Annotated in this window: 36 protein-coding genes; 15 read left to right on the forward strand and 21 right to left on the reverse strand. The window is 64.4% G+C overall.

The window, feature by feature from the left end:
* Positions 1 to 324 precede the first annotated feature (324 nt).
* From IAE33_RS18055 to IAE33_RS18065, 3 genes are read left to right on the forward strand one after another with little or no spacing between them, the layout of a single operon-like run.
* Positions 325 to 1,500, forward strand: coding sequence for an NAD(P)/FAD-dependent oxidoreductase (locus IAE33_RS18055; RefSeq protein ID WP_060480705.1), 1,176 nt, complete (start codon positions 325 to 327; stop codon positions 1,498 to 1,500).
* Positions 1,497 to 2,309, forward strand: coding sequence for an aldo/keto reductase (locus IAE33_RS18060; protein WP_028631869.1), 813 nt, complete (start codon positions 1,497 to 1,499; stop codon positions 2,307 to 2,309). The genes IAE33_RS18055 and IAE33_RS18060 overlap by 4 nt, the downstream gene beginning before the upstream one ends.
* A gap of 50 nt (positions 2,310 to 2,359) precedes the next feature.
* Complete coding sequence (locus IAE33_RS18065) at positions 2,360 to 3,337, forward strand: metal ABC transporter ATPase (RefSeq protein ID WP_201164515.1); 978 nt, start codon at positions 2,360 to 2,362, stop codon at positions 3,335 to 3,337.
* 28 nt (positions 3,338 to 3,365) lie between these two features.
* On the opposite strand, the gene hldE is transcribed toward IAE33_RS18065, so the two are convergent.
* Both hldE and msbA read right to left on the reverse strand, forming a co-directional pair.
* Complete coding sequence (gene hldE, locus IAE33_RS18070) at positions 3,366 to 4,787, reverse strand: bifunctional D-glycero-beta-D-manno-heptose-7-phosphate kinase/D-glycero-beta-D-manno-heptose 1-phosphate adenylyltransferase HldE (protein WP_028631871.1); 1,422 nt, start codon at positions 4,785 to 4,787, stop codon at positions 3,366 to 3,368.
* Between the two features lie 129 nt (positions 4,788 to 4,916).
* On the reverse strand, positions 4,917 to 6,722 hold the full coding sequence (msbA, locus tag IAE33_RS18075; RefSeq protein ID WP_028631872.1) for a lipid A export permease/ATP-binding protein MsbA: 1,806 nt from the start codon (positions 6,720 to 6,722) through the stop codon (positions 4,917 to 4,919).
* 146 nt (positions 6,723 to 6,868) lie between these two features.
* On the opposite strand from msbA, the gene IAE33_RS18080 reads away from it, so the two are divergent.
* Together IAE33_RS18080 and IAE33_RS18085 are read left to right on the forward strand one after the other, a co-directional pair.
* Positions 6,869 to 8,725 (forward strand): bifunctional O-antigen ligase/aminoglycoside phosphotransferase family protein, encoded by a 1,857-nt coding sequence (locus IAE33_RS18080; protein ID WP_201164516.1) that lies wholly within the window; start codon positions 6,869 to 6,871, stop codon positions 8,723 to 8,725.
* A gap of 1 nt (position 8,726) precedes the next feature.
* Entirely contained in the window at positions 8,727 to 9,935 is a 1,209-nt protein-coding gene (locus IAE33_RS18085; RefSeq protein ID WP_201164517.1) for an acyltransferase family protein, read from the forward strand.
* On the opposite strand, the gene IAE33_RS18090 is transcribed toward IAE33_RS18085, so the two are convergent.
* The 9 genes from IAE33_RS18090 to putP all read right to left on the reverse strand — a co-directional run bounded on the left by IAE33_RS18090 (position 9,918) and on the right by putP (position 20,309).
* A complete protein-coding gene (locus IAE33_RS18090; protein ID WP_060480709.1) occupies positions 9,918 to 10,550 on the reverse strand; it encodes a CatB-related O-acetyltransferase in 633 nt (210 codons plus the stop codon). The two genes, IAE33_RS18085 and IAE33_RS18090, sit on opposite strands and share 18 nt — an antisense overlap.
* A 6-nt stretch (positions 10,551 to 10,556) precedes the next feature.
* Positions 10,557 to 11,441 (reverse strand): glycosyltransferase, encoded by an 885-nt coding sequence (locus IAE33_RS18095; RefSeq protein WP_201164518.1) that lies wholly within the window; start codon positions 11,439 to 11,441, stop codon positions 10,557 to 10,559.
* Entirely contained in the window at positions 11,438 to 12,583 is a 1,146-nt protein-coding gene (locus IAE33_RS18100; protein WP_201164519.1) for a glycosyltransferase, read from the reverse strand. Before IAE33_RS18100 ends, IAE33_RS18095 begins: the two co-directional genes overlap by 4 nt.
* Positions 12,580 to 14,010, reverse strand: a complete 1,431-nt coding sequence (locus IAE33_RS18105; protein ID WP_201164520.1) for a PIG-L deacetylase family protein — start codon at positions 14,008 to 14,010, stop codon at positions 12,580 to 12,582. Before IAE33_RS18105 ends, IAE33_RS18100 begins: the two co-directional genes overlap by 4 nt.
* Complete coding sequence (locus IAE33_RS18110) at positions 14,007 to 14,903, reverse strand: antimicrobial resistance protein Mig-14 (RefSeq protein ID WP_201164521.1); 897 nt, start codon at positions 14,901 to 14,903, stop codon at positions 14,007 to 14,009. The genes IAE33_RS18105 and IAE33_RS18110 overlap by 4 nt, the downstream gene beginning before the upstream one ends.
* Positions 14,903 to 16,030: a glycosyltransferase gene (locus IAE33_RS18115; protein ID WP_201164522.1), complete on the reverse strand. Its 1,128-nt coding sequence runs from the start codon at positions 16,028 to 16,030 to the stop codon at positions 14,903 to 14,905. Before IAE33_RS18115 ends, IAE33_RS18110 begins: the two co-directional genes overlap by 1 nt.
* Entirely contained in the window at positions 16,014 to 17,771 is a 1,758-nt protein-coding gene (locus tag IAE33_RS18120; RefSeq protein ID WP_028631880.1) for a carbamoyltransferase family protein, read from the reverse strand. The genes IAE33_RS18115 and IAE33_RS18120 overlap by 17 nt, the downstream gene beginning before the upstream one ends.
* Positions 17,772 to 17,891: 120 nt before the next feature.
* Entirely contained in the window at positions 17,892 to 18,728 is an 837-nt protein-coding gene (locus IAE33_RS18125; RefSeq protein WP_201164523.1) for a 23S rRNA (adenine(2030)-N(6))-methyltransferase RlmJ, read from the reverse strand.
* A gap of 102 nt (positions 18,729 to 18,830) precedes the next feature.
* Positions 18,831 to 20,309, reverse strand: coding sequence for a sodium/proline symporter PutP (gene putP, locus IAE33_RS18130; RefSeq protein ID WP_201164524.1), 1,479 nt, complete (start codon positions 20,307 to 20,309; stop codon positions 18,831 to 18,833).
* A 356-nt stretch (positions 20,310 to 20,665) separates the two neighbouring features.
* Between putP and putA the strand changes: the two genes are divergently transcribed.
* From putA to yccS, 8 genes are all read left to right on the forward strand, one after another.
* A complete protein-coding gene (gene putA, locus IAE33_RS18135) occupies positions 20,666 to 24,619 on the forward strand; it encodes a trifunctional transcriptional regulator/proline dehydrogenase/L-glutamate gamma-semialdehyde dehydrogenase (protein WP_201164525.1) in 3,954 nt (1,317 codons plus the stop codon).
* Between the two features lie 682 nt (positions 24,620 to 25,301).
* Entirely contained in the window at positions 25,302 to 27,104 is a 1,803-nt protein-coding gene (locus tag IAE33_RS18140) for an acyl-CoA dehydrogenase (protein ID WP_201164526.1), read from the forward strand.
* A gap of 32 nt (positions 27,105 to 27,136) precedes the next feature.
* Positions 27,137 to 28,579 carry a TldD/PmbA family protein gene (locus IAE33_RS18145; protein WP_028631885.1) on the forward strand — a complete coding sequence of 481 codons (1,443 nt, stop codon included), beginning with the start codon at positions 27,137 to 27,139 and terminating at the stop codon, positions 28,577 to 28,579.
* Positions 28,579 to 29,898, forward strand: a complete 1,320-nt coding sequence (locus IAE33_RS18150) for a TldD/PmbA family protein (protein WP_201164527.1) — start codon at positions 28,579 to 28,581, stop codon at positions 29,896 to 29,898. Before IAE33_RS18145 ends, IAE33_RS18150 begins: the two co-directional genes overlap by 1 nt.
* A 94-nt stretch (positions 29,899 to 29,992) precedes the next feature.
* Positions 29,993 to 31,420 carry a multidrug transporter subunit MdtD gene (gene mdtD, locus IAE33_RS18155; protein WP_028631887.1) on the forward strand — a complete coding sequence of 476 codons (1,428 nt, stop codon included), beginning with the start codon at positions 29,993 to 29,995 and terminating at the stop codon, positions 31,418 to 31,420.
* A gap of 112 nt (positions 31,421 to 31,532) precedes the next feature.
* Positions 31,533 to 32,870 carry an ATP-dependent RNA helicase DbpA gene (dbpA, locus tag IAE33_RS18160; RefSeq protein WP_236406879.1) on the forward strand — a complete coding sequence of 446 codons (1,338 nt, stop codon included), beginning with the start codon at positions 31,533 to 31,535 and terminating at the stop codon, positions 32,868 to 32,870.
* Positions 32,871 to 32,912: 42 nt separating this feature from the next.
* Complete coding sequence (locus IAE33_RS18165; protein WP_201164529.1) at positions 32,913 to 34,094, forward strand: NAD(P)/FAD-dependent oxidoreductase; 1,182 nt, start codon at positions 32,913 to 32,915, stop codon at positions 34,092 to 34,094.
* Between the two features lie 83 nt (positions 34,095 to 34,177).
* On the forward strand, positions 34,178 to 36,364 hold the full coding sequence (gene yccS / locus IAE33_RS18170) for a YccS family putative transporter (protein ID WP_201164530.1): 2,187 nt from the start codon (positions 34,178 to 34,180) through the stop codon (positions 36,362 to 36,364).
* Between the two features lie 6 nt (positions 36,365 to 36,370).
* Here the strand turns inward: yccS and IAE33_RS18175 are convergent, their stop codons facing one another.
* From IAE33_RS18175 to tkt, 10 genes are all read right to left on the reverse strand, one after another.
* Positions 36,371 to 37,108: a substrate-binding periplasmic protein gene (locus IAE33_RS18175; protein ID WP_201164531.1), complete on the reverse strand. Its 738-nt coding sequence runs from the start codon at positions 37,106 to 37,108 to the stop codon at positions 36,371 to 36,373.
* 148 nt (positions 37,109 to 37,256) lie between these two features.
* The gene (locus IAE33_RS18180) at positions 37,257 to 37,553 is read right to left on the reverse strand and encodes a winged helix-turn-helix domain-containing protein (RefSeq protein WP_028631892.1); all 297 of its coding nucleotides are present in this window, start codon (positions 37,551 to 37,553) and stop codon (positions 37,257 to 37,259) included.
* A gap of 12 nt (positions 37,554 to 37,565) precedes the next feature.
* On the reverse strand, positions 37,566 to 38,066 hold the full coding sequence (locus IAE33_RS18185) for a M48 metallopeptidase family protein (RefSeq protein WP_028631893.1): 501 nt from the start codon (positions 38,064 to 38,066) through the stop codon (positions 37,566 to 37,568).
* 39 nt (positions 38,067 to 38,105) lie between these two features.
* Positions 38,106 to 40,232: a putative bifunctional diguanylate cyclase/phosphodiesterase gene (locus tag IAE33_RS18190; protein ID WP_201164532.1), complete on the reverse strand. Its 2,127-nt coding sequence runs from the start codon at positions 40,230 to 40,232 to the stop codon at positions 38,106 to 38,108.
* A 226-nt stretch (positions 40,233 to 40,458) separates the two neighbouring features.
* Positions 40,459 to 41,523 carry a class II fructose-bisphosphate aldolase gene (gene fba, locus IAE33_RS18195; protein WP_028631895.1) on the reverse strand — a complete coding sequence of 355 codons (1,065 nt, stop codon included), beginning with the start codon at positions 41,521 to 41,523 and terminating at the stop codon, positions 40,459 to 40,461.
* Between the two features lie 98 nt (positions 41,524 to 41,621).
* Positions 41,622 to 41,951 carry an MliC family protein gene (locus IAE33_RS18200; protein ID WP_028631896.1) on the reverse strand — a complete coding sequence of 110 codons (330 nt, stop codon included), beginning with the start codon at positions 41,949 to 41,951 and terminating at the stop codon, positions 41,622 to 41,624.
* Positions 41,952 to 42,091: 140 nt separating this feature from the next.
* Positions 42,092 to 42,343 carry a hypothetical protein gene (locus tag IAE33_RS18205; protein WP_201164533.1) on the reverse strand — a complete coding sequence of 84 codons (252 nt, stop codon included), beginning with the start codon at positions 42,341 to 42,343 and terminating at the stop codon, positions 42,092 to 42,094.
* Positions 42,343 to 43,506 (reverse strand): phosphoglycerate kinase, encoded by a 1,164-nt coding sequence (locus IAE33_RS18210; protein WP_201164534.1) that lies wholly within the window; start codon positions 43,504 to 43,506, stop codon positions 42,343 to 42,345. Before IAE33_RS18210 ends, IAE33_RS18205 begins: the two co-directional genes overlap by 1 nt.
* 12 nt (positions 43,507 to 43,518) lie before the next feature.
* Positions 43,519 to 44,580, reverse strand: coding sequence for an erythrose-4-phosphate dehydrogenase (epd, locus tag IAE33_RS18215; protein ID WP_201164535.1), 1,062 nt, complete (start codon positions 44,578 to 44,580; stop codon positions 43,519 to 43,521).
* Positions 44,581 to 44,731: 151 nt separating this feature from the next.
* Entirely contained in the window at positions 44,732 to 46,729 is a 1,998-nt protein-coding gene (tkt, locus tag IAE33_RS18220; protein WP_201164536.1) for a transketolase, read from the reverse strand.
* Between the two features lie 272 nt (positions 46,730 to 47,001).
* Between tkt and IAE33_RS18225 the strand changes: the two genes are divergently transcribed.
* Positions 47,002 to 47,994 (forward strand): ArsR/SmtB family transcription factor, encoded by a 993-nt coding sequence (locus IAE33_RS18225; protein ID WP_201164537.1) that lies wholly within the window; start codon positions 47,002 to 47,004, stop codon positions 47,992 to 47,994.
* 18 nt (positions 47,995 to 48,012) lie between these two features.
* Entirely contained in the window at positions 48,013 to 49,203 is a 1,191-nt protein-coding gene (metK, locus tag IAE33_RS18230; RefSeq protein ID WP_003249375.1) for a methionine adenosyltransferase, read from the forward strand.
* Positions 49,204 to 49,363 lie beyond the last annotated feature (160 nt).

Consider the following 49,363-nt stretch of genomic DNA (forward strand, 5'->3'; position numbering starts at 1 on the left):
CCCCCCCCCCCCCCCCCCCGCGGCGCATCGCGAGCTTTGCTCGCTCCTACGTTTGTTTCGGGCCAATTTGGCCTGCACCATTGCGCGCGGACGCCTTGGCGCATGTCGCGATACCGTGTCTTACCAACTAGGCGGTCGCGCGCGCCTGTCACAGGCGTGACTGGCCCGAAACAAGCGTAGGAGCGAGCGCAGTTCGCGATGCGCCGCGCGGGCGGCGCTCGATCTCCCAGGCGCCGCAACTGCCAGGCGAACACTCCCGGCTAACTGCCCACCCAGGCCCGACCCTGTATACTTGCCCGCTGTCCCAGTCTTCGAGGTACCACCATGCCATCTGCCATTACCACTGACGTGCTGATCGTCGGCGCCGGGGTCGCAGGCCTGTGGCTCAATGCCCGCCTGCGTCGGCTGGGCTACTCGACAGTGCTGGTGGAGCGCGCCAGCCTTGGTGGCGAGCAGACCATCAAGTCCCAGGGCATCATCCATGGCGGTACCAAGTACGCCCTGCATGGCGCCTTGACCGGCGCTTCCGAAGCCATCGCCGACATGCCCAGGCGCTGGCGCGAGGCGCTGGCCGGCAACGGTGAGCTCAACCTGGCCAACACCCGGCTGCTGTCCGAGGCCCACTACCTGTGGTCCCCCGGCACGCTGGCCGGCAACCTCACCAGCTTCTTCGCCAGCAAGGCGGTGCGCGGCCGCGTCGACCAGGTCAAGGGCGATCAACTGCCCCCGGCCCTGCAGGACCGGGCCTTCAAGGGCAAGGTCTATCGGCTGGCAGAACTGGTCATCGACGTGCCCAGCCTGCTGGCCAACCTGGCAGAACTGGCCGGTGACAGCCTGCTGGCAGGCGAACGCATCACCCCGCTGCGTGAAAGCGACGAACTGGTGGGCCTGCAGGTGGATGGGCGCAGCATCATCGCCCAGCGCATCGTCCTCAGCGCAGGGGCCGGCACCGAAGACCTGCTGCACGCCCTGGGCCTGCAGCAGCCAGCCATGCAGACGCGCCCCCTGCACATGGTGATGGCCAAGGGCGCTAACCTCAAACCCCTGTATGCGCACTGCCTGGGCGGCGGGCCCAAGCCGCGCATGACCGTCACCACCCACCCGGCTGCCGACGGCCAGTGGGTGTGGTACCTGGGTGGCGACCTGGCCGAAGCCGATGGCGTGGCCCGCGACAGCGCCGCGCAGATCGCCGCCGCACAGCAGGAAGTGGCCAACCTGCTGCCTTGGGTCGACCAGGGCCAGGTACGCTGGGCCACCTTGCGCGTCGACCGCGCAGAACCCGCGCAATCGGGCCTGGTGCGCCCCGACAACGCCTTCCTGGCCGAGCAGCAGCGCCTGCTGGTGGGCTGGCCGACCAAGCTGGCCCTGGCGCCGGACTTCAGTGACCGGGTCATCAACCAGCTGCAGCGCGACGGCATTCAACCCCAGGCCCACCCTGACCTGTCCGGCCTGCCACGCCCGCCTCTGGGCACGCCAGCCTGGGAGCAACTGCTGCCATGAGCCTGCCCACCTTGCACAATTTCCATCGCCCCTTGGGCAGCACCGGGCTGCAGGTTTCGCCCCTGGGCCTTGGCACCGTAAAGCTCGGCCGCGACCAGGGCGTGAAATACCCCGCCGGTTTCACCATCCCCGGCGATGAAGACGCCCGCCTCCTGCTGGCCCAGGCCCGCCAGTTGGGGATCAACCTGATCGACACCGCCCCCGCCTATGGCCGCAGCGAGGAACGCCTCGGCCCGTTGCTGCGCGGGCAACGTGATGAATGGGTGATTGTTAGCAAGGTGGGTGAAGAGTTCGAGGGCGGCCTGTCGCACTTCGACTTCAGTGCCGCCCACACCCGCCGGTCGGTGGAACGTAGCCTGCAGCGGCTGGAAACCGACCGCATCGACCTGGTACTGGTGCACTCCGACGGCAACGACCTGGCCATCCTGGAGCAGCAAGCGGTATACCAGACCCTGGCCGAGCTCAAGCGCGAGGGCAAGATCCTGGGCTTCGGCCTCTCCGGCAAGACGGTTGCTGGCGGCTTGAAGGCCCTGGAGCACGGCGACTGCGCCATGGTCACCTACAACCTGAACGAGCAGGCAGAGCGCCCCGTGCTGGACTACGCTGCGCAACACGGCAAGGCCATCCTGGTAAAAAAGGCCCTGGCCAGCGGCCACGTGTGCCTGGCACCCGGTGTGGACCCGGTGCGGGCCAGCTTCGAATTGCTGTTTGCCCACCCGGGCGTCAGCAGTGCTATCGTGGGCACCATCAACCCGTTGCACCTGGCCCACAACGTGGCCACCGTCGCCCGCATCCTGGGCCAGCAGTGAGTTGCCCCTGGCCATGGCCGGGCAACTGAGCCGACGCAAGGAGAAGCCACGTGGCGCGAACGCTGATCCGTAAGAACCCGAGCAACTTCAAGACGCTGCCACTGCATGTAGAAGCCACCGCCGAGGGCCTGGTGTACCAGAGCATCGGCGTGCCCCTCAACTTTGCCCAGACCCAACAACGGCGCAAGCCCATCCAGGTGGATGACCCGCAGCGTTTCGTCGCCGAGCTGGCCAACCTGGGCGTCTCGGTTCGGCTCACCCTGCACTGGCAAAACCGCGATTACTGGGTGCTGGTGCGCCAGCGCCGACAAGACCGCGGCGACGTGGTACTGAAACTGATCTCAGGTTATGTACCGGCGCAGGAGCTGAACCTGCCCCTGCACACGGCGGTGCAGGAAGTGGCCGAAGAATGCCTGCTGGAAACCACCGAAGGGTGGCTGGGTGGGCGCTTCAACGAAACCTGGCTGCCCGTGCCCTACGCAGCCGCCCTGCATTACCGCGAAACCCCGCACTTCCAGCTGGCCCCGCAGTCCGGCGCGGCGCGCCCGGTGCACTGCGGCCAGCAGGTGTTGCTGGAGCGGCCCAGGGCCTATGTGCACCTGCCCACGGCATCGCTGCAACTGATCTACGACATGCGCCTGGACGTGCCGCGGGACGCCAAGAAGCTCAGCCTGTTCCACGTCGATGAGCGGCTGGAGGGCGACCAACTGGTGGCGCGGCTGAACCGCAAGCGGCCAGACCTGTACCTGATGCCATTGAAGGACGGCCAGCCCCTGGCCGAGCTGTATACCCTGAAGAAGGACGAGCTGGTGCCGGCGAGCACACGCGGCCTGTACCTGGCCGAGAGCTTTGCCCAGCAGGAAGGCTGGGTGGTGAAGGATGAGCGGGTGCGCTGGCGGGACTGGGTGAAGCAGCAAGGCCTGGTAGAAACCAAGCCCGTGCGGGCCAGCCACCTGCAGCGCTTTGGTGCCAAGGCGCGGGCCCTGTTGCGGCGGGCCAGGACGTCTCTGCGCAACCAGAGCCCATGACCGGGGCCATGATGGCCCCGACGTAGCATCAGTGCTTGCGGATTTTCTCGACGATGGCAGTGGTCGAGCTGTTCTCGACCAGCCCCAGCACTTTCACGGTGCCGCCGTAGCCGTTGACGATATCGGCACCTACCACCTGGTCGATGCCATAGTCGCCACCCTTTACCAGCACATCGGGCTTCACCTGGCTCAGCAGGTTTTCCGGCGTGCCTTCCGAGAAGCTGATCACCCAGTCCACCGCCCCCAGGCCAGCCAGTACCGCCATGCGGCGGTCGACACTGTTGATCGGCCGGCCCGGCCCTTTCAGGCGGCTGACCGAAGCATCGTCATTGACTGCAACGATCAGCCTGTCCCCCTGGGCACGGGCCTGTTCGAGATAGGTCACGTGCCCGGCATGCAGAATGTCGAAGCAGCCATTGGTAAAGACGATGCGCTCGTTGTGGGCACGGGCATCATCGATGGCTACCAGCAGTTGCTCAAGCCCCAGCACCCCGCGCTCGGAACCCTCTTCGCGCTGAATGGCCCGGCGCAGCTCCGGTGCACTGATGGCGGCGGTACCCAGCTTGCCGACCACGATGCCTGCCGCCAGGTTGGCCAGGGCCACCGCATGGGGCAGCTCCTCGCCGGCCGCAATGGCGGCAGCCAGGGTAGAGATCACCGTATCGCCGGCACCGGTGACGTCGAACACTTCCCGCGCCCGCGCTGGCAGGTGCAGCGGCGGCTGGCCGATGCGCAGCAGGGTCATGCCGTGCTCGCCACGGGTTACCAGCAAGGCGCCCATGTCCAGGTCATGCAGTAGCTGCAGGCCCTTGGCTACCAGCTCGGCCTCGTCGGCGCAGCGGCCGACGATGGTTTCGAATTCGCTGAGGTTGGGGGTAATGAGGCTGGCACCGCGGTACACGGAAAAATCCTTGCCCTTGGGGTCGGCCAGCACCGGGATACCTTTGGCGCGCGCTGCCTGGATCAGGCTCTGGTGGTTCTTCAAGGCGCCTTTGCCGTAATCCGACAGTACCAGCACCTTGACGCCTTCGAGCAGCTTGTCCACTTCCGCACCCAGTGACAGGGGGTCGGTGGCGAAGGGTTCCTCGAAATCGATACGCAGCAACTGCTGGTGGCGGCTCATGACCCGCAGTTTGACGATGGTCGGCTGATGGGCGATGCGCTGGAACACCGAGCGCACACCCGCCGCGTGCAGGCTATTGGCCAGGCTGTCGGCGGCCTCGTCCTGCCCGGTGACACCGATCAGCGACGCAGGCGCACCCAGCGCCGCAATGTTCAACGCAACGTTGGCCGCGCCGCCCGGGCGATCCTCGATCTGATCGACCTTGACCACCGGCACTGGCGCTTCAGGCGAGATACGCGAGGTACCGCCATGCCAGTAGCGGTCGAGCATGACATCGCCGACCACCAGTACCGGGGCTTGATCGAAACGCGGCATGGACAACTTCATGGGCAACCCATATGAAAATAGTGAACAGGGACGGGATATTAGCACAGGGTGAACGGTGGCTTTACGGCCAGATCACCCTGGGAATATCCGGATACAACCGGGGCCGCCAGGGCCCCGGTGTGGCGGGTTTCAGGTGATATCGGCCTTGGCCGGTTCATCCAGGCCCATGGCATGCAGGCGGGCATAATAGCCATTGGCTGCCAGCAGCTCGGCGTGGGTGCCGCGCTCCACCAGGCAACCCTGGTCCATGACCAGAATCTGGTCGGCCTTCTCGATGGTCGACAGACGGTGCGCGATCACCAGGGTGGTGCGGCCTTCCATCACGCGGTCCAGGGCGGCCTGGATGTGCCGTTCCGACTCGGTATCCAGCGCCGAGGTGGCTTCATCCAGGATCAGCAAGGGTGCGTTCTTCAACAACGCACGGGCGATTGCCAGGCGCTGGCGCTGGCCGCCAGACAACAGCACGCCGTTTTCACCGATCTGGGTATCGAAGCCCTTGGGCAACTGGTCGACGAAGTCCTTGGCGAACGCCGCCTCGGCGGCCGCCTCGATGTCGGCACGCGGGGCACCGGCCAGGTCACCATAGGCAATGTTGTTGGCAATGGTGTCGCTGAACAGCGTGACGTGCTGGTTGACCTGGGCGATGTGGCGGCGCAGGTTCAGCAGCTTGAAGTCTTCGATTTCCACGCCATCGAGCAGAATCTCGCCGGTGTCGTGGTGATAGAAGCGCGGAATCAGGCCGGCCAGGGTGGATTTACCACTGCCGGACCGGCCCACCAGCGCCACCATCTGCCCGGGCTCGACGGTGAAGTTGATGTCGCGCAGCACCTGGCGCTCGGTACCTGGGTACGTGAAGCTGAGGTTGCGCACTTCAAGGCGACCCTTGACCGAATCGCGCTCGACAGTGCCTTTGTCCAGCTCACGCGGCTCGTCCAGTTGCTCGAAGATGCTTTCAGCACCGGCGACGCCCTTCTGGATGGTCGAGCTGACTTCCGAGAGCTGGCGAATCGGCTTGGGCAGCAGACCGGCCAGGGTGATGTAGGCAACCATGTCACCCGCCGAGGCGTCGCCGCGAAGGTACAGCACCAGGAACATCAGCACCGCCATGGCCACGTAGATCACCAACTGCAGCAGCGGCGTATAGATGGCGCTGGTGCGGGTCATGCGCAGCTGCTTGTCGGTGTTGCTCTGGCTGGCCTTGAGAAAGCGCCGTTGCTCGTAGGTTTCGCCGCCGAAGCTGCGCACTACCCGGTAACCCTGGATGGTTTCCGATGCCACGTGGGTGACGTCGCCCATGGCCACCTGGATCTTCTTGCTCTGCTTGCGGAATTTCTTGCTGGCGCGGCCTACCATGAAGGCGATCAGCGGCAGGATGGCCAGCATCACCAGGGTCAGGCGCCAGTTCATCAGCAGCAGCGAGGCAAACAGGAAGATCACGGTCATGCCTTCGCGGATCACCACCTTGATGGCGTCGGTGGCAGCGCCGGTGACCATGGTCACGTTGAACGTGATGCGGGAAATCAGGTGCCCGGAGTTGTTCTGGTCGAAGTAGCGGTTGGGCAGGGTCAGCAGGTTATTGAACAGCTGCACCCGCAGGTCGTGTACCAGGCCCAGGGACACCTTGGCCAGGAAGTAGTTGCCCAGAAACGAACCCAGCCCCTGCCAGGCGGCGATCAGAATGATCAGCCCAGGTACCGTGTGCAACAGGTTGAGGTCGCGCAGGTAAGGGACGTTGGGGAACAGCGAGGCGTCCGGGTTGGACAGGCCGTCGACGAAATACTTGAGGATATAGCCCAGCATGGGCTGAGTCGAAGCGAAGATCAGAAAGCCCAGGATACTAAGCAGAAACACGCCGATGTAGGGGCGGACATAGCCAAGTAGACGGAGGTAGATCTTCATGCTCGATGAACTGCTGGAGCCTTTGGCGTCTGTCATATCACGGAACATGCTGAAAATGGGGTGCTGACTTTAGCACAGGTTGCCTTGCACGTCGGTTAACGACGACCAGGCGCGTACCAGCAGCAATGCGTGCAAAGCTGGGTTAACATTGCCCGTTCTTCACACCCAGGCCCGTTTCGCTCATGTCCCCAAGCAGCCTCCAGAACGTCGGCAACCGCTTCTACGATTTCGTGTGCCTGTGGCTGCTGCCCGCCGGCATGCTCTCGCTGCTGGGTGCGCTGTTCTTCCTGCCCGATCGCAGCCTGCATCACAAGCTGTACTACGGCCTGTTCAGCATCCCGACGCTGTTGGCGTTGTGCGTGCGGCCAAGTGCACTCAAGCCTTTGCTGCGCGAGCCGCTGCTGTGGCTGTTCCTGCTGTTTGCCGGCTATGCCGTGCTGAGCCTGGCCTGGTCGCCTTCGCCCACCGAGGCTGACAACCTCATCAAGCGCCCCTTGCACACCCTGATGCTGTTCCTGGGTACTGGCCTGATGCTGCGCTACCGCCCCGAAGCCCTCAAGGCGCTGTTTCTGGGGGCTGCCCTGCTGGCCCTGGTGGCCACCCTGCGCGACCTGTCCACGTTCGTGCTGACCTACCAGCCAGGTAGCCGGCTGATCGGCGCGGGGGCTCTGGACAACCCGTTGCTCAGCTCTCACCTGTTCGGTTTCTTCGGTGTGTACTGGTTGTGGATGGCGGTGAACAGCAAGCGTGCACTTACCGTGGCGCTGTGCACGGCGGCGTTCGCGGTGATGTTCGCCGCCGTGGTCGCGACCGGCTCCAGGACACCGCTGGTGGCCATGACCCTGGCCGTCAACTGGATTGCCCTGCTGTGCCTGGACCGCCGCTCCATTCCGTTGTTCCTGGCGGCGCCGGTGTTCATCGTGCTGGTGCTGCTGGTTGACCCGCAGCTGATTACGGCGCGGGGCGACTCGTACCGCTTCGAGATCTGGCACATCACCTGGGAGCTGTTCCTGCAGCATCCGCTGATCGGCCATGGCTATGACGCGCCGCTGAGCATTGATGTGGGGGTGGGTTACCCCTTCAGCGAACCCCACAGCTTCGCCATGGGCGTCCTGTATTACGTTGGCATCCTGGGCATGTTGCCCTGGCTTGGCATGCTTGGCTACGCCCTGTACAGCGGCTGGAAATACCGCAGGCACCCTGCCCTGCAGATGGCCACGGCGCTGCTGGTATTCGGCATCGGCGCAGGCCTGACCGAAGGGGGTGGCATCCTCTCGCGGCCAAAGGAGCACTGGTTCCTGCTGTGGATCCCGCTGGCCCTTGTCGCCGGGCTGAACATCGCCCGCCGAGGCGGCCGCCTGGTTGCAGCCACTCGCCACACCTTGACCCCTGCACAGGTGCAAGCGCTGCACCAGGGCGCCAGGGTCATCGAAGAAGATGGCCTTGGGCCAAAGGTGCTGCTGCTGCAGGATGGCAGCTTCCTCAAGCTGTTCCGTGCCCGCCCCTGGTACACGGCCGGCAGCTTCTACCCCTATGCCCGGCGCTTCGTCAGAAACAGCCAGCAACTGGCCCTGGAAGGCATTGCCACCCCGCAGGTGGTCGAGCTGCTGAACTATGCCGACGGCTCACAGGGCGTGCGTTACCTGCCACTGGCAGGCCGCACCGTGCGCCAGGCCCTGCAGGCCTGCCCGGCGCTGGCTGAGCGCCAGGCCTTGGTCGGGCGCCTGGGCCAGTTCATCGGCCGCCTGCACCAGCAAGGGGTGTACTTCCGCTCCCTGCACCTGGGCAACGTACTGCTGCTGGACAACGGTGAGTTCGGCCTGATCGACCTGGCCGACATGCGCCTGCTGCCCTCGCCCCTGTCCGCCGAACTGCGCCAGCGCAACCTGCGGCACATGCAGCGCTACGACGAAGACCGCCAGTGGTTGTTCGAAGAAAACGTTCAGGCCCTGCTGGAGGGCTATGACCTGTCGGCCAACCGCAGCATGAGCCGCGCCGTGCGCCAACAAGTGCAGTTGTCCCACGGGGCGCAGCGCTGACATGGCGCTGCTGCCCCCCCTGCTGGGCGCCCTGGTCTTTGCCTTGGCGCTGCTGAGCGCCCGCCTGCTGTTGCGCAGCAACCTGGTCGCTCGCCACCTGGCGCCAGTCGCCGGCCGCTGGGCCACCCTTGATGGCCTGCGCGGCTACTTGGCCCTGGGCGTGTTCATCCACCACGCCGCGATTGCCTGGCATTACCAATACACCGGCCAGATCGGCATGCCACCCGAGCGGTTCTTCGCCCAGGTCGGCCAGGTGGGGGTGGCGCTGTTCTTCATGATTACCGGTTTCCTGTTCTGGAACCGGCTGCTGCAGCAAGGCCGGCAATTTGACTGGCGGGCCTTTGCCATCTCCCGGGTGATGCGCCTGTACCCGCTGTACCTGGGCCTGCTGGCGGTGGTGCTGCTGAGCGTGTTCTACCTGCAGGGCTGGGCGTTGCTGGACACGCCGCTGGCCCTGGTCGGCCAGTTGGCCGGGTGGCTGGCGTTTCATCGCCCTGACATCAACCAGCTGGCGGGCACCGGCAACCTGATCTCGAACGTGACCTGGACCCTGAACTACGAAATCTACTTCTACCTGGCGTTGCCGCTGCTGGGCATGGCCTTCGTCTACCGAGGCACGCTGCTCAGAACCTTGATCTGCCTGGTTGCCCTGTACGGGCTGGCGCAGTTGGTCGGCTGGGAGCATGCCCTGAAGAAAAAGTACCTGCTCAGCTTCGCAGGCGGTATTGCCGCCGTGTACTGGGTACGCAGGCCGGCCCTGGTGCAGTGGGCGCAGCGCCGCCAGGGCACCTGGGTGGCCGTGGGCTTGCTGGCCGTGGTCATGCTGGGGTTGAACAAGACCTTTGCAGTGTTCCCGCTGCTGCTGCTCAGCATCGTGTTCTGCATCGTGGTGTCCGGCAACGACCTGCTCGGCGCCCTGCGCCTGCGCAGCGCACGCTGGCTGGGGGAAATCAGCTACAGCCTGTACCTGCTGCATGGGCTGGTGCTGTGGTGGCTGGCTTACTACCTGTACCCTCGGTACGGGTTCAGCTATGACGACACCGGGGCATTCATGGCGCTGGTGGTGGTGGCCTGCATTGCGCTGGTAGCCCTGAGCAGCGCGACCTTCCTGCTGCTGGAGAAACCCGGCATAGCCCTGGGCAAGCGCCTTGCCCGCCGACACCAGGCACCCGGTGCACAGCTGGAACCAGGCTCAGCGAACCGCGCCTGACCCGCGCTGCCGGGCGTAGTCCAGAAACCCCTGGATATCCTCGCTGCACAGCTTGCCCACCACCTGGGCAATTTCGGCCGGCGGCCAGTCCCACCAGGCGCTGGCCAGCAGCTGGGCGCGCACCTCTTCCGGGAAGCGCCAACGCACTATTTGCGCCGGGTTGCCGCCCACCACCGCGTAAGGTGGCACATCACGGGTCACCAGCGCACCCGCGGCTACCACCGCGCCACTGCCAATGCTCACCCCTGAGAGGAGGGTGCAGTTGGAGCACAGCCACACATCGTTGCCGATGCAGACATCACCACGGCTGAAGGCGTAGTTCTCGATCCCGGCTGCTTCCTTGAGCATGGCCGGGAACGGATAGGTGGTTACCCAGTCCGCGCGGTGATGGCCACCCAGGAAAATCTGCACGCCCTCGGCGATGGAGCAATACGCGCCAATGCGCAGGGTTGCACCTTCATTCCAGTCATGCACCTCAGGCACGCCGTAGCTCCCCACACCAAAGGCGTACTGTGGGTAGCGCGCAGCAAACCGCGCCTGGCCACGCTCAATCGCCGGCAGCTTGCGAATGGCCCGCTTGGCCCGCTTGGCTAGGTAACGCGAAATCCAGCCCATGGCCGATCAGGCCTTTTCCAGCGGCGAGAACAACAACCGCCCCAGGCCACGCCAGGTCTTGCGTGTGTAGGCCCGCAGGGGGATCTGCGCCAACAGCTCACGGGCCAGTTTGCGATCACGGTTGGCCACCTTGAGGAACATCGAGTTCAACGCCTTGAACTTCACCTCTTCGTAGGCCGGGTGGTCCTTGAACTTGGCGTAGGTGCGCAGGATGTTGTCGATCATGAAACGGTGATTCTTGTAGGTGTTGCTGGCGTGCTTGCGGTAGCGCGCCATGACCACGCTCAAGCCATCGATGAAGTAACCGGCATGGGTCACCTTCAGCTCGATCATCAGGTCTTCCAGGCGCACATCCGGGTCAAACCCACCAACCTTCTGCAGCGCCTCACGGCGGATCAGCAGCGTGGGCGCGGGCGGGTACGGTTTGCGCTCGAGGAACATATCCTCGAAATCCAGGCGCCGGAACGGTACGTCACGGCGCTGGCGGGCCTCAGGGAACAGTTCGCCCTGGGCGTCGATCAGCTCGATGTTGCCAGCGCAGATGCCCACTTCGGGCTTGTCGGCCATGTACTGCACCTGGATGGCGATACGGTCCGGCATCATGATGTCGTCCGAGCCGAACGGGGCAATAAGCTCACCCCTGGCACGGGCAATGGCGTCATTCAGGGTTTGCGTGAGGCCTTGGTTGCGCTGCACGCGGAAGTCGAAACCATGCTGGGCCTGGAGGCGCTGTATGCGCTCGACACTGTCATCCGACGAGCCGTCATCGATCACCAGCAATTCGATATGCGGGTAGGTCTGGTTAAGCACGCTGAGGATGCTTTGCTCGATGTAGGGGCCGTGGTTGTACGATGCGATGATCACCGTCACCAGGGTTTGCTCGGCGCTCATTTTGCCTCCTTGGCAGCCAGGCCAGACTCGATCAGCGCCAGGTACTGCTGGCGGAACACCGTGATGTCATGGTTGTGGTTGAGGTAGTCGAACGCCTGCTCGCCCTTGGCCTGCAGCGCGTTGTCATCCAGCGCCAGGTAGCGGTCCAGCGCGGCGGTAAGGCTGGCCACGTCTGCCGGTTTGATCACTTCGCCGCCTGCGCCGGTAATCAGCGGCAGCATGGCAGGTACATCGCTGGCGATGACCGGCAAGCGCCCGCTCATGCCCTCGAGCAACGCCAGGCCCAGGCCTTCTGCCAGCGACGGCATGGCCCAGATGTCAAACGCCCGCACATAACGCAAGGCGTTGTCCCTGAAGCCCAGCAGGTGCGCACGGCCTGCCAGCCCAAGGCGTTCGATTTCCGCCTGTAGACGCGCCTGTTCGCGACCGGCACCAATGATGGCCAACTGTGCGTTGGGGTACTTGCCCTTCAACGCAGCGAACGCCTGGAGCAGGTAGGTGTGCCCCTTCACAGGCACCAGCCGGCCCAGTGCCCCCACCAGCCGCACATCCTGGGCCAGGCCCAGTTGCGTACGGGCCTCGGCGCGCGTCAGTTGCAAGGCCGTGGCCTGCTCTGTGTCGATGGCGTTGGTGATGGCGTGGGTGTTGCTGTCGGTGAAGCCGCAGCGGCAATCGAGCAGGTACTGCTTAACGGCAGGCGATACCCCCACGAACTGCCAGTGCTGGTCGATCAGCCGCTGTGTCTGGCGCCGACGATAAAACCGGTCGTATTCGCCAAAGCCGTGGGAAATACCGATGCACAGGGGGATCTTCAGCCAACGGTTGAGCTGCAACAGCATGTTTACCGGCTTGAAGCGGTTGCAGATCACCACGTCGAAGCGCTCGCGCCGGCAAAACCGGTACACCTGCCACAGGGCCTTGAGGCGCATGCCTTTGAGGGCGCTGTCGGCGAAATCGAAATACACAGAATGGTCAGCACGGCTCACCGGCTGGCCCGCTTGCGGCCGGCCCTTGAGGAACGCCATGGTGGTTTCGAACCGGTCAGCCGGCAGCGCCTTGAAGATCTGTTCGGCCAGGTCGGCAAAGTCGTGTTGCTTGATGTTGTAGTCCGGTTGCAGTTGCAGGACTTTGTAGCGCTTCATACGGTTTCCCGATCAACACCCTGGTGGCGGCCCTTCAAGACCCAGAACAGCTCGTGACGGCGCACGGCCTTGCGGAAAAATTCATTTTCGCCATACGGCGACAGGCGCCGCCCGGCCAGCCAGCGCTGAATGAAACGGCGCAGCCGCCGCTTGAACGGTGGCCGAGGCTGCAAGTCATGCATCATACCCAGCGCCATGGCCTTGTCGCGCTGCAGACGTGCGTCCAGCATCAGTGTGCAGGGCCGCCCTACAGGCTGGTCGCCGGTCATGGGTGGCAGGGCCACGCCCGCGCCACTGTCGCCCATGGGCCAGCGGTCGTTGTCGTGCAAGTGGTTGGCGTAACCCAGCAGGGTTTCAGGCTGCCAGTCCAGCCCTTGCAACGCCTCGTGCAGCGCCTGTTGGGCAGCCACATGGTCGGGGTGCGGGTCCAGGACCGGGTGGGGCATCACGATGACCTGCGGGCGTGCCTCGCGCAGCACAGCGCGCAAGTCGGCCAGCAGGTTGTGCCAGGTGGGCGCCCCATCGTCACCGGGCAGGGCCAGTTGGTTCAGCGTGCGGAACGGCCGTGTGTCAGCCATGTCGGCTTCACGGGAGCCAAAGGGTGAAGCCGGGGCATCGCGCATGGCAGGCAGTTGCAGGCAGAAATAGCCCAGTTGCACACAATTGCGTTCTGGCACCCCGGCCCAGCGCGGCACGGTGATGCTGTCCCAGGCCCGCAGCCTGCCTTTGAGGCGCGCAGCCTCCACAGCCGAGAGGCCCATGGCCTGGTAGTGCTCCGCTTCGATTTCGCCGGCCGTGAGGGTGACCACCCAGGCTTCGTCGGCCTGGCTGTACAGGCCATAGGCGGCAAGCTCGGCGTCATCGGCGTGGGGCGCGATGACCATGACGCGCTTGCGCCGCAGGTCCTCCTGGGCAAACGCCCACAGCCGGGGCTGGCCAACCAACCGGCAATGGCGGCCGCGCAGGGTCACCTGGCCGTCCGCCAGCGCCTGGCCAAGGCCAGTGAGGTTCACGAAGCGCATACCGCGCACACCCCGCTCGAACACCTGCAGGTCTTCGCCTTGCGGGCCCTGAATGCGCACGCCTGGGTCGAACAGGCGCCCGAGCACGCCACAGCGCAGCGTTACCTGCAACAGCAACGTGCCGTCGTGGCGCGGCTGCAACCCCTCAGCCATCAGGCGACCGCCCTGCAGGCTCACGCCGGGGATTTCATCGGCCGCTGAAAAACGGTAGGTATAGTCCTCGCCTGCCCCATAGAACAGGTGGTCGGCCAGCCACGCCTCGTGGGCGACCCACAGCAGCGGCAACAGCACCAGCGGCAGCCACCAGATAACCCCCCCCAGCGCAACCAGCACCACCAGGGCCATCAACAGACCCAGGCGCTTGTTGCGCCGGTGGCGCTTGAGCAACTGCTGCTTGCGGCTCACGCCTGATACACCGGCACAGGGTTGCACCAACGGTCCTTGTACTCGCGGTCGGCCCGGCCGAACGAGAAACGCAGCGGCTTGCCGAGGGCGCGGGCGTGTTCCCAGGCGGCCTGGGTATTGAGAAAGCTCAACACGCTGCCGGGGCTGAAGGCCTTGGTTTCGGGGTCGACCCCGCCGTTGATGTACTCGACGCTGATCCACTCTGGCGCCTCGACGCGGTACACCAGCTGGATGGCAATGGGTTTGTCTCCCAGCAGCAGCACCGAACCGATCAACAGGTTGTGCAAGCGCCCCAGCACCTCACCCATCTGCTGGGCGCCGGTGGCCGCGAAGCCCCAGCGACGCAGGAACAGGTCGCAGTACATGTCGGCGATTTGCTGGGCGCTGAAATCGCTGATGGGCCGTACCACACCGCCCGCTTCTTCCAGCAGCCGCAGTTCGCGGCGCTGGTTGTAGCGGAACTTCTTGGACAAGTCTTCTGGCGCCCGGGCCATGGCCAACTGCTCCTTCTGCACCTTGAGGCCGCTGAAACGGCCCTGGTTGAGCTCGGACAGGTAACGCACGGCATGGCGCAAAGGGGCACCGGCATCAGGCGCCGCGGGCAGGATGATTTCAGCATTGCCCAGGTCGAACAGGGCTTTTTTGCCGGCTCGCTTGAGCACGTCCTTGGACAGCGCCACGTGCCGCCCCCACGTGGGGATGGCCGCCTTCAACTCGCCGGCCTGGTGCCAGCCCAGGTAGCGCACCGGGATACCGGCCAGGTCGGCCAGCTGTTGCACCACCTGTGGGTGGGTCGCGACGCTGCCACCAAAACGCGCCCAGGCCTGGGCGTAGGCTCCGCCGTCGATGGCTTGCCAGCCGCGCTCGCGCAGGGCCTTTACATGATTGAGCATCAGGCCTCCACCAACGCGCGCACTTGGGGCAATTGCCAGAAGGCCTTGCGCACCGCCTGGTCAGAAAAGCGCTCCGCCAGGCGCTGCAACATGTGTTCGGCGCAAGCCGTGCGTTGCTGGCCATCCAGCAGCGCCATGTGCCTGAGGCCCTCGGCCAGTTGCGCCGCGTCACCCAACGGGAACAGCATGCCTACACCTTCGACCACTTCGCGGGCACCGCCACAGGCGGTTGCCAGCACCGGCACGCCGGCGACCATGGCTTCGAGCAGGACCATGCCGAACGGTTCATGGTCGGAGCTGAGGGCGAACACATCGAACGCCTGGAAATACCGGCGCGCATCGGGCACCTGGCCCAGAAAATCGACCTGCCCGGCAATACCCAGCTCGCTGGTCAAGGCCTTGAGCACAGGTTCCAGCCGCCCCTTGCCCAGGATCGCCAGGCGGGAACCTGCCGGCAGCCCGGGCAGTGCCTGGGCAAAGCCGCGCAGCAAGGTGGCCTGGTCCTTGTCGGGGTGCAGGCGGCCGACGTTCCCCACCACCCAGGCCTGCGGGCCCAGGCCCAGGGCCTGACGAGCCTCGGCGCGCGGCACCAGGGCGGCCTGCAAGGCCTGGATATCGATGCGGTTGTACAAGGTCTGGATGCGCTCGGCCGGCCACTTCGGCAGGCAGCGGCGCATGTCGTCACGCACCGCATCGGACACACCCAGCAGGCTCAGGCGCTTGGCAAACAGGTTGGCGAACAGCTGCCGCCCCTTGCGCTGATAATCACCAAAAGCATGGTGAACGCCGATCACCGGCAAACCGGTCGCCAGCAAGGCCACATAGATGGGCTTGAAGCGGTGGGCGATGCAGAAGGCGAACTGGCGCTCGGCGGCAATGCGCCGCAGCGCGCGGATGGCGCCGAGTTTCAGGCCACGCACGGCCTTGGAGCTGAACCCCAGAAACAGCACTTCATCCGAGGCGCAGCCCGCCGCAACCTGTGGGTCGGGTGCACCGGTGAGGAACACGGTAGTGACCTTGTAGCCGCTGCCCTGGAACAGGCTGGCGTACTGACGGGCGCAGTCCAGGAACGGCCCGTCATAGCCATGGCAGAACTGCAGGATGCGCGGTTCAGAGCGGCTGGTCATACGCGGCGGCGCCGTCCTTCACAACCAGGATGTCTTCCATGATCAGGTACTGCAGGTCGGAACCGAAGAACATGTTCAGGGCGTCGGTTGGCGAGCAGATCATCGGCTCACCGCGGCGGTTCAGCGAGGTGTTCAGCGATACACCGTTGCCGGTCAGGTCTTCCAGAGCCTTCATCATGTCGTAGTAGCGCGGGTTGTACTCGCGCTTGAGTACCTGGGCACGCGACGTACCGTCCTCGTGAACCACTTCGGGTACACGGGTTTTCCATTCTTCGGCCACTTCGAAGGTGAAGGTCATGAACGGCGCCGGGTGATCGACCTTGATCATCTGCGGCGCGACGGTGTCGAGCATCGACGGGCAGAAGGGTCTCCAGCGCTCGCGGAACTTGATTTGCTCGTTGATGCGGTTGGCCACACCCGGCACGCTCGGGCAACCGATGATCGAACGGCCACCGAGGGCACGCGGGCCGAACTCCATGCGCCCCTGGAACCAGGCCACCGGGTTGCCTTCGACCATGATCTTGGCGATGCGCTGCGGCATGTCGTCCAGCTTGCGCCACTTGGGCGCATTCGGGTGACGGGCGCAGGCGGCGATCACGTCTTCGTTGGAATACGAAGGGCCGAGGTAGACGTGCTCCATCTTCTCTACCGGCACACCGCGGGCGTGGGACACGTAGGCCGCAGCACCCACGGCGGTACCAGCATCACCGGAGGCCGGCTGCACGAACAGCTCCTTGACGTCGGAGCGGGCGATGATCTTCTGGTTGAGCTTGACGTTCAGCGCGCAGCCACCGGCAAATGCCAGCTTGCCGGTTTCGCGCAGGGTGTCGCCCAGGTAGTGGTCGATCATCTGCAGGGCGATCTTTTCAAACAAGGCCTGCATGCTGGCGGCATAGTGGATGTACGGCTCGTCGGCGATATCGCCTTCGCGCTTGGGCCCCAGCCATTCGATGAGCTTGGGCGAGAAATAGAAGCCCTTGCCCTTCTCTTTATGGCGGCGCAAGCCGATAACGTTGGCGTACTCGGTGTTGATCACCAACTCGCCGTTCTCGAAACTCGCCAGGCGCGAGAAGTCGTATTTGCTGGCGTCGCCGTACGGCGCCATGCCCATGACCTTGAACTCGCCGTCGAGCATCTCGAAGCCCAGGAACTCGGTGATCGCACCGTACAGGCCACCCAGGGAATCGGGGTCGAAGAACTCTTTGATCTTGTGGATCTTGCCGTTTTCGCCGTAGCCGAAGAAGGTCGTGGCGTATTCGCCCTTGCCATCGATGCCCAGGATCGCGGTTTTTTCCTTGAAACCCGAGCAGTGGTAGGCGCTGGACGCATGGGCCAGGTGGTGTTCGACCGGTTCGATCTTGATTTTTTTCGGGTCGAAGCCCAGCTGCTCCAGGCACCAGACGATCTTCTTGCGGTAGCGCTTGTAGCGGCGGTTGCCCATCAGGATGGCGTCGAGGGCGCGGTCCGGGGCGTACCAGTAACGCTTGGCGTAATGCCAGCGGGCTTTGCCGAACAGGCTGATGGGGGCGAACGGGATGGCGACCACGTCGACGTCCGACGGCTTGATGCCGGCCTGCTCCAGGCAGAACTTCGCCGACTCGTAGGGCATGCGGTTCTTCGCATGCTTGTCACGCACGAAGCGCTCTTCTTCGGCGGCGGCAATCAGCTTGCCGTCGATGTACAGCGCCGCGGAAGGGTCATGGCTAAGGGCGCCCGACAGGCCAAGAATCGTCAATGCCAAGGGATGAGCCTCTTCATTCTGTAGAAATGCGCCAGCGGCCTCGGGGGCGGGTGGCGGCTAAAAGGCGAGATTATAACGCAAAGAATTCCAACTGGCCCTATCGCCGGCAGGCCAGGCACGTTACTCGGCGATCAACCAGTCCATGCGGTAGCTACCCGCCGTCTGCGCCAGCTCGCGGGCCAACCAGGGCAGCAGCTCCCTGAGCTCTTCCTCCAGCCCCCAAGGCGGGTTGGCAATGGCAAGGCCGGAGCCATTGAGCCCCTGCGGGCTGTCCTGGTGGTGCACATACAGCTCCACCCGCAGCAGCTTGGGCGCGCCAGTGCTGGTCAGGTCCTGGTAGAAACGGGTAAGGGAGCGCTGGTCCTTGATCGGGTACCAGATGGCCGCGACCGTCTGGCGCATGCGGCCAATTGCCTCTTTCATGGAGCTGGTGCAGCGCTTGAGCTCATCGGCCTGTTCGAACGGCGGGTCGATCAGCATGATCGCGCGCTTTTCCTGCACCGGCAGCAGGGCCCGGGGCACGTGCCAGCCCTCGCCCAGGTGCACGACCACGCGCGGGTCCTTCTTCATGTTTTCCTTGAGCAGCGGCCCGTCTTCAGGGTGCTTCTCGTTGAGCAGGGCACGGTCCTGCTGGCGCATCAGGCGGCGGGCCAGTTCGGGGGAACCGGGGTAATAGCGCAACTCGCCATCAGCGTTCAGGCGCTTGATGATGCGGAGGTAATCGGCAGCCATCACCGGCAGGTCGTCACGGCCCCACAGGCGCGCGACACCGTCGAGGTACTCACCGGTACGGCTCGCCTGGTCGCCCTGAAGGTCATACAACCCCAGGCCGGCGTGGGTGTCGATGTAGGCGAACGGCTGTTCCTTGCGCGACATCAGGGCGATGAGGCGGGTCAGCACGATGTGCTTGAGGACGTCGGCATGGTTGCCGGCGTGGAAGGCGTGACGATAGTTCATGGCAACTCCTGCGCGGGCGGCAAGTTTACCTTGCCTTGCCGGCCGCGTCAGGCCTGGCTGCTGGTGGGTGCCGACGGCAAGGCCGGCACCGCTGCGCCAGCCTTACTTCTCGGCGTGATAGGCAGCATCAGCCGTTTCGAAGCGCTGCACCATCGCCTGGCTCGGACGGCCCAGCTTGCTGAACAGCACGATGGCGAGGGTACCCAGCAGGAAGCCTGGGATGATTTCGTACAGACCCCACGGGTCAATCTGCTTCCACAGGATGACAGTCAAAGCGCCAACCACGATGCCGGCCAGCGCACCGTTGCGGGTCATGCCCTTCCACAGCACCGACATCAGCACCACCGGGCCGAACGCTGCACCGAAGCCTGCCCAGGCGTAGGCCACCAGGCCCAGTACGCGGTTTTCCGGGTTGGCAGCCAGGGCGATGGCCACCAACGCCACGGCCAGCACCATCAACCGGCCAACCCACACCAGCTCCACCTGCGAAGCACTCTTGCGCAGGAAAGCCTTGTAGAAGTCCTCGGTCAGGGCGCTGGAGCACACCAGCAGCTGGCAGCTCAGGGTACTCATGACCGCCGCCAGGATGGCCGACAGCAGCACACCGGCAATCCAGGGGTTGAACAGGATCTTGGCCAGTTCGATGAACACCCGCTCGTGGTTTTCGTTAACCGGCCCGGCAAGCTCCGGGTTGGCGGAGAAGTAGGCGATGCCGAAGAAACCGACGGCGCAGGTGCCGACCAGGCACAGGATCATCCAGGTCATGGAGATGCGGCGGGCGTTGGCGATCGATTTCACCGAATCGGCCGCCATGAAGCGCGCCAGGATGTGCGGCTGGCCGAAGTAGCCCAGCCCCCAGCCCATCAGCGAAATGATACCGATGAAGCTGGCCCCCTTGAGCATGTCGAAGTTGGCCGGGTTGACCGCCTCGATCGCCGCGAAGGTCTGGTCGAAACCACCGGTTGAGATCAGCACGATCACCGGGGTGAGGATGAGCGCGAAGATCATCAGCGTTGCCTGCACCGTATCGGTCCAGCTCACCGCCAGAAAACCACCGACGAAGGTGTAGGCAATGGTGGCTGCTGCACCGGCCCACAGCGCCGTTTCGTAGGACATCCCGAAGGTGCTCTCGAACAGGCGGGCGCCGGCCACGATGCCGGAGGCGCAATAGATGGTGAAGAACACCAGGATGACTACGGCCGAGATGATGCGCAGCAGGCCGCTCTTGTCTTCGAAGCGGCTGGTGAAATAGTCCGGCAGGGTCAGTGCATCGCCGTTGTGTTCGGTTTGCACGCGCAAGCGGCCAGCCACGAACAGCCAGTTCAGGTAGGCACCCACGGTGAGGCCGATGGCGATCCAGGCTTCGGAGAGGCCCGCGAAGTAGATGGCGCCCGGCAGGCCCATCAGCAGCCAGCCGCTCATGTCGGAGGCCCCCGCAGACAGCGCGGTGACCACGCTGCCCAGGCTGCGACCGCCCAGGATGTAGTCAGAAAGATTTTTAGTGGCGCGGTAGGCCGCAAAGCCGATCAGCACCATTGCGGCGATGTAGATCACAAACGTGATCGTGATTGGGTTACCCATGCGTGTGCCCTGGTGTTTGTTGTTATTTCATGTGCAACCGGTCGAGGCGGTTGCACCCAGGCGGGGAATGCTATGCAACAACGCAAATGGGGTGCAACCATTTTTCATTTGCAAGTTGCACCTGCCCACGCATTTTCAGATAAAGCCTGTTTTTTGCTCCTGTTTAGTGCATGGGAAGCGCATTTTTAGAACGAAAGGACCATTCATGTCGCTTTCAGAAACTTCGGAAACGACCGTCAGACGAGTTGCACCCAGCTGTCGTGAAATTCGGGTTGCACCTGGTTGCACCCGGTTCTCGCTGCGGATAATCTTGGCGCCAGCTGACGCCACATTCGTGGCAATAACGAGGATAAGAAATGGCGACGACCACCCTTGGGGTCAAACTCGATGACCCTACCCGCGAACGACTCAAAGCCGCAGCGCAGTCCATCGACCGCACGCCGCATTGGTTGATCAAGCAGGCGATCTTCAACTACCTGGAGAAGCTCGAGGGTGGCGCGACCCTGAATGAAATCAACGGCCAGGCCAGTGGCCTGGCAGAGGATGCCGGGGACGCCCCGGTCGACCATGGCCACCAGTGCTTCCTGGAGTTTGCCGAGAGCATCCTGCCCCAGTCGGTACTGCGCTCGGCCATCACTGCAGCCTACCGCCGCCCCGAGCAGGAAGTGGTGCCCATGCTGCTGGAACAGGCCCGCCTGAGCGCACCACTCGCCGAGGCCACCAACAAGATGGCCGCCGGCATCGCAGAAAAACTGCGTAACCAGAAAAGCGCCGGCGGGCGCGCCGGTATCGTTCAGGGGCTGCTGCAGGAATTTTCGCTGTCGTCCCAGGAAGGCGTGGCACTCATGTGCCTGGCCGAAGCCCTGCTGCGCATCCCCGACAAGGGCACCCGCGATGCGCTGATCCGCGACAAGATCAGCAACGGCAACTGGCAGCCCCACCTGGGCAACAGCCCATCGCTGTTCGTCAACGCGGCCACCTGGGGCCTGCTGCTTACCGGCAGGCTGGTCAGCACCCATAACGAGGCAGGCCTGACGTCGTCGCTCACCCGCATCATCGGCAAGAGCGGCGAGCCGATGATCCGCAAGGGTGTGGACATGGCCATGCGCCTGATGGGCGAGCAGTTCGTCACTGGCGAAACCATTGCCGAGGCACTGGCCAACGCCACCCGCTTCGAGTCCAAAGGGTTCCGCTACTCCTACGACATGCTGGGTGAGGCCGCCCTTACCGAGCACGACGCGCAGAAGTACCTGGCCTCCTACGAGCAGGCCATCCACTCCATCGGCAAGGCCTCCAATGGCCGCGGCATCTATGAAGGGCCCGGCATCTCGATCAAGCTGTCGGCGCTGCACCCGCGCTACAGCCGCGCCCAGTACGAGCGGGTGATGGATGAGCTGTACCCGCGCCTGCTGGCGCTGACCCTGCTGGCCAAGCAATACGACATCGGCCTGAACATCGACGCCGAAGAGGCCGACCGCCTGGAGTTGTCGCTCGACCTGCTCGAGCGCCTGTGCTTCGAGCCTGCGCTGGCGGGCTGGAACGGCATCGGCTTTGTCATCCAGGCTTACCAGAAGCGTTGCCCGTACGTGATCGACTACGTCATCGACCTGGCCAAGCGCAGCCGCCACCGCCTGATGATCCGCCTGGTCAAGGGCGCGTACTGGGACAGCGAAATCAAGCGTGCCCAGGTCGAAGGCCTGGAAGGCTACCCGGTCTACACGCGCAAGGTGTACACCGACGTGTCCTACGTCGCCTGTGCCCGCAAGCTGCTGGCCGTGCCGGAGGCCATCTACCCGCAGTTCGCCACCCACAACGCCCACACCTTGTCGGCCATCTACCATATTGCTGGCCAGAACTATTACCCCGGCCAGTACGAATTCCAGTGCCTGCATGGCATGGGCGAGCCCCTGTACGAGCAGGTGGTGGGCAAGATTGCCGACGGCAAGCTGAACCGGCCATGCCGGGTGTATGCCCCGGTGGGTACGCACGAAACCCTGCTGGCCTACCTGGTCCGCCGGCTGCTGGAAAACGGCGCCAACACCTCGTTCGTCAACCGTATCGCCGACCACTCCATCTCCATTCAGGAGTTGGTGGCTGACCCGGTGCAGAGCATCGAGCGCATGGGGGCCCAGGAAGGCAGCATCGGCCTGCCGCACCCGCGCATCCCACTGCCGCGCGAACTGTACGGCAGCGAGCGTGACAACTCGGCGGGCATCGACATGGCCAACGAACACCGTTTGGCGTCGCTGTCCTGCGCCATGCTGGCGACCGCCAACAATGACTGGAAGGCCACGCCACTGCTGGCCTGCGCTGCCAGCGAGGGTACGGTAGCTGAAGTGCTGAACCCCGCCGACCACCGCGATGTGGTGGGCCATGTGCAGGAAGCCACCACCGCCGACGTGGACAACGCCATCCAGTGCGCCCTGAATGCAGCGCCTATCTGGCAGGCCACGCCGCCCGCCGAGCGTGCGGCCATCCTGGAACGCACTGCCGACCTGATGGAAGCCGAAATCCAGCCGCTGATGGGCCTGCTCATTCGCGAGGCGGGCAAAACCTTCGCCAACGCCATTGCCGAAGTGCGCGAAGCGGTGGACTTCCTGCGTTACTACGCTGTACAGGCGCGCAACGCGTTCAGTAACGACGCCCACCGCCCGCTGGGCCCGGTGGTGTGCATCAGCCCATGGAACTTCCCGCTGGCGATCTTCACCGGGCAAGTGGCGGCAGCCCTGGCAGCAGGCAACCCGGTGCTGGCCAAGCCAGCCGAGCAAACCCCGCTGATCGCCGCCCAGGCCGTTCGCCTGCTGCTGGAAGCAGGCATCCCGGAAGGTGTGCTGCAGCTGCTGCCAGGTCGCGGCGAAACCGTGGGCGCCGGCCTGGTGGGCGACGAGCGGGTCAAAGGTGTGATGTTCACCGGTTCCACCGAGGTCGCCCGCCTGCTGCAGCGCAATGTGGCCGGGCGCCTGGACAACCAGGGCCGGCCGATTCCGCTGATTGCCGAAACCGGCGGCCAGAACGCGATGATCGTGGATTCATCAGCACTGACCGAGCAGGTGGTGATCGACGTCGTGTCCTCGGCCTTCGACAGCGCCGGCCAGCGCTGCTCTGCCCTGCGCGTGCTGTGCCTGCAGGAAGACTGCGGCGACCGCGTGATCGAAATGCTCAAGGGCGCCATGGCTGAAAGCCGCCTCGGCTGCCCGGACCGCCTGGCCGTGGATATCGGCCCGGTGATCGACGGCGAAGCCAAGGCGGGTATCGAGAAGCACATCCAGGGCATGCGCGAGAAAGGCCGCCCGGTATACCAGGTCGCCATCGCCGATGCCGCGGAGCTCAAGCGCGGCACCTTCGTGATGCCAACCCTGATCGAGCTGGACAGCTTCGACGAGCTCAAGCGCGAGATTTTCGGCCCGGTGCTGCACGTGGTGCGCTACAACCGGCGCAACCTGGACCAGCTGATCGAGCAGATCAACAACTCCGGCTACGGCCTGACACTGGGTGTGCACACCCGTATCGACGAAACCATCGCCAAGGTGGTGGAAAGCGCCAACGCCGGCAACATGTACGTCAACCGCAACATTGTCGGTGCCGTGGTCGGGGTACAGCCATTCGGTGGTGAAGGCTTGTCGGGCACCGGCCCGAAAGCGGGTGGCCCGCTGTACCTGTACCGCCTGCTGTCGACCCGCCCGGCAGATGCCATCGGCCAGCACTTCGAGCAGCAGGACGGCGACGGCAAGCCTGACCGTGCGCTGCATGAGCAACTGGTCAAGCCGTTGCATGCATTGAAGGCCTGGGCACAAGGCAACCAGCTGAGCGAGCTGGCCACGCTGTGCAGCCAGTTCGCCACCCAGTCGCAAAGCGGCATCGCACGCCTGCTGCCTGGCCCGACCGGCGAACGCAACACCTACACCATCCTGCCTCGCGAGCATGTGCTGTGCCTGGCCGACAACGAAGCTGACCTGCTCGCGCAGCTTGCTGCGGTGCTGGCGGTGGGCAGTTCGGCGGTGTGGGCCGACAGCGAACCCGGCAAGGCCCTGCGCAATCGCCTGCCGCGCGAGCTGCAGGACAAGGTCCGATTGACGGCGGACTGGAGCAAGGATGACGTGGCGTTCGACGCCGTGATCCACCATGGTGACTCGGACCAGCTGCGCGGGGTGTGCCAGCAGGTCGCCAAGCGCGCCGGGGCCATCGTGGGGGTACATGGGCTGTCCAGCGGGGATCACCAGATTGCGCTGGAGCGGCTGGTGATTGAGCGGGCGGTGAGTGTGAACACTGCGGCGGCGGGCGGTAATGCCAGTTTGATGACTATTGGCTGATCGCTGCTGGTAAAAAAAGGAGAGCTTCGGCTCTCCTTGTTTATGGGCGTATGGGTTGAGATGTTCAGCGCCTGTGAGATCAAGCGCCGCCCGCGCGGCGCATCGCGAGCTGCGCTCGCTCCTACGGTCTGGGGCCAGTAACGCCTCTGACACAGGCATGACTGGCCCGCAACAAACGTAGGAGCGAGCGCAGCTCGCGATGCGCCGCGCGGGCGGCGCTCGGTCTTACAGGCGCAGATATTGTTGTGGCGAGCACCCAGCGGCCATCATGCTATCTCGGCTTATGCCCCCCAGGCTGTGGTAGGGCGTAAATGTGTTCGCCGTTACAGGTGCAGCGCCTATGAAATCGAGCGCCGCCCGCGCGGCGCATCGCGAGCTTTGCTCGCTCCTACGTTTGTTTCGGGCCAGTCATGCCTGGTGCATACGACACGATATCGCGTCATGCGCCAAGGCGTCCGCGCGCCAATGGCACAGGCCTAATTGGCCCGAAACAAACGTAGGAGCGAGCGCAGCTCGCGATGCGCCCCGCGGGCGGCGCTCGATCTCACAAGCGCAGAAAACACCACGGCAAGCACCGGCATACCGCTACTACGTTCTAAACCCATATCACCCACACCTATTAACCTGTCCCTCCCACAACCATCCTCCTACACTCGCCGCATTCCGCCTCAGGACCGCGACCATGCCCGAGACCTTGCTCAGCCCCCGCAACCTGGCCTTCGAACTGTACGAAGTCCTCGACGCCGAAGCCCTCACCCAACGCCCGCGTTTCGCCGAGCACAGCCGCGAAACCTTCGACGCAGCGCTGACCACGGCGCGCACCATCGCCGAGAAATGCTTCGCACCGCACAACCGCAAAGCCGATGAAAACGAACCGCGCTATGTGAACGGCTGCGCCGAGTTGATTCCCGAGGTCAAACCCGCCGTCGACGCCTTTCTCCAGGCAGGCTTTCTCAACGCCAACAGGGATTTCGAAGCCGGCGGCATGCAACTGCCCAGCCTGGTGTCACAGGCCTGCTTTGCCCACTTTCAGGCGGCCAACGCCGGCACCACTGCCTACCCTTTCCTGACCATGGGCGCCGCCAACCTGATCGAGAGTTTCGGCAACGAGGAACAGAAGCGGCTGTTTCTACAACCCATGATCGAAGGCCGCTACTTTGGCACCATGGCCCTGACCGAACCCCACGCGGGCTCGTCACTGGCCGATATCCGCACCCGCGCCGAGCCGGTGGGCGATGGCAGCTACCGCCTCAAGGGCAACAAGATCTTCATCTCCGGCGGTGATCACGCGCTGTCGGAAAACATCGTGCACATGGTGCTGGCCAAGCTGCCGGACGCCCCACCCGGGGTGAAAGGTATCTCCCTGTTCATCGTGCCCAAGTTCCGCGTCAACCCCGACGGTAGCCTGGGCCCACGTAACGACGTGCTGCTGGCCGGGCTGTTCCACAAGATGGGCTGGCGCGGCACCACCTCCACTGCGCTCAACTTCGGCGACAACGGCCAGTGCATCGGCTACCTGGTCGGCCAGCCGCACCAAGGCCTGGCCTGCATGTTCCAGATGATGAACGAGGCCCGCATCGGCGTAGGCATGGGCGCCGTGATGCTAGGCTACGCGGGCTACCTGTACTCACTGGAATATGCCCGCCAGCGCCCCCAGGGCCGATCACTGGAAGACAGGAACCCGCACACCCCACCCGTGCCCATCATCGCCCACAGCGATGTGAGGCGGATGTTGCTGGCACAGAAGGCCTACGTTGAAGGCGCTTTCGACCTAGGGCTGTATGCGGCGCGGCTGTTCGACGATACCCACACAGCCCGCGACCAGGCTACACGCGAGCAGGCCCAGCAGTTGCTCGACCTGCTCACCCCTGTGGTCAAGTCGTGGCCTTCTGCCTTCTGCCTCAAGGCCAACGAGCTGGCGGTGCAGATACTGGGCGGCCACGGCTACACCCGTGAGTACCCCGTGGAGCAGTACTACCGCGACAACCGCCTGAACCCGATTCACGAAGGCACCGAAGGCATCCAGGCACTCGACCTGCTCGGCCGCAAGCTGGCGCAGCACAACGGCGCCGGCCTCAAGCAACTGATGCGCCTGGTGGCAGCCACCGGCGAACGCGCCAGCCACCACCCCAACCTGGACCCACTGCGCGAGCCGCTCGAACACCTGGTCAACCGCCTGCAGGCGGTAACCCTGGCCCTGCTTGGCGACCTCGCGCAGGGCCACGCTGCACAGGCCTTGGCCAACTCGGCCCTGTACCTGAAAGTGTTCGGCCATTGCGTGATCGGCTGGCGCTGGCTGGAGCAAGCCATCCACGCCGAGCTCGGGTTATTGAAGGGGAATGACGGTGACCGCGACTTCTACCGGGGCAAGTTGCAGGCGGCGCGTTATTTCCTGACCTGGGAGGTGCCTGGCTGCCATAATGACCTGGCACTGCTCGAGGCCCGCGATGCGACCTGCCTCGGCATGCAGGATGAGTGGTTCTAAGGGGGAGCCACCGCGCAAACGGAGGCCTGCCCATGTTCGATTCCAGCGCCTTGCTGCGCCAGCGCTTCGCCGCGCTGCGCAGTTCGGCCGAGGTGTTTTCCCTGCGTCACGTCAAACAGTCGCACCAGGCGCTGTCGGTGCGGCGCAACGTAGCCGAACCACCGTTTTTCAGCCAGGACGAAGGCGCCATGCTGACCGCACGGGTGGCTGGGGTAGAGGCTTACGCCGCCACTGCCGACCTCAGCCAGGCAGGCCTGCAGCGTGCACTGGAACAGGCCGAGGCGCTGGCGCGGCAAATCGCCCGGCACAGCCTGCTCGACCTGCGCGGGCAGGCCGTTCCCACTGGGCAGCATGACGTTGTCTCGCCCCATTTCGATGAGGCCATACCCTCCCTTGCCAACTGCCTGGCCCTGCTCGCGGCAGAGTCAGCCAGCGTGCCCGCCGATGAGCGCCTGGTGGACTGGCAAGCCAGCCTGGGCGTGAGTGTGGTGGAGCAAACCTACCTTAACTCTGCTGGCGCCGAACTGCGCCATGCTCAACGCTTTCTGTTCCCCGGCCTGAGCGTCACCGCCAGCGATGGCCAAGACAGCCAGAGCCGCAGCCTGGGCCGGGAAAACTTCGGCCAGCAGGGTGGCTTCGAGGTCGTCGAGCGTTGCGGCCTGGTAGGCGCGGCCCAGCGGGTGGCCGACCAGGCCCTGCAACTGCTGCTGGCGCCCAACACCCCTGAGGGCCAGCGTGACCTGTTGCTGATGCCCGACCAGATGATGCTGCAGATTCACGAGTCCATCGGCCACCCCCTGGAAATGGACCGCATCCTGGGCGACGAGCGCAACTACGCGGGCACCAGCTTCATAAAAGCCAGTGACTTTGGCCACCTGCAATACGGGTCGGCATTGCTGAACGTGACGTTCGATCCGACCATAAGCGAAGAACTGGCCAGCTATGGTTTCGATGACGACGGCACCCCGGCAACCAAGCAGTTTTTGATCCGTGACGGCGTGTTGCTGCGCCCGCTGGGGGGCGCGCTGTCGCAGTACCGCTCTGGCCTGGAGGGCGTTGCCAACAGCCGTGCCTGTAGCTGGAACAGGGCGCCCATCGACCGCATGGCCAACCTGAACATCGAGCCGGGTGATCGGTCACTGGAACAACTGGTGCAGGGTATCGAGCACGGCATCCTGATGCGCACCAACCGCTCCTGGTCGATCGATGACGCCCGCAACAAATTCCAGTTCGGCTGCGAATGGGGGCAACTGATCGAGAACGGCGAGCTCAAGGGCATCGTCAAGAACCCCAATTACCGCGGTATCTCGGCGCAGTTCTGGCGCAACCTGGCCGCCGTCGGCGACCGCAGCACGTTCCAGGTGCTGGGCACGCCCAATTGCGGCAAGGGCGAGCCTAACCAGGTGGTAAGGGTGGGCCATGCGGCGCCAGCCTGCGTGTTCCGCCAAATCGACGTGTTCGGAGGGCAGGCCTGATGCAACATGCTTTCGAAGCCCTGGTGGGGGTGGCGCACAACGCCCTGCACGCCGGCGAGCAATTCACCCTCGGCTACAGCGCCGAGCAGTCTCGGTTTGTGCGTTTCAACCACGCCAAGGTGCGCCAGGCGGGGGATGTAAGCCAGGCCAGCGCGCACCTGCGGCTGATCCGCGACGGCCGCCAGGCCGAGCAGTTGGTCACCTTGAGCGGTGAGGCACAGGTAGACGGCCAACGGCTGGAGGCTGCCATGCAGTTGCTACGCCAGACGCTACCCCTGCTGCCAATAGACCCGTATCTGCAACTGAACACCGCCCCCTGGAACAGCCTGAGCTGCCAGGCAGCACCGCTGCCGGCGCTTGATGAAGTACTGGCGCTGATCGAACGCGAGGCAGGTGACCTGGACCTGGTCGGTATCTATGCCGCCGGCCCTGTGTGCCGTGGCTTTGCCAGCTCATTCGGCGCCTTCGGCTGGCACCAGGCCAACAGCTTCAACATGGACTGGAGCCTGTTCCACGAGAATGGCCAGGCCGTCAAAGCCAACTATGCCGGGCAAACCTGGAACGCGGGTGATTTCACCCAGCGCCTGCGCCAGGCCCGTGACCAGCTGGGCTTTTTAGGCCAACCGGCCATTACCCTCAAGCCTGGCAGCTATCGTGCGTACCTCGCGCCTGCAGCCATGGACGAAATTGCCGGGATGCTGTGCTGGGGAGGCTTCTCGGCCCAGGCCCTGGCCACCGGTAACAGTGCCCTGCAGCGCCTGTACAACGGCGATGGGCAACTGAGCCCGCTGGTGAGTTTCAGCGAGCAGGTCAGCGGCTCGCTGAGCCCGGCGTTTTCCGATGAAGGCTCGCCGCGCATGGACGTGCCGCTGATTCAGCACGGCAAGGCCCGCCAGCAGTTGACCAGTGCACGCAGCGCCGCAGAGTTCCAGCGGGTGGCCAATGGCGCCGACAGCTACGAATCGCCCTGTGCACTGAGCATGGCCGGCGGGAACCTGCCCAGCGAAGCGGTACTGCAGCGCCTCGGCACCGGCCTGTATATCAGCAACCTGTGGTACCTGAACTACTCCGACCTGCCCGCAGCGCGCATGACCGGGCTAACCCGCTTTGCCACGTTCTGGGTCGAGAACGGGGCGATACAGGGGCCGGTGAATACCATGCGCTTCGACGACAGCCTGTACAGTTTGCTGGGCAGCCAGCTGGAAGACCTGACCCAGGAGCGGGAGATGATCCTGTCGACCAGTACCTATGGGCAGCGCAGTACCGGATCGAGTCATTTGCCGGGGGCACTGGTCAAAGGGCTTAACCTGACATTGTGACTGGCATTACCGGCCTCATCGCGGGCAAGCCCACCGCCACACGGGCGTACGCCACAGCCCCGCGATGAGGCCGGTAACGACAAACGAGGACGTCATGCCCGAACGCACCCCGCTGGACCCTGTCACCGCCCGCTGGATCCCGTGGGTGGTGGCCATTGCCTTCTTCATGCAGTCGCTGGACGGCACCATCCTCAACACCGCGCTGCCAGCCATGGCCCGGTCCCTAGCCGAAGACCCCTTGCGCATGCAGGGGGTGATCATCTCGTACATGCTCACCGTCGCCCTGCTGATCCCGGCCTCGGGCTGGATCGCCGACCGCTTCGGCACCAAGCGCATCTTCTTCAGTGCCATCTTGCTGTTCAGCTTCGGCTCGCTGCTGTGCGCAGTCGCCAACAGCCTGGGCTTCCTGATTTTCGCGCGCATCGTGCAGGGGCTGGGTGGGGCGCTGATGCTGCCGGTTGGCCGGCTGGTGGTGCTGCGCGCATACCCGCGCACCGAGCTGGTAAGGATCATGAGCTTCATCACCATCCCAGGCCTGCTCGGCCCGTTGCTTGGCCCCACGGTGGGCGGCTGGCTGGTGGAGATCCTGAGCTGGCACTGGATCTTCTTGCTCAACCTGCCGGTGGGCCTGATTGGCTGCTATGCGGTATGGAAGTTCATCCCCGACCTGCGCGGCGCTGAGCGCACCACCTTCGACGGCCCAGGCTTTGTGCTGTTTGGCGCGGCGATGGTGCTGATCACCATCGCCATGGAAGGCCTGGGCGAGCTGCACCTGCCCCACCTGCGGGTGATGCTGCTGCTGTTCGCCGGCATGGCCTGCCTGGCGGCGTACTGGCTGCGCGCCGGGCGCGACCCGGAGCCGTTGTTCTCACCCAGCCTGTTCCGCGTGCGTACCTTTGCCATCGGCATCCTCGGCAACCTGTTCGCCCGCCTGGGCAGCGGTGCCCTGCCGTTTCTGGTGCCGTTGCTGCTGCAGGTGGCGCTTGGCTACTCGCCGGCCCAGGCCGGCATGAGCATGATCCCGCTGGCCGCCGCCGCCATGCTCGCCAAGTCCATCGCCCGGCCGCTGATCGAGCGCCTGGGCTACCGCATCATCCTCACCGGCAACACGTTGCTGCTGGGGCTGCTGCTGGCCGGCCTGGGCCTTGTAGACGAGCAGACGCCCTACTGGCTGCTGCTGGTGCAACTGGGCCTGCTGGGGGCGGTGAACTCCCTGCAGTTCACCGCCATGAACACGGTAACGCTGATCGACCTTGACGATGCCAGCGCCAGCAGCGGCAACAGCCTGCTGTCGGTGGTGGCACAGTTGTCGCTGAGCCTGGGTGTTGCCTGTGCTGGCGCGTTGCTGGGCGGGTTCACGGCGGCGGGCAGCGCCGAAGGCGTTGAAACCACCCTTGGCGCCTTCCAGCTGACGTTCTTCACCATCGGCGTCATGGCCATGCTGGCTGCGGCGATTTTCCTGCAGCTGGCGCCCACGGACGGAAGGCGTGCCCGTCGTCCGGAACAGCACATGGAGTCTTAGGGGGAATGGCATCGAGGCTGGTAGACTGTGCGGCATTTTTCGCTTCGCACCGCAGGCCCGCCTCGTGACCACCGACTCCACCGCCTTTGCCACATTGCCGCTGTCTTCCGCCATGCTGGCCAACCTGGACGCCCTGGGCTATGCCTCGATGACGCCCATCCAGGCCCAGAGCCTGCCGGTCATTCTCAAAGGCAAGGACCTGATCGCCCAGGCCAAGACCGGCAGCGGCAAGACCGCCGCCTTCGGCATCGGCCTGCTCAACCCCATCAACCCGCGCTATTTTGGCTGCCAGGCCCTGGTGCTGTGCCCCACCCGCGAGCTGGCCGACCAGGTGGCCAAAGAGCTGCGCCGCCTGGCGCGGGCCGAGGACAACATCAAGATCCTCACCCTGTGCGGCGGGGTGTCCCTGGGCCCGCAGATCGCTTCGCTGGAGCATGGCGCGCACATCATCGTCGGCACGCCGGGGCGTATCCAGCAACACCTCGACAAAGGCACCCTGGTGCTCAGCGGGCTCAACACACTGGTGCTGGACGAAGCCGACCGCATGCTGGACATGGGCTTCTTCGATGCCATCGCCAGCATCATCGGCAAGACCCCGGCACGTCGCCAGACCCTGCTGTTCTCGGCCACCTACCCGGCCGGCATCAAGCAACTGGCGGCAGACTTCATGCGCGACCCGCAGCAGGTGAAAGTCGAGAGCCTGCACACCGATAACCAGATCGAACAGCGCTTCATCGAGATCGACCCCCAGCAGCGCCTGGAGGCAGTGACCCGCGTACTGGGCCACTATCGCCCGCAGTCCTGCGTGGCCTTCTGCTTTACCAAGCAGCAATGCGAGGATGTGGTCGCCCACCTCACCGCCAAGGGCATCGTTGCCCAGGCGCTGCACGGCGACCTGGAGCAACGTGACCGCGACCAGGTGCTGACCATGTTCGCCAACCGCAGCAGCTCGGTCCTGGTGGCCACCGACGTGGCAGCCCGTGGCCTGGACATCGACGGCCTGGACATGGTCATCAACGTGGAACTGGCCCGCGACGCCGAGATCCACGTGCACCGGGTGGGCCGCACCGGCCGTGCCGGCGAGAAGGGCATTGCCGTCAGCCTGGTAGCGCCGGCCGAGGGCCACCGGGCCCAGGCCATTGAGGCCTTGCAGAACAGCCCGCTGCGCTGGGACCAGTTGGACAGCCTGAAGAACAAGGGCGGCGAGCCGCTGCTGCCAGTCATGAGTACCCTGTGCATCGCCGCCGGGCGCAAGGACAAGCTGCGCCCGGGCGACATTCTGGGTGCGCTGACGGGGGATGCGGGCATCCCGGGCAAGCAGGTCGGTAAAATCGCCATCTTCGACTTCCAGGCATTCGTTGCCGTGGAACGGGCACTGGCCAAGCAGGCCATGCAGCGGCTCAACAGCGGCAAGATCAAGGGTCGGTCCCTGAAAGTCCGTATTTTGTAAGGCCCCACAGGGCTCAGCATTTCAACTCTGAAGGTTCAGAACGTGCACTCCACCGATGTGATCATTCTCGGCGCCGGCGCCGCCGGCTTGATGTGTGCCCAGCTCAGCGCCCGCCGTGGCCGCAAGGTGCTGGTCCTCGACCACGCCAACAAGCCCGGCAAAAAGATCCTCATGTCCGGCGGCGGGCGCTGCAACTTCACCAACCTGTACACCGAGCCGGGCAACTTCCTTTCGCACAACGCGCACTTCTGCAAATCAGCCTTGGCCCGCTACACCCAGTGGGACTTCATCGAGCTGGTCTGCAAGCATGGCGTGGCGTACCACGAGAAAAAGCTCGGCCAGCTGTTCTGCGACAACAAGGCCAGCGACATCCTCGACATGCTGCTGGCCGAGTGCGATGAAGCCGGTGCCGAAATCCGCATGCACACCAGCATCGAGCAGATCGAGAAAACCGACAGCGGCTACCGGCTGCAAACCAGCGGCGGCACTTTCGCCTGCCAGTCCCTGGTGATCGCCACGGGTGGTCTGTCCATCCCCACGCTGGGTGCCACCGGGTTTGGCTACCAGGTAGCGCGCCAGTTCGGCCACACGCTGCTGCCCACCCGCGCCGGCCTGGTGCCGCTCACCATCACCGAGCCGCAACTCAAGGCCATGTGCACCGAGCTGTCCGGCACCTCGCTGGACTGCACAGCCAGCTGCAACGGCAGCAGCTTCCGCGAGAACCTGCTGTTTACCCACCGTGGCCTGAGTGGCCCCGCCATCCTGCAGGTTTCATCGTTCTGGGAAGCCGGCGACACCGTCGAGATCAACCTGCTGCCCGACCGCGATGCACTGGGCTGGCTGCAACAGATGCAGGCCGAACGCGCCAACGCCGAACTCAAGACGGTGCTGGGCGATGTGTTCACCCGCAAGCTGGCCACCCTGCTGGCCGAGCAGTGGTTCAGCTCAAGGCCCATGAAGCAGTACACCCCGGCCGAGCTGCAGCACATCGCCGACACGCTGGCCAACTGGCAGGTGGTGCCGGCCGGTACCGAGGGTTACCGCACCGCCGAAGTAACCCTGGGCGGGGTGGACACCCGCGAGGTGTCGTCCAAGACCATGGAATCGCTCAAGAGCCCGGGGCTGTACTTCATTGGCGAAGTGCTGGATGTGACCGGCCACTTGGGCGGTTTCAATTTCCAGTGGGCCTGGGCCTCGGCCAATGCCGCAGCGCAGTTCGTGTAGAGTAGAATTCATTGCGCAGCACGGAACGCTTCTTGCTGGTCCGTGCTCAATGCATTCATTCGATCACTGCCTAGCAGGCCATCATGTCATCGAGCTCGTTGCGTCAGTCACTGCGTCGCCTGTGGGGCCAGGATAAGTTCAGCTACAGCATCCGGGTAACCATCGCCCTCACCGGCAGCCTGGCCTTGTGCTGGCACCAGAACGAAATGGGCCTGCTGATCCCGCTGTTCCTCGGCATCATCGCCAGCGCCCTGGCCGAGACCGACGACAGCTGGCAGGGCCGCCTGAGCGCCCTGGCCGTCACCCTGGTGTGCTTTGCCATTGCCGCCCTTGCCGTGGAACTGCTGTTCCCCTACCCCTTGCTGTTCGTGACCGCACTCGCCCTGGCCGCGTTCGCGCTGACCATGCTGGGCGCGCTGGGCGAGCGTTATGGCGCTATTGCCTCTGCCACGTTGATTACCGCCGTCTACACCATGATCGGGGTGGACCAGCGCGGTGGCATGGTGACGGACTTCTGGCACGAGCCCATGCTGCTGGTGGCCGGCGCCGCCTGGTATGGGCTGCTGTCCGTGCTGTGGCAGGCGTTGTTTTCCAACCAGCCGGTGCAGCAAAGCCTGGCCAAGCTGTATTTCGAGCTAGGCACCTACCTCAAGCTCAAGGCCAGCCTGTTCGAGCCCATCCGCACCCTGGATGTAGAGGCCCGCCGCCTGGAACTGGCCCAGCAGAACGGCAAGGTAGTGGCGGCGCTGAACGCCGCCAAGGAAATCATTCTGCACCGGGTGGGCAACAGCCAGCCCAACTCCAAGGTCAGCCGCTACCTGAAGCTGTATTTCCTGGCACAGGACATCCACGAAAGGGTCAGCGCCTCGCACTACCCTTACAACGCCCTGACCGAGGCGTTTTTCCACAGCGACGTGATGTTCCGCTGCCAGCGGCTGCTGCGCAAACAAGGCTCGTCCTGCCAGGAACTGGCCCGTTCGATACGCCTGCGCCAGCCGTTCGTGCTGGCCAGCGGCTTTGCCGAGGCACTCGAAGACCTCAACGCGTCGCTGGAGTACCTGCGCAACCAGAACAACCCGGCCTGGCGCGGGCTGCTGCGCTCGCTGCGGGCGCTGGCGGCTAACCTGGCCACGCTGGACCGCCTGCTCAGTGCGGCCAGCAACCCGGACAGCCTGGCGGACGCCAGCGACAGCAGCCTGCTGGACCGCTCGCCGCGCACCCTCAAGGACGTGTGGAAGCGGCTGCGTACGCAACTGACGCCCACGTCCCTGGTGTTCCGCCATGCGCTGCGCCTGCCGCTGGCGCTGTCGATCGGCTACGGCATGGTGCACCTGATCCACCCTACCCAGGGCTACTGGATCATCCTCACCACCCTGTTCGTGTGCCAGCCCAGCTACGGTGCAACACGGCGCAAGCTGGTGCAGCGGATCATCGGGACTGCCGTTGGCCTGACCGTCGGCTGGGCGCTGTTCGACCTGTTCCCCAACCCGGTCATCCAGTCGTTGTTCGCCGTGGTGGCCGGGGTGGTGTTCTTCGTCAACCGTACCACCCGCTATACCCTGGCCACTGCCGCGATCACCCTGATGGTGCTGTTCTGCTTCAACCAGATCGGCGACGGTTATGGTTTGTTCCTGCCGCGCCTGTTCGACACCCTGGTGGGCAGCCTGATCGCCATCATGGCGGTATTCCTGTTCCTGCCCGACTGGCAGGGGCGGCGGCTGAACAAGGCGCTGGCCAACACCCTGGCCTGCGCCAGTGTGTACCTGCGCCAGATCATGCAGCAGTATGCCTACGGCAAGCGCGACGACCTGGCGTATCGCCTGGCACGGCGCAACGCCCACAACGCCGATGCAGCGCTGTCCACCACCCTGGCCAACATGCTGATGGAGCCTGGGCACTTCCGCAAGGAAGCGGACGTGGGCTTCCGCTTCCTGGTGCTGTCCCACACGTTGCTCAGCTACCTCTCCGGGCTGGGCGCCCACCGCGACACAGCCCTGCCGGCCGAAGTGCAGGAGCAACTGATCGAAGGCGCAGGCGGCAGCCTGGCCAACAGCCTCGACGAAATCGCCAACGGCCTCTCGGCGGGGTTGCCGGTAGACATTCACAGCGATGCCGAAGAAGCCCTGGCCAATGCCCTGGAGCAGATGCCCGAGGACGTGGATGAGCATCAAAGGCTGGTGCAAACCCAACTGGCGTTGATCTGCCGCCAGTTGGGGCCGTTGCGCACCCTGGCTGCACACTTGATGAAGAAAGATGCACCGGCCCTTTGACGGGGGTCATAACCCGTATCGGTGAAGCAGTTGCTCGTAGCTGCCGTCCGCCTTCATCGCCGCGATCGCCCGCTCGAACCGGGCGACGATGCGTGCATGCTCGGGGTGCTTGAGGCTGACCAGGATGTGCAAGGTGTTTTCGGCAAGCGGCGGCTCCACCAGGGTAACGGTGTCGCGCACCTGTTCGGGTTCGCGCTGCAGGTGATACCGGGCCACGTACTCGTCCTCTATCGCCAGGCTCACCCGCCCTGCCGCCAGCATGCGCACAGCTGACGAAAAGGTGCTTACGGGAACCTTGTGCAGCCGTGGATCGCTGTCGAACTCGGCCGAATAGGCGTAGTCGCGAACCACGGCGATGCTATAGGGGTACAGGTCGGCCATGCGCTGATAGCGAAAACTGCTGCCCTTGCGTTCCAGCAGGCGAATGCGGTTGGTGAGGTAGGCTTTTGAAAACAGCCCGCTTTGGGTGCGCGCGTCGTTGTACCAGGCATTGATCAGCACGTCGTAACGCCCCTCGCTCACGCCCAGCAGCGCCCGCGACCAGGGCACTTCTTCGAAGCCGCTGCTATAGCCGGCCCGGGCCAGCGCAGTGGTGACGATACTGGTTGCCAGCCCCCCACCGGGCAAGCTGGCATCGGTGAACGGCGGCCAGCGGTCCGCCACCAGGCGCAGTTTGCCGTGTGCGGTGGCGGGCAGCGCCACTGTCATTGCCAACAACCCGAGCACACAAAGCAATGGCCGCATGTTCAAGTCCTTTCGCCGTGGAGGGGCACACTGCGGCTGAGCTTACACAAAGCGCCTGGCGAGGGCAGCGGCCAATAGTGTCATTTAGCCTCTATTCTGGCCGACGCCTGGATTTTTCATGTGCCAAGTGCTGTGCGGCGCATGCCGTTCAGGGGTAACCCAGCACCTCGCGCAACTGCTGCAAATGGCGGCCAATCCACTGCCGGTCAATCGCTCCCCAGTCCTGTATACGGTAGTGCCCGGCATGGTTACGCGCCCCTGGCTGCTGTTCGAAAACGCAGGCGATGTCCAGGTCGGCCAGTGCGGCAATGGTGTCCTGGGCGGTGCGCCGCGGCATGCCGGTCGCCTCCATCAGGGCGGGCACGCTGGTCGCGGTCTGGCTGTCGATCAGCCAGGCCACGTACAGGCGGCGGTAGAAGCTGCTCTTGGTCTTGCTCACTTCCATGCTGCGTGGTCCTTAACAGTTGCCTGGCAGTTCCCGGTACGTCAGGTAGATGCGCAGGTCGAGTTCCAGTTGGTGGTAGTCCGGCTCCATGTGCTGGCACAGCTGGTAGAAGGCCTTGTTATGGTCGCGCTCGCGCAGGTGCGCCAGTTCGTGCACCACGATCATGCGCAGAAACTGCGGCGCGGCTTCCTTGAACAGCGACGCGATGCGGATTTCCTTCTTGGCCTTGAGCTTGCCCCCCTGCACCCGCGACACCGCAGTGTTAAGGCCAAGCGCCCGGTGGGTGAGGTCCAGGCGGTTGTCGAACAGCACCTTGTCCAGGGGTGGGGCGGTGCGCAGGTAGCGTTGGCGCAACTCCTGGGCATAGCCGTACAACGCCTTGTCATTTTGCACAGCGTGGCGGTCGGGGTAGCGCCGCTGCAGGTACTCGCCCAGGCGGTCAGTATCGATCATCTGCCGCACCTGCTGCTGCAGGTGCGGGGGGTAAGCTTGCAAGTAACGTAAGGCGTTCATGGCAACACAGTTGGCGAAACGAATGGCGATTCTAGCCAATCACGTCGCTGGCCAGGGGAAAATCGCCGGGAAGCTGCCGGCGTCGCTGGCAGTCATCGGGTGCGCCACCAGAAAACCCTGCACATAGGCGCAGCCACTGGCCTTCAACCAATCAGCCTGGGCCTGGGTTTCCACGCCTTCGGCGATCACCGTTATGCCATAGTCGGCGCACAGCCCCAGCACACTGCGCGCCAGCGCCGCATCCACCGCCGAATCCGGCAGGCGCGCCACCAAGTGCCGATCAAGCTTGAGGGTATCGATGGGCAAGTCACGCAGCATGCGCAGCGAGCAGTCGCCTGCGCCAAAGTCATCCAGGGCCACCCTCACACCCAGTGTGCGCAGCCGGTCGATCTGTTTAACAGCAGCGTCAATGTTGTACATCAGGGACGTTTCTGCCACTTCCACTTCCAGGTGTGCCGGTTGCAGCTGGTAACGCTGGATCACCCGCTCCAGCTCGTCCACCAACCCAGGCGCGGCAAACTGAGCGCGGCTCAGGCTGATGCCAAGCACCAGCTCCTCGGGAAAATGCGCGTACCAGGCCTTGCGCTGGGCCGCACTCTGCCCGTAGATCCAGCTGGCCAGCCGATTGATCAGCCGGGCTTCTTCCAGCAGGGGTATGAACAGGCCCGGGGGTACGTCACCGACACTGGGGTGCTGCCAGCGCAGCAAGGCTTCGAAGCCACGCAGGCGGCCATCGGCGAACGCCACTTGCGGCTGGTAGACCAGGGTGAAGTCCTGCTGCTCGATGGCCGAGCGCACGCCGTCCTCCAGCATCAGCCGCGACCGCGCCCGCCCGTTGAGTTCCTCATCGTAGAAGCGGTATTGCTGGCGCCCCTGCTGCTTGGCCGCGTACATGGCCGCATCGCCTGCACGCAGCAGGCCTTCTACATTCGCCCCGCAGTCCGGGTATGTGGCGATGCCGATACTGACCCCAAGGCAAACATCCAGCCCATCCACCTGATGGCTGATGGAAATGCGTTCGAGCAAACGTTCAGCATAGCGCCCGGCCTGCTCCGGGTAGGGCAGGCCGTCGAACAAGGCAGTGAACTCGTCCCCCCCCATGCGCGCCAGCAGCGCCTCATTGCCCAGGCAGTCCTTGAGCTGGTCCGCCACCCAGCGCAGCACGCGGTCACCGGCATCGTGGCCAAGCGAGTCGTTGATGCGCTTGAAGCCGTCCAGGTCCATGTACATCAGTGCCTTGGCCCGGTCCGAACGTTCGTTACGCAGCAACGCGCTTTCGGCAGCCTGGTAGAACCCGCGCCGGTTCAGCAGCCCGGTGAGCGGGTCGGTGATGGCCTGATACTCAAGTTGCTGGTGCAGGTTGTGCACCGCCGACATGTCCAGCACGGTCACCACCATGGCCTGCTGGTCAGCTGGCAGTGGCGCGCACGACATGGCGACCGGCAGCAGCTCACCGCCCAACCGGCGCAGCTGGGCATCGTGCACGCGGAAGATGCGCCGGGCCAGGTAGGCCTGATAGAACTCCGACTCCTGCCACAACGTGGCGCTGGCCAGTTGCACCAGCCCCAACAGGTAGGCCCCCTGCAGTTGCTGCACCGGCGCCGAGAGCAGGCGGCAGATGGCGGGGTTGGCAAAGCGGATGATGCCTTGCTCGTCCACCACCAGAATGCCTTCGGCAGCGTTATCCAGAATGGACGCATTGAATGCCCGCGCCGCCTCCAGCTCGCGGGTCAGCCCCTGCAACATACGCCGGTTGCGTTGCTGGTCGAGCAGGGCCTGCACCTTGGGCTTGAGGATCTTGGGGTCGAACGGCTTGAACATGTAGTCCACTGCGCCGCTGGCGTAGCCCTTCAGCACCGCCTCCTGGGACTGCTCATTGGCGGTGAGGAATATGATCGGGGTGAAGCGCGTGCGATGGTTGCTGCGCATGAGGCGTGCGACTTCAAAGCCGTCCATCTCCGGCATGTGGACATCCAGCAAAACCAGGTCTACGTCGTTTGCCAGCAGTGCGTTCAAGGCCTCCAGCCCGGAAGCGGCGGTCAGCACTTGCCAATCGTGACGGGCCAACAGCGCCCGCATGCTGATGAGGTTCTCGGGGTAATCATCGACTACCAGAAGAATCGAGCTGCCATCCTGTGACAGGTGTTGGAGTTGAGCGCCATCCATGCTGCTTCTCTATTTTGTGACCGACTTCAAAAATACCGCCTGATCCAGTTGTACTCCAGACGCACGCCGATAGCACGCACTGCAATCAGAAAGCTATCACTCGTTGAGATCAAGGTAGACGAACGGCAGTCATCTCGCCGACATAATCCGCGCCCTAAAGCGCGGCATGCCTTTTCTGAGGGCAAAAAAAACCCGCATCGCTGCGGGTTTTTCAATCGCCGGTGGCTTAGTTGACCTTGGCCACCAGTTCACCTTTGGCGTAGCGCTGGAACATGCCTTCCAGGGAGATCGGCTTGATCTTGGAGGCATGGCCGGCAGTGCCGAAGGCTTCGTAACGGGCGATGCACACGTCGCGCATGGCCTTCACGGTTTCGGCGAAGAACTTGCGAGGGTCGAATTCGCTTGGGTTGACCGCCATGTGGCGACGAATCGCACCGGTGGATGCCAAACGCAGGTCGGTGTCGATGTTCACCTTGCGCACACCGTACTTGATGCCTTCGACGATCTCTTCGACCGGCACGCCGTAGGTTTCCTTGATGTCGCCGCCGTACTGGTTGATGATCGCCAGCCACTCCTGCGGTACCGAGGAAGAACCGTGCATCACCAGGTGGGTATTGGGGATGCGCTTGTGGATTTCCTTGATGCGGTCGATGGCCAGCACGTCACCGGTAGGTGGCTTGGTGAATTTGTAGGCGCCGTGGCTGGTGCCGATGGCGATGGCCAGGGCGTCTACCTGGGTTTTCTTGACGAAGTCGGCCGCTTCTTCCGGGTCGGTCAGCATCTGGCTGTGGTCCAGGACGCCTTCGGCACCGATGCCGTCTTCTTCACCGGCCATGCCGGTTTCCAGCGAGCCCAGGCAGCCCAGTTCGCCTTCAACCGATACGCCGCAGGCGTGGGCCATGGCAACGGTCTGCTGGGTGACGCGAACGTTGTACTCGTAGTCAGTCGGGGTTTTGCCGTCTTCGCCCAGCGAGCCGTCCATCATCACCGAGCTGAAGCCCAGCTGGATGGAGCGTTGGCATACGTCGGGGCTGGTGCCGTGGTCCTGGTGCATGCACACCGGGATGTGCGGGAATTCTTCGATGGCCGCCAGGATCAGGTGGCGCAGGAAAGGCGCACCGGCGTACTTGCGAGCACCGGCGGAGGCCTGCACGATCACCGGGGAGTCGGTTTTATCGGCCGCTTCCATGATGGCGCGCATCTGCTCGAGGTTGTTGACGTTGAAAGCCGGTACGCCGTAACCGAACTCGGCGGCGTGGTCCAGCATCTGGCGCATGCTAATGAGTGCCATTGTGTATCTCTCTCCCGACAAGCGTCGTTGTTTCGTGCAAGCCTGCCGCAGGGGCGGTTGCTGTTCAAGTTGTGTGGGCCACCTTGCGGCCCGGCCAGTCACGGTGCCTTGCAGCCCCGCCCAATCAGATCGTTGGTCGCCACCCAGTACACCAGGCCCTCATCACCCTTGGTGTGGAAGGCCAGCATGCCGTCACTGTACAGCGCACCCGAGGCACCCGGCTCGGCCTTCAGGCGGTAGACCTGGTCACCGCCACCCAGGCGGACATCAACCTGGTCCTGCTGCGGGTCGGCGAAGCGCCACAGCACTTCGGTTTGTGTATCGCAGACCCAGCGGGTCCAGTTGTCTGCCGGGGCAGGTTGCGCTGGCTTGAGCAGCGAGCAACCTGCCAGGGTTGCCAGGGCCGTTACGGCCAGAAACGCTTTCATTCTGTTTCCTCGGTTTGGGCTACCTTGCACCCCGTCAGCGCGCTTCGTCGCGTTGACAAGCCGGCTGCCACGTAAAGCGCGTAAGCGGGCGCGCCCACTCACAAGACCACAAACCTGCCTTCAGGTTGCCAGGCACCCGATCAAGGGCAGCCTGGCGCCTTGCGCTGGTGTTCCTCGTCGTACTTTTCCAAACCGTCGGGGCCCACGCGCTTGCTGATCACCGGCACCGTCTCGGCTTGCCACTCGGACTGGTAGCAGCCGCCCTTGGGCGGCTGCGCCGGGTCGTCCTGCGACGCCGGGCTGCCAGCGCAGGCGCTTAGCAGGCCAGCCAACAGCATGACAGGCAATTGCTTGACCATGAGGCCACTCCCTTTGCCAGACGACGAGCTCATCAGGCCTTGGCCCGCTCTTCCAGAATCGCCACGGCTGGTAGCACCTTGCCCTCGACAAACTCGAGGAACGCGCCGCCACCGGTAGAAATGTAGGAGATATCCTGGCTGACACCATACTTGTCGATGGCTGCCAGGGTATCACCGCCACCGGCAATGGAGAACGCAGCGCTGTCGGCGATGGCCTTGGCCAGCACCTGGGTGCCATTGCCGAACTGGTCGAATTCGAACACCCCAACCGGGCCGTTCCACAACACGGTTTTCGACGACTTCAGCAGTTCGGCGAACTGGGCAGCCGTCTGCGGGCCGATGTCCAGGATCATGTCGTCGGCGGCAACGTCGGCAATGGCCTTGACGGTGGCTTCGGCGCTTTCAGCGAATTCCTTGGCGACCACCACGTCAACCGGCAGCGGCACGCTCACCTTCGCCGCAATGGCCTTGGCGGTTTCGACCAGGTCCGGCTCGTACAGCGACTTGCCCACCGGGTGCCCGGCAGCGGCCAGGAAGGTGTTGGCGATGCCGCCCCCCACGATCAGCTGGTCGCATACGGTGCTCAGGCTGTTCAGCACGTCCAGCTTGGTGGACACCTTGGAGCCGGCGACGATGGCCGCCATCGGCTTGGCCGGGGCCTTCAGTGCCTTGCCCAGGGCATCCAGCTCTGCCGCCAGCAGCGGGCCGGCGGCGGCAACCTTGGCAAACTTGGCAACGCCATGGGTCGAACCTTCGGCACGGTGAGCGGTGCCGAACGCGTCCATGACGAACACATCGCACAGGGCCGCGTACTGCTGCGCCAGCTCGTCGGCGTTCTTTTTCTCGCCTTTGTTGAAGCGCACGTTCTCGAACAGCACCAGGTCACCGGCATCGACCTGCACACCGTTCAGGTAATCGGCAACCAGCGGCACATCGCGGCCGAGGGCCTTGCTCAGGTAGTCGGCAACCGGCTTGAGGCTGTTCTCGGCAGAGAACTCGCCCTCGGTGGGGCGCCCCAGGTGGGAGCAGACCATGACCGCTGCGCCCTTCTCCAGGGCCAGCTTGATGGTCGGCAGTGCGGCCTGGATACGCGCGTCGCTGGTTACCACACCGTCCTTCACAGGCACGTTGAGGTCTTCGCGAATCAGTACGCGCTTACCTTTCAGGTCGAGGTCGGTCATCTTCAACACGGTCATGAATGCAGTCCTTCAGGGCTGTTTGTTGCGGGTTGGGTGAACGACGTGCAGGAAGTGGTCGGCAACGTCGAGCATACGGTTTGCAAACCCCCATTCGTTGTCGAACCAGGCCAGCAGGTTGACCAGCCGGGGGCCGGAAACGCGGGTCTGGCTGGCATCGACAATGGCCGAATGCGGGTCATGGTTGAAATCACAACTGGCGTGCGGCAGCTCGGTATAGGCCAGCAGGCCCGTGAGCGGGCCTTCCAGCGCGGCCTCGCGCAGCACCCTGTTGACCTCGGCCGCCGTGGTGTCGCGGGCGGTGTGCAGGGTGATGTCCAGGCACGACACGTTGACCGTGGGCACGCGTACCGCTTTGGCCTGGATTCGCCCGGCAAGTTCCGGTAGCAGGCGTTCGATACCGCGCGCCAAACCGGTGGACACCGGGATCACCGACTGGAAGGCCGAACGCGTGCGGCGCAAGTCCTCGTGGTGGTAGGCGTCGATCACAGGCTGGTCGTTCATCGCCGAGTGAATGGTGGTGATCTGCACGTACTCGATGCCAAATGCCTGGTCCAGTACCCGCAACAGCGGCACGCCACAGTTGGTGGTGCAGGAGGCATTGGATACCAGGCGTTCGCTGCCTGTCAGGCACGCCTGGTTGATGCCGTACACCACCGTGGCATCCACATCGGCCTCGCTGGCCATGGGCTGCGAGAACAACACCCGCGGCGCGCTGGCATCCAGAAAGCGCTGGCCGTCGGCCCGGGTGTGATAGGCGCCGGAGCATTCCAGCACCAGGTCGATGCCAAGGGCCGCCCAGTCGATGCCCTCCGGCGTGGCGCTGCGCATCACCTTCACGCAGTCGCCATTGATGTGCAGGCAATCGCCATCGACCCTGACCTCGCCGGGGAACCGGCCATGGGTGGAGTCGAAGCGAGTGAGGTATTCGAGGCTGGCCTGATCGGCCAGGTCGTTGAGCGCAACGATGTCGAAACCGGCCCGCGCCCCACGCTCGAACAGCGCGCGCAGAACACAACGGCCGATACGGCCGTAACCGTTGAGTGCAACTTTGTAGGGACGCAGGTGGGGCATTCGGGGCTCACGAGACAATGTTGTTTTCGTCAGCCTGCGGGCATTGCGGTGTGGCATTCGCAGGCAAGCCCGCCCCCACTGGGTTCACATGCAACCCAGTGAGGGCGGGCTTGCCCGCCAATGCAGGCGACACCGCCCGCAGACCGTTACATCAGTCTTCCAGCAGTTCTTCGGCAGTACCCAGGATGTTTTCCACGGTGAAGCCGAATTCTTCGAACAGTGCCGACGCCGGGGCCGACTCACCATAGGTGGTCATGCCGATGACGCGGCCTTCCAGGCCCACGTACTTGTACCAGAAGTCGGCATGGGCAGCCTCGATGGCAATGCGCGCACCCACTTCAAGCGGCAGCACGGACTGCTTGTAGGCGGCATCCTGGGCGTCGAACACGCTGGTGCACGGCATGGATACCACGCGCGCCTTGCGGCCCTGCTCGGTCAGCTTGGCATGCGCCTGAACAGCCAGGCCCACTTCGGAACCGGTGGCGATCAGTATCACTTCCGGCTCGCCGGCGCAGTCCTTGAGCACGTAGCCACCACGGCTGATGTTGGCGATCTGCTGGGCGTCGCGCGCCTGGTGCTGCAGGTTCTGGCGCGAGAAGATCAGCGCCGATGGGCCGTCCTTGCGTTCCAGGGCGTTTTTCCAGCTGACTGCCGATTCCACGGCATCGGCGGGGCGCCAGGTGTCCAGGTTCGGGGTAGTGCGCAGGCTGGTGAGCTGCTCGATCGGCTGGTGGGTCGGGCCATCTTCGCCCAGGCCGATGGAGTCGTGGGTGTACACGTGGATAACACGCTGCTTCATCAGTGCGGACATGCGCACGGCGTTGCGGGCGTATTCCATGAACATCAGGAAGGTGGCGCCGTAAGGCACCAGGCCGCCGTGCAGGGCCACACCGTTCATGATGGCAGTCATGCCGAACTCGCGTACGCCGTAGAACACGTAGTTGCCGCTGGCATCGGCCGCTTCCACACCTTTGCAACCCTTCCACAGGGTCAGGTTGGAGCCGGCCAGGTCAGCCGAGCCACCGAGGAATTCCGGCAGCAGCGGGCCGAAGGCATTCAGTGCATTCTGGCTGGCCTTGCGGCTGGCGATGGTTTCACCCTTGGCCGCCACTTCGTTGACGTAGGCCTGGGCCTTCTCGCTGAAGTCGGCTGGCAGTTCGCCGGCGCTACGGCGCTTGAATTCGGCTGCCAGCTCCGGGTAGGCCTTGGCGTAGGCGTCGAAGCGCTGGTCCCACTCGGCTTCCACCTTGGCACCATTGGCCTTGGCGTCCCATTCGGCATAAATGTCGGCCGGGATTTCGAACGGGCCGTGGTTCCAGTTCAGGGCCTGGCGGGTCAGGGCGATTTCGTCGTTGCCCAGCGGCGCACCGTGGGATTCTTCCTTGCCCTGCTTGTTCGGCGAACCGAAGCCGATGGTGGTCTTGCAGCAGATGAGGGTCGGGCGGTCGCTTTTACGCGCCGTCTCGATGGCCATCTTGATTTCTTCGGCATCGTGGCCGTTGACGTTGCGGATCACCTGCCAGTTGTAGGCTTCGAAACGGGCCGGGGTGTTGTCGGTGAACCAGCCGTGCACTTCGCCGTCGATGGAAATGCCGTTGTCATCATAGAAGGCGATGAGCTTGTTCAGGCCCAGGGTGCCGGCCAGCGAAGCCACTTCGTGGGAGATGCCTTCCATCATGCAGCCGTCGCCCATGAACACATAGGTGTTGTGGTCAACGATGGTGTGGCCGTCACGGTTGAACTGCGCGGCCATGACTTTTTCAGCCAGGGCGAAGCCTACGGCGTTGGCAATACCCTGGCCCAGTGGGCCGGTGGTGGTTTCAACGCCTGGGGTGTAGCCGTATTCCGGGTGACCCGGGGTGCGGCTGTGCAGTTGACGGAAACCCTTGAGGTCGTCGATCGACAGGTCGTAGCCGGTCAGGTGCAGCAGCGAATAGACAAGCATCGAGCCATGGCCGTTGGACAGCACGAAGCGGTCACGGTCGGCGAACTTGGGGTTGCTCGGGTTGTGCTTGAGGTAGTCGCGCCAAAGTACTTCGGCGATATCCGCCATGCCCATGGGGGCACCTGGGTGGCCGCTGTTGGCCTTTTGCACGGCATCCATGCTGAGGGCACGAATGGCGTTGGCACGTTCACGACGGCTGGGCATCGCTGATCTCCTGGGGGCTTGAATAGGGAGTGACACAAGAAAGGCAGCCATTTTCGCCCACTGTGGGGGCTTGGGGCAAACTTTAAAGCTGCAAGCGGCACGCTTTGAGCTTCAAGCGGCAAGCTTTAAGCTGCAAGCGATGAAGCAGAGCCCGATTCAGCCCGCTCTCAAGCTTGCCGCTTGAAGCTTGCCGCTTGGAGCTCACCCCCAATATCAAAACTTTTTGATATTGGCCTTGCTAGGGCAGCGCTGCCTGTCTAGACTGCCGCACCATGAATGCCCCCGCCCACGCCATACCGGAACAACGCGAAACACTGGCCGCCCTGTGCAAGGCCAGTGGCGATGAGCTGCGCCTGAATGTGCTGCGGGCACTGGCCAACGACTCCTTCGGCGTGCTGGAACTGGCGCAGATCTTCGGCATAGGCCAGTCGGGCATGAGCCACCACCTCAAGGTGCTGGCCCAGGCCGACCTGGTGGCCACTCGCCGCGAGGGCAATGCCATCTTCTATCGCCGCGCCCTGCCCGACAGCCTGCGCCTGGGCGGGCGCCTGCATGCGGCGCTGCTCGACGAGGTCGATGACCTGGCCCTGCCCGCCGATGTTCAAGCGCGCATTGCCCAGGTGCAGCAGCGCCGCGCCGCCACCAGCCAGGACTTTTTCCTGCGCGTGGAAGAAAAATTCCGTGCCCAGCAAGACCTGATCGCAGGCCTGCCGCAATACCGCGAGAGCCTCCTGGCGCTGCTCGACAAGCTGCACTTCCAACCCGGTGCCAGCGCCCTGGAAGTCGGCCCCGGCGATGGCGGGTTTCTCCCCGACCTGGCTCGGCGCTTCGCCCAGGTCACGGCACTGGACAACAGCCCGACCATGCTCGAACTGGCGCGCCAGGTGTGCCAGCGCGACGGGCTGGGCAACGTAAACCTGCAGTTGGCCGATGCACTGTGTGCAACGGATGTGGCCGCCGACTGCGTTGTGCTGAACATGGTGCTGCACCACTTCAGCGACCCGGCCCTGGCATTGCGCCAGCTGGCCAAGCGGGTGAAGGCAGGCGGCAGCCTGCTGGTCACCGAGCTGTGCAGCCATGACCAGGGGTGGGCGCGCGAAGCCTGCGGCGACCTGTGGCTTGGCTTCGAACAGGACGACCTGGCCCGCTGGGCCCATGCGGCCGGGCTGGCCCACGCAGACAGCCTGTACGTAGGCCTGCGCAACGGTTTCCAGATCCAGGTTCGTCATTTCCAGCGGACGGCTGGCGACATACACCATCGGTAAATTTCAGGAACCCTCGAGATGAGCGAATACTCCCTTTTCACCTCCGAGTCCGTGTCCGAAGGGCATCCGGACAAGATCGCCGACCAGATTTCGGACGCCGTTCTGGACGCGATCATCGCCCAGGACAAATACGCCCGCGTAGCCTGTGAAACGCTGGTTAAAACCGGCGTGGCGATCATCGCCGGCGAAGTGACCACCTCGGCCTGGGTCGACCTCGAGGACCTGGTGCGCAAGGTCATCATCGACATCGGCTACAACAGCTCCGACGTGGGCTTCGACGGTGCCACCTGCGCGGTGATGAACATCATCGGCAAGCAGTCGGTGGACATCGCCCAGGGCGTGGACCGCTCCAAGCCTGAAGACCAGGGTGCTGGCGACCAGGGCCTGATGTTCGGCTATGCCAGCAATGAAACCGAGGTGCTGATGCCGGCGCCTATCTGCTTCTCGCACCGTCTGGTAGAACGCCAGGCCGAAGCGCGCAAGTCTGGCCTGCTGCCCTGGCTGCGCCCGGACGCCAAGTCCCAGGTCACCTGCCGCTACGAAAACGGCAAGGTAGTGGGCATCGACGCCGTGGTGCTGTCGACCCAGCACAACCCTGAGGTGTCGCAGAAAGACCTGCAGGAAGCGGTGATGGAGCTGATCGTCAAGCACACCCTGCCGGCCGAACTGCTGCACAAGGGTACCCAGTACCACATCAACCCCACCGGCAACTTCATCATCGGTGGCCCGGTGGGTGACTGCGGCCTGACCGGGCGCAAGATCATCGTCGACTCCTATGGCGGCATGGCCCGCCACGGTGGTGGCGCGTTCTCCGGCAAGGACCCGTCCAAGGTCGACCGTTCCGCCGCCTACGCCGGCCGCTACGTGGCCAAGAACATCGTGGCGGCCGGGCTGGCCGAGCGCTGCGAGATTCAGGTGTCCTATGCCATCGGCGTGGCGCAACCGACGTCGATCTCGATCAACACCTTCGGTACCGGCAAGGTGTCGGACGACAAGATCATCCAGCTGGTGCGCGAGTGCTTCGACCTGCGCCCGTATGCCATCACCACCATGCTCGACCTGCTGCACCCCATGTACCAGGAAACCGCTGCCTACGGCCACTTCGGCCGCACCCCGCAGCAGAAGACTGTTGGCGACGACACCTTCACCACCTTCACCTGGGAACGCACCGACCGCGCCCAGTCGCTGCGTGACGCTGCCGGCCTGTAACCGGTCGTTGGCGAACATCAGGGCCCCTGTCGAGCGATCGGCAGGGGCTTTGTCGCGATGGGCCTGGCTGTAGGTATTCGGCGCCTGGGGGACCGAGCGCCGCCCGCGTGGCGCATCGCGAGCTGCGCTCGCTCCTACGTTTGTTTCGGGCCAGTAACGC

It is taken from the genome of Pseudomonas sp. S60 (assembly GCF_016647865.1).
Lineage (GTDB): Bacteria > Pseudomonadota > Gammaproteobacteria > Pseudomonadales > Pseudomonadaceae > Aquipseudomonas > Aquipseudomonas parafulva.

Excerpts from the sequence above, each read along its gene's own strand:
- IAE33_RS18055 (WP_060480705.1), top strand. The coding sequence starts at position 325 with ATGCCATCTGCCATTACCACTGACGTGCTGATCGTCGGCGCCGGGGTC.
- IAE33_RS18060 (WP_028631869.1), top strand. The coding sequence starts at position 1,497 with ATGAGCCTGCCCACCTTGCACAATTTCCATCGCCCCTTGGGCAGCACC.
- hldE (WP_028631871.1), bottom strand. The coding sequence starts at position 4,787 with ATGAAGTTGTCCATGCCGCGTTTCGATCAAGCCCCGGTACTGGTGGTC.
- msbA (WP_028631872.1), bottom strand. The coding sequence starts at position 6,722 with ATGACAGACGCCAAAGGCTCCAGCAGTTCATCGAGCATGAAGATCTAC.
- IAE33_RS18080 (WP_201164516.1), top strand. The coding sequence starts at position 6,869 with ATGTCCCCAAGCAGCCTCCAGAACGTCGGCAACCGCTTCTACGATTTC.
- IAE33_RS18085 (WP_201164517.1), top strand. The coding sequence starts at position 8,727 with ATGGCGCTGCTGCCCCCCCTGCTGGGCGCCCTGGTCTTTGCCTTGGCG.
- IAE33_RS18090 (WP_060480709.1), bottom strand. The coding sequence starts at position 10,550 with ATGGGCTGGATTTCGCGTTACCTAGCCAAGCGGGCCAAGCGGGCCATT.
- IAE33_RS18095 (WP_201164518.1), bottom strand. The coding sequence starts at position 11,441 with ATGAGCGCCGAGCAAACCCTGGTGACGGTGATCATCGCATCGTACAAC.
- IAE33_RS18100 (WP_201164519.1), bottom strand. The coding sequence starts at position 12,583 with ATGAAGCGCTACAAAGTCCTGCAACTGCAACCGGACTACAACATCAAG.
- IAE33_RS18110 (WP_201164521.1), bottom strand. The coding sequence starts at position 14,903 with ATGCTCAATCATGTAAAGGCCCTGCGCGAGCGCGGCTGGCAAGCCATC.
- IAE33_RS18115 (WP_201164522.1), bottom strand. The coding sequence starts at position 16,030 with ATGACCAGCCGCTCTGAACCGCGCATCCTGCAGTTCTGCCATGGCTAT.
- IAE33_RS18125 (WP_201164523.1), bottom strand. The coding sequence starts at position 18,728 with ATGAACTATCGTCACGCCTTCCACGCCGGCAACCATGCCGACGTCCTC.
- putP (WP_201164524.1), bottom strand. The coding sequence starts at position 20,309 with ATGGGTAACCCAATCACGATCACGTTTGTGATCTACATCGCCGCAATG.
- putA (WP_201164525.1), top strand. The coding sequence starts at position 20,666 with ATGGCGACGACCACCCTTGGGGTCAAACTCGATGACCCTACCCGCGAA.
- IAE33_RS18140 (WP_201164526.1), top strand. The coding sequence starts at position 25,302 with ATGCCCGAGACCTTGCTCAGCCCCCGCAACCTGGCCTTCGAACTGTAC.
- IAE33_RS18145 (WP_028631885.1), top strand. The coding sequence starts at position 27,137 with ATGTTCGATTCCAGCGCCTTGCTGCGCCAGCGCTTCGCCGCGCTGCGC.
- IAE33_RS18150 (WP_201164527.1), top strand. The coding sequence starts at position 28,579 with ATGCAACATGCTTTCGAAGCCCTGGTGGGGGTGGCGCACAACGCCCTG.
- mdtD (WP_028631887.1), top strand. The coding sequence starts at position 29,993 with ATGCCCGAACGCACCCCGCTGGACCCTGTCACCGCCCGCTGGATCCCG.
- dbpA (WP_236406879.1), top strand. The coding sequence starts at position 31,533 with ATGCTGGCCAACCTGGACGCCCTGGGCTATGCCTCGATGACGCCCATC.
- yccS (WP_201164530.1), top strand. The coding sequence starts at position 34,178 with ATGTCATCGAGCTCGTTGCGTCAGTCACTGCGTCGCCTGTGGGGCCAG.
- IAE33_RS18175 (WP_201164531.1), bottom strand. The coding sequence starts at position 37,108 with ATGCGGCCATTGCTTTGTGTGCTCGGGTTGTTGGCAATGACAGTGGCG.
- IAE33_RS18180 (WP_028631892.1), bottom strand. The coding sequence starts at position 37,553 with ATGGAAGTGAGCAAGACCAAGAGCAGCTTCTACCGCCGCCTGTACGTG.
- IAE33_RS18185 (WP_028631893.1), bottom strand. The coding sequence starts at position 38,066 with ATGAACGCCTTACGTTACTTGCAAGCTTACCCCCCGCACCTGCAGCAG.
- IAE33_RS18190 (WP_201164532.1), bottom strand. The coding sequence starts at position 40,232 with ATGGATGGCGCTCAACTCCAACACCTGTCACAGGATGGCAGCTCGATT.
- fba (WP_028631895.1), bottom strand. The coding sequence starts at position 41,523 with ATGGCACTCATTAGCATGCGCCAGATGCTGGACCACGCCGCCGAGTTC.
- IAE33_RS18200 (WP_028631896.1), bottom strand. The coding sequence starts at position 41,951 with ATGAAAGCGTTTCTGGCCGTAACGGCCCTGGCAACCCTGGCAGGTTGC.
- IAE33_RS18205 (WP_201164533.1), bottom strand. The coding sequence starts at position 42,343 with ATGAGCTCGTCGTCTGGCAAAGGGAGTGGCCTCATGGTCAAGCAATTG.
- IAE33_RS18210 (WP_201164534.1), bottom strand. The coding sequence starts at position 43,506 with ATGACCGTGTTGAAGATGACCGACCTCGACCTGAAAGGTAAGCGCGTA.
- epd (WP_201164535.1), bottom strand. The coding sequence starts at position 44,580 with ATGCCCCACCTGCGTCCCTACAAAGTTGCACTCAACGGTTACGGCCGT.
- tkt (WP_201164536.1), bottom strand. The coding sequence starts at position 46,729 with ATGCCCAGCCGTCGTGAACGTGCCAACGCCATTCGTGCCCTCAGCATG.
- IAE33_RS18225 (WP_201164537.1), top strand. The coding sequence starts at position 47,002 with ATGAATGCCCCCGCCCACGCCATACCGGAACAACGCGAAACACTGGCC.
- metK (WP_003249375.1), top strand. The coding sequence starts at position 48,013 with ATGAGCGAATACTCCCTTTTCACCTCCGAGTCCGTGTCCGAAGGGCAT.